Raw genomic sequence first — 55,817 nt, 5'->3', positions numbered from 1 at the left:
GGTACCCGCCCCACTCGTTGACGCGCAGGAAGGTGGTATTGCTCAGCACGTCCAGCTTCTGCTGGATTTCGCCCTGCACGTTGACGGCCCCTGCTTCTCCGGCTTGATTGCCGGCCTTGCCGTGCAAGCCCCCCAGCGCGCCGAAGGCAACCGCGCGCGCGATTTCCTTGCAGGCCATGGCGACGTTGAGAATCAGGCCGTTGAAGCCACCGCTGGCATCCGGATAGCGGCGGCGTTCCTCGATCAGGAACTGCGTCAGGGTCATCCTTTGGACTTCAGGCATGACAGGTCTCCTATAGATTGGCTATGCATTCTTGTGTGGTGCCGGTGCGGGGCGGGCTACGTGACCGTGGCGGCCTCGCGCAAGCGGTACAGGATGCTCGAGTAGCCGCCGTCGGCATCGGGCGCGCCGAACACGGCGCTGCCGGCAACGAAGGTGTCGGCGCCCGCTCGCGCGATCGCGGCAATGTTGTCGGCCTTGACGCCGCCGTCGATCTCCAGCCAGACCGGCCGCCCGCCGGCGTCCACCTGCCGGTCGATGCGCGCGCGTGCCTGGCGCACCTTGTCCAGCACGCCCGGAATGAAGGCCTGGCCGCCAAAGCCCGGGTTCACGCTCATCAGCAGCACCAGGTCGAGCTGGTCCAGCGTATGGTCCAGCCAGCCCAGCGGCGTGGCCGGGTTGAGCACCAGGCCTGCCTTGCAGCCGTGGTCGCGGATCAGGCCGATGGTGCGGTCGACATGGCGGCTCGCCTCCGGATGGAAGCTGATGATGTTGGCGCCGGCCTTGGCGAACAGCGGGATCAGCGCATCGACCGGTTCCACCATCAGATGCACGTCGATGGGGATGGAGACCAGCGGCCGGATTGCCTCGCACACCAGCGGGCCGATGGTCAGGTTGGGCACATAGTGGTTGTCCATCACATCGAAGTGCACCAGGTCTGCGCCGCCGGCCTCGATCGCGCACACCTCTTCGCCCAGGCGCGCGAAATCGGCCGACAGGATGGATGGCGCCAGGCGGATGGCACGCTGGCTGCCATGGCCGGTGTTGGGTTCAGTGGCATGCATGTCAGGTTGCCTCGATCAGGGTGCCGTGGTGCCAGGCGCGCAACGCGGCAAGGTCGGCCCAGCGGTTTGCCGCGCCGGGCACGTGCTGGGGCATGGGCTCGCCGGGATCGCCAAGATGCGGCAGCACCAGCAGCGCGCCCTCGAAGGAGTCCTGCGCGCTGAACGCGGTGGGCGTGACCACGGTGGGAATGCCGGCCGCCCGGGCGGCGCGCAGGCCGTTCGCCGAGTCCTCGATCGCCAGGCAGTCACCGCCTTCCAGGCCCAGCCGCTCCAGCACCGCCAGGTAGACATCGGGCGCCGGCTTCTTGATGGCCGTGGTGCCGGCGTCGCCGATGGCGGCAAAGCGACGGCGCCAGTCGGCGCCAAGCGGCGCCTGCAGCAGCGCGTCGAGGTTGGCCGGCGTGGTGGTGGTGGCAATCGCCAGCGGGAGCCCGGCCTCGCCGGCCTCGTCGATCAGGCGGGCAATGCCCGGGCGCAGCGGCAGGCCGCCCGCCCCGACGCGCTCGGCATAGTGGCGGGTCTTGATGGCGTGCACGGCGTCGATGGTTTCCTTCACCTTGCAGCCGCGGGCCTCTTCCGGGTCGACCATGCGCCAGTAATGCATCAGGCGCTCCTTGCCGCCGGCCACCTTGAGCAGGCGCGTGTAGAGCGGCGCGTCCCAGTGCCAGTCCAGGCCGACCTCGGCGAAGGCGGCATTGAAGGCTTGCAGGTGCGCGCTTTCGGTATCGGCCAGGGTGCCGTCGACATCGAAAATCAGGGCTTGCATGGCTTACTCCTTGGCCGGCGTCCGTGCGTCCGGCGCGGCCTTCGAAAACACGCGGCTGGCAAGCAGGTCAGACGCGGTGATGGTGGTCAGGGTACGGTCGTCGACGACCGCGCCGGCATCGTCCAGCAGGCGCGAGGCATGGCGCAGGCGCGCGCGGTCCAGCGCATTGCGCACGCTGCGGGCATTGGCAAAGTGCGGCTGCGCCATGCGCCGGGCCAGGTAGTCGGCAAACACGGCCCGGCTTTCGTCGTCGAAGCGGTATTGCATCTCGGACAGCATCAGGTCGGCGATCTGGCGCAGCTCGTCGAGCTGGTAGTCGGGGAAATCGACATGGTGGGCAACGCGCGAGGACATGCCCGGGTTGGACTCGAAGAAACGGTCCATGCGGTCCTTGTAGCCGGCCAGGATCACCACCAGGTCGTCGCGGTTGTTCTCCATCACCTGCAGCAGGATCTCGATGGCCTCCTGGCCGTAGTCGCGTTCGTTCTCCGGGCGGTAGAGGTAGTAGGCCTCGTCGATGAAGAGCACCCCGCCCATGGCCTTCTTCAGGATCTCCTTGGTCTTGGGCGCGGTATGGCCGATGTACTGGCCGACCAGGTCGTCGCGGGTCACCGCCACCAGGTGGCCGCGGCGCACGTAGCCCAGCTGGTGCAGGATCTGCGCCATGCGCATGGCCACGGTAGTCTTGCCGGTGCCGGGATTGCCGGTGAAGCACATATGCAGGCTGGGCGCACCGGCGCTGAAGCCGCGCGCGGCGCGCAGCTTGTCCACCAGCAGCAAGGCGGCGATATCGCGGATGCGCGCTTTCACCGGCTTCAGCCCGATCAGCTCGCGGTCAAGCTGGGCCAGCAGCTCGGTGATGCCCGAGCTGGCCAGCGACTCGGCCAGGGACCCGGGCAACGATGCGGCCGGAGCGGCTGGCGGCTGCAGCGGTGCGGTCGTTTCAGGTGCGGACATGGCAGGCTCCGTGAGGATCAATCGAGCATCCGGCTCGAAAGATTCGAGGCGCAACTCCCCCCCGGTGCGCGGCCTTGCGGCGGCGCAACCGTGGGATTGCACAGTCAGGAAATCGCCGGCGCCGCTCAGTAGCGGCTGCCCTCGGGGCGTGCCTGCACAGCGTAGCTCTCGATCGAGTAGCGCATGGTGCGGCCGGGCTCTTCCTGTCGCACCAGGCGGAAGCCGGGCTCGTCCGCAGGACGGTTGACGATGAACGACATCACCACCGACTCCACCGTATGCGTCGAATCGAAGGCCGTGACGCGGATGTAGTGGTTGGGGAAGGTGCTGCGCGCGTTGTTGATCTCCAGCAGGATGCCGGCGGCATCGCGCAGGTCGAACATCGGCAGGCCGAACATCTCCCAGTAGGTATTGCGCGGATGCGGGTCGTCGGTGTACTCGATGCCGACCGCCCAGCCCTGGTTCAGGCAGTATTCAAGCTGGCTGGTGATCTGCGCGTCGGTGAGGTCGGGCAGGAAGGAGAAAGTGCCTTGAGTAATACGCATGATGTCCTCTCGTTCTTTGGGTTCGCTCGTCGTGCTTTGGTGGCGTCGCGCCAGGGCTCAGGCCACCGACGCGGTGGGCGCGAAGTCCGAGGTGTCGGTCGGCGTGTAGTTGAAGCTGATGTCGCCCCAGGTATCGAGCGCAGCCCGCAGCGGTCCACACCAGCGCGCGGCATCGCGCAGGATCTCCGGCCCTTCGTTGAGGATGTCGCGGCCTTCGTTGCGCGCCAGCACCATCGCTTCCAGCGCAACGCGGTTGGCGGTGGCGCCGGCCTGGATGCCCTGCGGGTGGCCGATGGTGCCGCCACCGAACTGCAGCACCACGTCGTCGCCGAAGAGGCTGATCAGCTGGTGCATCTGGCCGGCGTGGATGCCGCCCGAGGCCACCGGCATCACCTTGCGCAGCGAAGCCCAGTCCTGGTCGAAGAACAGCCCGCGCGACAGGTCGGCATGGGTGTAGGCATCGCGGCAGACGTTGTAGTAGCCCTGCACGGTCAGCGGATCGCCTTCCAGCTTGCCCACCGCGGTGCCGGTGTGCATGTGGTCGACACCGGCCAGGCGCAGCCATTTGGCAATCACGCGGAACGACACGCCGTGGTTCTTCTGCCGGGTGTAGGTGCCATGGCCCGCGCGGTGCAGGTGCAGGATCATGTCGTTCTGGCGGCACCAGTTGCTCATGGACTGGATACAGGTCCAGCCGACGATCAGGTCGATCATGATGATGACCGAGCCCAGCGACTTGGCGAACTCGGCACGCCGGTACATCTCTTCCATGGTGCCGGCGGTCACGTTGAGGTAGCTGCCCTTGACCTCGCCGGTGGCGGCCGAGGCCTTGTTGACCGCGTCCATCACGAACAGGAAGCGGTCGCGCCAGTGCATGAAGGGCTGCGAGTTGATGTTCTCGTCATCCTTCATGAAGTCCAGCCCGCCCTTCAGGCCCTCATACACCACGCGGCCGTAGTTGCGGCCCGACAGGCCCAGCTTGGGCTTAGTGGTGGCGCCCAGCAGCGGACGGCCGAACTTGTCTAGGCGCTCGCGCTCGACGATGATGCCGGTGGACGGGCCGGCGAAGGTCTTCACGTAGGCGACCGGGAAGCGCATGTCTTCCAGGCGCGCCGCCTTGATCGGCTTGAAGCTGAAGACGTTGCCGATGATCGACGCGGTCAGGTTGGCGATCGAGCCTTCCTCGAACAGCGACAGGTCATAGGCCACGTAGCAGAAGAACTGCTCGGGGTTGTTGGGCACCGGGTCGACCCGGTAGGCCTTGGCACGGTACATGTCGCAGGCGGTCAGGCGGTCGGTCCACACCACCGTCCAGGTGGCGGTGGAGGACTCGCCGGCAACCGCGGCGGCGGCCTCGACCGGATCCACGCCGTCCTGCGGCGTGATGCGGAACAGCGCCAGCAGGTCGGTATCCTTGGGCTCGTAGTCGCCGTCCCAGTACCCCATTTCCTTGTACTTCATGACGCCGGCGTCGTAGCGCTTGCGCGGCTTGGCTTGGACCGATTCAGGTGCGTTCATGCTTGTCTCCTTGCGTGGTTGAGCGTCTTGGCTGCTGCGTTGATGCAAAGATATAAGCCCACCCACATAAGGTAAATTCAGATATTCTTAGCCCCTGTATAAGCAATCCCTTAAGTGCGGACCAAGCTGCACATCACGGGACCATCCAAAGCCGCCCCCAACCGCCCATGTCGTCCTTCCTGCGCGCCCTTACCCTTCGCCAGTTGCAGATCTTCGTCACCGTGGCCAGGCACGCCAGCTTCGTGCGCGCGGCCGAAGAACTGCACCTGACCCAGCCTGCGGTCTCGATGCAGGTCAAGCAGCTTGAATCCGTGGTCGGCATGGCGCTGTTCGAGCGGGTCAAGGGGCAGCTCACGCTGACCGAGCCCGGCGACCGCCTGCTGCACCATGCGTCCCGGATCCTCGGCGAGGTCAAGGACGCCGAGGAAGGCTTGCAGGCGGTCAAGGACGTCGAGCAGGGCTCGATCACGATCGGGCTGATCAGCACGTCGAAGTACTTCGCCCCCAAGCTGCTGGCCGGCTTTACCGCGCTGCACCCGGGCGTGGATCTGCGCATCGCCGAAGGCAACCGGGAAACGCTGCTGCGGCTGCTGCAGGACAACGCCATCGACCTCGCGCTGATGGGCCGCCCGCCGCGCGAACTGGATGCGGTGTCGGAACCCATCGCCGCGCATCCGCACGTGCTGGTGGCCTCGCCGCGGCACCCGTTACACGATGCAAAGGGGTTCGACCTGCAGGAACTGCGTCACGAGACCTTCCTGCTGCGCGAACCGGGTTCAGGCACCCGCACCGTGGCGGAGTACATGTTCCGGGACCACCTGTTCACGCCGGCCAAGGTGATCACCCTGGGCAGCAACGAGACCATCAAGCAGGCCGTGATGGCCGGCATGGGCATCAGCCTGTTGTCGCTGCACACGCTGGGACTAGAGCTGCGCACCGGCGAGATCGGGCTGCTGGACGTGGCCGGCACGCCGATCGAGCGCATCTGGCATGTTGCGCATATGTCCAGCAAGCGTTTGTCGCCGGCCAGCGAGAGCTGCCGCGCCTATTTGCTGGAGCACACTGCGGAGTTTTTGGGGAGGGAGTACGGGGGGCTGATGCCCGGGCGGCGGGTGGCCTGAGGTTCCAGGAGGGTTGGCTGGGATTAGAGAGCCATCCGTCCCGTCCCGGTCGGAACCCACTGGGCAGCGGCGGCTGGTGAAGGCCTTCGGATGACAAAGGCTAGAGAGAATTGCGAATCCTCTTGATCAAGCTGCAGCTTGATCGGACTGCTGCAGAGCATTTCCCCTCGGACTGAGGCGAATGTCTGGCGCGGCCGCTACGAGGGCAGTCTTGATGGCGGTTGGTCATACTGGGGAATGAAGGATAACCGCAGCTTCGGCTGCGGTTATTTACTTTGGACGCCTGCTACAACGTTGGGCTGGCTGGACCGTCCCTTGTCGGCCAGAAAGCGACGGCCGGGCCCTCAGGCTGAATGGCCGAAGCTCTGACACAGCGGACGGTATGGAGCTTGCCGGACCGTCGATAGCGAGTTCCTCTTTCGATTGCTTCCAGGCCCGCCTTTCAAATCAACCCAACCTCACCAGATTCAGCGCCGCCAGCGGTCCTCCAGGAAACTGATGCTGCCTTCCGCCCACATCAAGCGAACCCAGATCGATGCCAAAGAAGCCAAGACGATCGATCAACCTAGCCACCTCGACCTTGGCACTTGCATCGTCACCGGACAAGAACATCACGCGCCGGCCACCTTCTGCTTGCGGATCGCCAGCAACCAGCGCGGGTTGCAGGTGATTGAACGCCTTGACAACTCGCGCGCCGGGTACGAGGTCTGCAAACAACTCGCTCGAGGAGCGGCCATGCAGGTCCGCGGGGCGAAACAGCGGGGCCTCGATCGGGTTGTTGGCATCGATGACAATGCGTCCGCCGAAATTGGGCAACCCGCCCAGCGCCTGCGGCAGCTTCGACCAGTTCACCGCCACCAGCACGATCTCCTGCGCTGCGGCTTCCTCGCGCGTGCCAGGGCGAATTGAAGGCCCGATTACGTTCGCGGCATCGCGCAGCGTTTCAGGCCCACGGCTATTAGCAACCACCGCCTGGATGCCGTGCCGTGCCAGTGCCGTGGCGAACGCCATGCCTATCGCGCCCGCGCCGATGATGCCAATGGTCTTTCCGTAGCTTGCTTGCATGACGTACTCCCGGTTTAGGCGGTGAAACCGCCATCGGCAACGATCTCGGCACCGGTGACGAAGGCTGCGTCCGGACCAGCGAGGAACGCCACCACGCCGGCAATCTCATGGGGCTGCCCGTATCGGCCCAAGGCAATGCCGGGCCCTACGATTTCGCTGACCGGGCCGCCGGCGGGATTCATATCGGTGTCGGTCGGGCCGGGGTGGACGGTGTTGACCGTGATGCCTTTCGGCCCCAAATCGCGCACCAGGCTGCGATTGAAGCCTGCGATCGCACCCTTGGTCAGCGTGTAGAGCGATGCCGTGGGAAACGCCGCATAGCGCGCCATCGACGAACCGATGTGGATCACCCTCCCGCCCGTCTTCATATGGCGCACGGCTTCCTGCGTGGCCACGAATACGCCGGTCACGTTCACCGCAATCATGCGCTCATAGGTGTCGAACGAGATGTCCTCGATGGCACCGCCCAGGCCAAGGCCGGCGTTGTTGACGAGGATGTCGAGACCACCGAAGGCGTCGACCGTCGCTGCCACGGCCCGGCGCACCGCGGCGGGATCGCCGGAGTCTGCGGCGAGCGCTACAGCGCGGCCGCCGGCCGCTTCAATCTCGCGTACCACCATGGCGGCCTTTTCCGGTGAGGCACTGTAGGTCAGCGCCACGGCAGCGCCATCGGCGGCCAGGCGGCGTGCAATGGCGGCGCCGATAGAGCGCGAACCGCCGGTAACAAGGGCGATCTTGCCCGTCATGGGAAGTGTCTTTTGAGTCATTTCTTTCTCCGTTTGAGATGAATCACAAGGTGTGAACGGAGTATGGGCGCTCGATTCCATGGTGATTAGCTATGAATGACTGGAATCATCTTCAAGCAATCATGTAAGCTGAGCCAGATGGAAACCCTCGCCAACCTCGAATCCTTCGTGCGCAGCGCCGAAACCGGCAGCTTTTCGGCGGCGGGTCGCCGACTTGCCCTGACGCCCGCGGCCGTCAGCCGCAACGTGGCGATGCTCGAGCGCAACCTAGGCGTGCGACTGTTTCAGCGCTCCACACGCAAGCTGACACTCACCGAGGCTGGCGAGCGCTTCCTGGCCTCCATCGGCGGCAACCTCGATGCGCTGCAAGCCGCCATCGCCGCGATGTCGAATGATCACGGCGAACCGGCTGGCGTACTGAAAGTCAGCCTGGCCCCTTCTTTCGGCGTGGCTTACGTGATGCCGTTACTGCCCGATTTCCTGAAGCGTTACCCCGCGATCCGCCCGGAATGGCATTTCGAGAATCGTGCGATCGACTTGATCGCCGAAGGTTTCGACGCAGCCATAGGCGGGGGCTTCGATCTGGCGCCGGGTCTTGTGTCGCGCCCACTGGCACCGGCGCATATCGTCGCGGTGGCGTCGCCTGCGTATCTGCGGGAACGCACGCTGCCTGCCGATCCGTCCATGCTGAGAGCCATGGATGGCATCGTCATGCGCTCCGGACGCACAGGACGCACGCGCCACTGGACCATGCGCGATGCCGCGGGCAACGAGGTTGCCGCGACCATGCCAGAACGCATCGTCGTCAGCGACCCGGCCGCCATGCGGGAAGCCGCGCTACTGGGTCTAGGCGTGGCGCTGCTGGCGGTACCCGATGTGCTGCCATGGATTGAACGTGGCGAACTGGTACGCGTACTGCCGCGCTGGTACGCCGACGCCGGCGCCATTTCGTTGTACTACCCTACGCGCACCCTGATGCCCAGCAAGACACGCGCATTTATCGACCACGTTGTGGAAGCCTTTCGCCGCGACGGACTAGCGCAGCGGCTGGCTGGCAGCCTCGGCATTTAGAGTTGTCTACCAAGGCACACCGTTTCGGCGTCCGCTCTGGCCCAAACTTGAGTCACCCGCCAAACTTTAATGAAGGGCAGGAGTGGGTCGGTCAGAGACGGCCACGCTTTGGCGGCGGGCATCCGATCAAGCAGGCGGTGATGGCCGGCATGGGCATCAGCCTGTTGTCGCTGCACACGCTGTCGCTGGAACTGCGCACCGGCGAGATCGCGCTGCTGGACGTGACCGGTACGCCGATCGAGCGCATCTGGCATGTCGCGCATATGTCCAGCAAGCGTTTGTCACCGGCCAGCGAGATCTGCCGCGCCTATCTGCTGGAGCACACGGCGGAGTTTTTGGGGAAGGAATATGGCGGGCTGATGCCTGGGCGGCGCGTGGCTTGAGGTACCGGGAGGGTTCGCCTCAGTGCGACATGAAGACAGGCAAGCCTGACTGCCGCAGCAGGGCGCGGGTGGTGCCGCCCAGCACCAGCTCCCTCAGCCGGGAGCGGCCATAGCCGCCGGCGACCAGCAGGCCGGCCTGAACCTTGGCCGCAAGCTGTGGCAGAACGTGGTCGGGATCGCCCTCTCCGACCAGCAGACTGGCGCGGATGCCATGGCTGAGCAGCCATGCTGTCAGCCGATCGGCGCTGTCACGATAGGCCTCTTTCTCACCAGCAGCGCTGTACTTGCCAGCGCTGACCACCAGGACGGTAACGGCGCTGGCATGCACAAGCCACGGCAGTGCGTCCGCGACCGCGCGCGCGGCCTCCCGGCCGCCGTTCCATGCGATGGCGACATGGCCGCCAAGTCGCGGGCCGGACGCGCCCGGCACCAGCAGGATGGGCCGGCCTGCATTGAGCATTGCGTACTCCGCGACCCCGGCCAGCAAAGCCGGCACATCGGCCTGCGCCGAGGGCGCTGCGGGCAGGATGAGATCGGCGAAGCGGCCCTCGTCGGCAAGCGCCCAGCCAGACTCGGCTTCGACAACGATGTGCCGGCTGGGAATGGCCGGCGACACTTGCCCGGTCAGCGTTTCGAGTGCGTTCCTGTGAGCCGCAGCCAGCTTGTGCAAATGGTTCGCGGCAAGCACGCCGTATTGCCCGGCTTCTTCGCCCGCCCCGCGAAACGGCTCCAGGTGCGTTCCTGTTGCCGTCAGTCCGACCACGCTGCCGCCGGACTTTTCGGCAAGCCGTGCTGCCGTTTCAATGCGCGCGGACCGTGCAGCATCTTCGCTCAGGTCGACAAGGATGGTTCTGAAGTCCATGAGGTGATTCCACTCTTTGGTTTGACCTTGCATCATCGTGAAAACAGCACCGGTGCCGTCATCGAGTCAAGCAGCGTACGCGTGACACCGCCGAGCACCAGCTCCCGCATGCGACCGTGTCCGTAGGCACCCATCACGATCAGGTCGGCATCGAAATCCGCCGCGCGCGAAAGGATGAGTTCGCCGATGGTCAGGTCAGCCCCACCGGGACCGTGTTCGATTTCCACGGCGACGCCGTGGCGCTCCAGCACGCGTGCGGCGTGGCCGACCGGGGTGGCGTCGGCTCTGGCCTCCTTGGCCGCGGCCTGTGCGCAAAAAATGCGCGCCTGCGCGCCGGCCATCAGCGGCACGGCGTCGTGAAGCGCCCGCGCCGCCTCGCGGCTGCCATTCCACGCCACGATCACGCGCGTACCCAGCGATGGAAACGTGCCCGCGCACGGCACCACGAGCGTCGGTCGGCCGGTCTCCAGCAGCAGCGATTCCAGCAGTTGCCGGGCCACCGGACCTTCCGTATTGCCGGGGTCGTACTGGCCGGCAACGACCAGGCCGGCCTCGCGGGCCTCGCGCAGCACTGATGCCACCGCCCCCTGCTCCGCGGCGCGCCACTCCGCGCGCACCGGCATGGCCTGGGTTGCAGCCAGAAACTGCGCGCGGACGTCTTCCCTGACCTGCTTGCGCCGGGCCAGATCGTCCGCGACATATTGCTGCGCGCCGTCCATGAGGTAGAACCAGGCAGGATCGGGAATGAAACCTGCGTACATGCCGATCAGCCGGCACTGGCCGGCCGCCGCAAGTCGCCCCGCCACTTCGAGCCGCTGCCGTGCCTGCGGACTGCTGTCCAGATGCACCAGGATGCTGTCGTAAGCCATGATCGCCCTCCCCCTCAACTACAGACCAGTCTAGGCAGCAAGGCCGACCGGCGCTTGACCCGGATCAACGGGCCAGCCATGCGGCGACATGGCTCAAGTTCGTCCTGATGTGCGGTGGAGGCTACTGCGAACAAGGTATGTAAAACCGTCAAGCCATGCGGCCATCACTTCTGTCTGCGGTCAGTTTCTCGCGGCGCCTGCCCCTTCGGGTTGACCTATCTCAAGCGCATATCGAGGCCGGCGCCTACGCTGAATGCAGCGAATCGCAACATCGAGCACACCCTTGCCCTTCAGGAGATCCATCATGTACCAGCGCATCCTGCTCGCCGTCGATGGCAGCCGTTCTTCCGACCTGGCACTGAGCCAGGCCATCATCATCGCCAAGGCAACCGGGGCCGAGGTCAAGGCGTTGTTCGTGGTAGACGACAGCGATGTGTTCTTCGAGGCCAGTTACTTCAATCCAAAAGAACTGGTCGACAACATCACCGCGCACGGCCGCAAGGCGCTGGATGCCGCCTCAGCCAGGCTCAGCGAAGCAGGCGTGCGCAATTCGGTGAAACTGGATGAAAAGCCGGTGGCGCCGGGCCGGATCTCGTTGACCATTGTCACCGAAGCCGATGCGTGGAATGCCGACCTGATCGTGCTTGGCACCCACGGCCGCCGCGGCGTCCGGCGCCTGCTGATGGGCAGCGTGTCGGAAGGCGTGCTTGCCAAGACCAGCAAGCCCGTGCTCCTGGTCCGCAGCGAAGTCGAAGGTTAGGCGCGCCATGCCCCACCAAACCATGCGTGCGATGGTCTTCGAGGGCGCAGGCCTGCCGCTGCGCCTCCACCACTTGCCGGTTGCCGAACCGGGGCCCGGCGAACTTCGCATTGCCGTGGGAGCTTGCGGGGTGTGCCGGACCGACCTGCATATCACCGACGGCGACCTGCGCCATCCCAAGCCGGTGCTCATCCCGGGACATGAAATCGTCGGACAGGTGGATTCGTGCGGCGCCGGTGTCACCGTCTTCAAGCCGGGGGACCGCGTCGGTGTGCCCTGGCTCGGACATAGCTGTGGCCATTGTCGCTACTGCCTGCGTCATCACGAGAATCTTTGCGACGCACCGCTGTTCACTGGCTATACCCGCGATGGCGGCTATGCGGAGTACGTTGTTGCCGACAGCGGCTATTGCTTCCGGATTCCGCCCGGCTACGATGACGAACACGCCGCGCCACTACTCTGCGCGGGCCTGATCGGCTACCGGACGCTGCGCATGTCGGGCGCAGCCAGCCATGCGCAGCGCGTCGGCATCTACGGCTTCGGCGCCGCCGCCCACCTGGTGACGCAGATCGCGGTGGCGCAAGGCCGCGAAGTCTACGCCTTCACCCGCACGGGCGACGCAGGCGCCCAGCAACTCGCCTACCAATCCGGTGCGTGCTGGGCCGGCTCGAGCGAGCTCGAGTCGCCCGTGCCGCTGGACGCCGCGCTGATTTTCGCCCCGGTGGGCGCGCTGGTGCCCAAGGCGCTGCGCGCCGTGGACAAGGGTGGCATCGTGGTCTGTGGCGGAATTCATATGAGCGATATCCCAAGCATGCCTTACCAGCTGCTTTGGGAAGAAAGGCGCCTGTGTTCCGTAGCCAACCTCACGCGTGCCGACGGCATCGCGCTGATGGATATCGCCGCCCGGACGCCGCTGCATACGCACACCACCGCGTATCCGCTGGAGCAGGCCAACGAAGCACTGGCCGACCTGCGCGAGGGCCGGCTTACCGGCGCCGCCGTCCTGAAAGTCCGTCAATAGATCCCTGGCAGCTAGATCGATGAGCCGTTACCAGACACGTTTTCAGGCGCGTGAGCATGCGGGCTCGGAGCTCGCCTGGGCGTTGCGCGCGTATCGGGGAACCGATGCCCTGGTACTGGCGATTCCGCGCGGCGGCGTGCCGGTCGGGCGTGTTGTGGCCGACGCACTGGGCGCTGACTTCGACCTGGTGATGGCGCGCAGGATCGTTCCTGGCGTAGCACTGGACGACTCTGGCGCGACATGGTGCACGGACGCAATGGACGCAAATGGCGGCGCCGACAGCCAGCGTGATGCCCAGTTCGACCAGCTTCGCAGGCAGCGCGCCGTGTATACGCCGGTCCGCAAGCTGGCGGATCCGGGCGGTCGCGTGGTGATCGTCGTGGATGACGGCCTGGTGAGCGGCGCAACGATGTATGCGGCCCTCGCCAGCCTGCGCAAGCGGCAACCTGCCCGGCTCATATGCGCGCTCCCGATCGCCACCCCAGCCGGGCTGGACCGGGTCCGCGCCCTGGCCGACGAAGTCATCTGCCTGGATACTCCGGACCGCATCGAAAACCTCGCGCACTTCTATCATGAGTTCCAGCTGGTCAGCGACGACCGCGTGCGACAGTTGACAGGGATACCGCCAACGCAGCCCCGGACCCGTGCCCGGCCAGGTGCGGTGGCGGGCGTGCCGTCGTTGAGCAAGGCGATGCTGATTCCGTATCAGACCACTCGGCTGCGGGCCATGCTCGAAACGGCCCCGAACCCGGTCGGCGTCGCGGTGATGGTGTATGCCGGTGGCGCGCAACGCCGTGCAGCCCGCAGCAATTACCTAGCACGCAAGCTGCGCGCGAAAGGATTCGCCACCATGCTCGTAGACCTGCAGCCTGACAGCCGCGTCGACGACGCACCGGAATCGGAGGTCGATGAGCTGGTGGCAAGACTGGACCAGACCTTGAGCTTCCTGCGTACTGGGACCCCTTGCGCAAGCTTGCCTGTGGGCCTGCTAAGTACCGGCACCGCAGCGGCGGCAGCCTTGCGCTCAGCCGCGTGCGGCGCGACGCAACTCAGCGCCGTGGCCTGTGTTGCGGGGCGGCTGGATCTCGCGGGCAGCGCAACCCTGCGGCAGCTTGAAATCCCTGCCTTGCTGATATGTGCCAGCGGCAATCCGAAAGACATCCAGATCAACAATCTTGCATTCGAGCAGATGCATTGTCCGCGGCAACTGAGGCTCATCCCGACCAGCGGCCGCGGATTTGAAGACCGCAGGGCCCTGGAAGACATCGCGGCACTCACGATAGGCTGGTTCGAGCGACACCTTGCGAGCCCATCTTGTCCCCGCCTGGGTTACGGCGGATGACCATGCCTGGCGGCTACGCCGGGCTGCGCCTGATGCGTGAGGCTCAACCCCAAAGACCGGACAACAATCTTGGGACCAATAACGGGGAGCCCGTCCTTTGACATGGGGCGAAAGGCGGCGCGGATCTCGATACCGCAGCGCCCCTACTCCACGCGCGGCATCCGCTCCTGTATCGCCGCTGCAAGTTCCATCAGTGGCTTGGCCAGCGCCGCCTCGACAGCACCGGCATCCTGGTGCGTGGATACGCTGACGTTCAATACATGGACGGCATATTCGTCAAATCGCAATGGTGTTGCCATGGCCACAACCTGAGGCTGCCATGACGCGACGCAGTAGCCTTTCTCATGCACGGAAGACACCGCAGCATCGATTTCGCGTCGCAGCTCCCCCCAGCCGCGGCCGCGGTTCTTGTCGGCCATGGCCCTCATCATCGCGTTGAACGCCTCAGGTGCCAGCGTTGCGAGGTGCGCGCGGCCGAGAGAGGTCAGCGCCATCGGGATGCGCTGCCCGCTCACCACCGTGCGCAGTGACTGGCGCCGGTTGTAGCGGAACGACTCCAGGTAGATCATCTCATCTCCCTCCGCCACCGCCAGTCCGACATTGATCTTGTGCCGCATGGCAACCTCGGCCATCATCGGCGCCGCGACCCTGAGAACCTGCGAGCCGTCGCGCATGGCATGCGCCATGCTGAGGACCGGCACACCCAGCCGGTAGGCCCGGCACTGCGGGACATACTCGAGCATGCCGGTCTCAATCAGCGACTGCGTCAGGCGGCTGACGGTCGAGCGGGACAAGCCGGTGCGCTCGGCAATCTCGCTGTTGCCGAGCATGGACGCGCCGGCGCGGAAGGCGCGCAGTACGGCAATGCCACGTTCGAGCGAGCGGTTGGGCGTCGCCTTGCCTTGGCCTGGTTTGATCCGTTCGATGTTGACGGTGCTGTTTGGCATGACAGGGGATCACTGCGCACCAGTGACCGTTCTGGAAAGCGGCGTCCGGTGCATGCATTTCCTGAGGTTGCACCCGCCGCAGGCAATGCTACTCGATGCCGATCTCCTTGTCCTTCACCGCTTGTGTTCGTCATGCCGGTGACCGCGTTGGCGCCGGGGCGCCGCTGCTCAGCCAAACAGGCTGACCACCGGCTCCGTCTCGACGTGCCAGATCTTCTGCGCCAGCCGGCGCGCGCCATCGGCGCCTATCACCGGCGCTGCCAGTTCGATCAGCTTGCCGCCGAGGTCAGCGTCGGACAGCGGGTCCTCCGGATCGCCCTTGCGATTTGGCTGCAAGTAGTCAGCCGTGGCCCCGTCCAGGGTTTCGATCTCAATCCTTGCCGCGCGCTTGCCAGGAAACCAGCCGTCGATTTCAGGGTCGACCTCGACAGTCATGCAGTCCATCAGCCGGCGCGTCTCGCTGTCCCACAACCGTTCCGGCGTGTAGGCCGACAAGCGCACGCTGCCATGCACCAGGGCGGCGGCGACGATGAACTTGAGGCTGAACTTGGCTTCGTTCTCGCTCCTGGGGTCGAGATAGCAGGCGATATCCAGCGCCGGGCGATACGTGGCGACGCGGATGCGACGGATCTGGGCGGTGTCGATGCCCAGCTTCGCTTTCAGCGCCAGCGCGCCGTCGATTGCCGCAAAGGTATGGCCGCAGCCAATGTGGTTCTTGAAGGTCAGCCGGCAAATATGGAAGTCTTGCCCAAGCGTCGATGCCAGCCCGTTCCAGTCAGGGCCGTCCGACATCGCTCGCCCCATGCCGGTCTCACCGTCGAGCACATCGAGCGAACCGGTGATGCCGGCAATGGCGGCGCGGGCGGCCAGCAATCCGCCCTCCGCTGCGCGGCCTGCGTGCAGCGGCTTGGACATCGAGTCCATGCGGAACGCCTGCTGCAGTCCGGCGGCGAAGGTCGCCGCGGTCGCCAGCGCGTGGGCAAGCTGCTCCTCGCTCGCCCCATGGATAAACGCCGCGGCGGCCGCCGCGCCAAACGTGCCGACAGTCGCGGTGCTGTGCCAGAAGCGATAGTGCGCCCGGCCCAGCACGACGCCGATGCGCGTTGAAACCTCATAGCCGACGACGATGCCCTTGAGCAGCGTCTCGCCGCTGGCGCCCGCGTCCTGTGCCGCAGCAATGGCGGCGGCAATGGTGGCGGCGCCTGGGTGGTACATGGCATCACGGAAACTGTCGTCGATCTCGGCAGCGTGGGCGGCAGCGCCATTGAGCAGCGCCGCGGCGCGCGCCGTGGCGCGTTGCCCCATTGGCAGGGTGGCGTTGCCGCGGCCAAGCTCCTCTTCCAGCACGCGCTGCAGGCGCTGGACCGCATCGGTGCCGATGCCCGGGAACAGCGCCGCATGCCAGTCGACCAGCGCCCGCTTCGCATGATGCATCACCTCGGCTGGCAGCGGTCCTGCCTTGATGGTGCTGAAGAAAGGCCCAAAGGCCTCGGTTGCGTTCAAGATAGGTTCTCCTCAGCCGGCCTGCGCCGGCGTGTCGGGGAGCTGCTGCAGCCATGCCTGCAGCAGCCGGTTGACTTGTTGGTGGGCCTCATACTGGACCCAATGCCCGGCGCCCGGCACCACGCTGACACTGACTTCGGGCGCGTCGGCTGATGCATGCCGCGAGTCCCGCGCGATCCCGGCAATCGATTCGGGCGACATGGTCACGTCCGCTTCGCCCCAGGTCATCAATACCGGGCCGGGAAAGCGCGCCAGCGCCTGCTGCAATCCGCCTGCGCGCGAGATCGATTTGCTATGGAAGCGGGTCGCACGACAGGCACGCGTGTGGATGGCCACGGCTTCGCTGTCGATGGCGGCCGGATCGGCGATCATGAATGCCGCCAGATTGTCGCGCATCGCCGCGGCAAGCGCGTGCGGATCGTGGCAGCGGCGCCAGTCGACCAGCGCCCGCGTCATGCGGCGCGGACCGCCATGGCCGGCCGGCCCGAGCAACGCCAGGCGACCGACATCGATATCGCCAAGGCGCGCATGGGTCGCAAGGTGCGCCGCCACCAGCGCGCCGAAGGAAAAGCCCACCAGGTCGACACGGCCAGGTGATAGCTGGGCCAGCGAGCGGGCCAGGACCTCGACGACTCCAGGCAGATCGGCGCGCGGCGCCGCACCGGAATCGCCAAAGCCCGGCATGTCTGGCACCAGCAGCCGGCGGTTCCGGGACAACGGCCCGATATTGCGCGTCCAGTGCTGCCAGCTGCCATGGCCGCCATGCAACAGCACGCTCGCCGGGCCGTCGCCAAAGCTTCGCCAGATGATCTCGCACCCATCGACCGAAGTCACCAACACACCGTCGCGCACGTTGCACATGCCAGGGTCTCGTCAGGGCTTGTCGTTGCCGGCCAGCACCGCCACGCCATCGGCGGCCATCACACCCTGCCCTTCGGGCAGCACGAACACGGGATTCATCTCCGCCTCGACCAGCCGGTCGCCAAGCGTGGCGACCATGCGCGAGAAGGCGACGATCGCGTCGGCCAGGGCTTCCACATCCGCCTTCGGCCGGCCCCGGAAGCCCTGCAGCAGCGGGGCCGTCTTCAGGCGCCCGATCATCGCCAGCGCGGCGTCGCGGCTCAATCCGCGCTCGCCAGGCAGCAGCCGCAGCGTGGTATCGCCGAACAGCTCCGCGGTCACGCCGCCCATGCCGAGCAGGATCGCGGTGCCCAGCGCGTCGCGGTGCATACCGAGGATCACTTCGACGCCGGCCTTGACCATTTCCTGCACCAGGAAGCGTTGGGGCGCGATACCCGTGGCCGACTGCACGTCGCTTGCCATTCTTGCCAGCCGGCTTCCCACCTCCGCAGGCGGGACATTGACGGCCACGCCGCCGACATCGCTCTTGTGGGTGATCTCGGCCGACAGGATCTTCAGCACGACATTGCCGCTGAAGGCTTGCGCCGCCGCCATCGCCTCGGCGCCATCGGCAACCACAACCTCCTTCGCAACCGGTACGCCGAAACCGGCGAACAAGGTCTTGGCCGCGGCTTCGTCGAGCGAGCCGGTGCCATAGGAGGTGAGATCGGGCAACGGCAGCGTGGGAGTGCCCGCTTCGTCGACCGCGCCGAGCTTGCCGGCACGCAGCATCGCGTCGATCGCCACCGTGCAAGCCTCCGGCGCGGAAAACGCCGGCACGCCACGGCGATTGAGCAGCGATGCGACTTCCGGCGCATGCGGGCTCACGTACGCAATCACCGGTTTGTCGCTATGGGGCAGGCAGTCGCGAATGGCATTGGCCATCAGGTCTGGCATGGCCAGGCTGGACGAGCCCACGATGACTGCGACCGCGTCGTAGCTCGGGCTGTCGAGCAGGATGCGGATCGCTGCGCGGAGCAGGTCGGGCTGCAGCCCGGCCAGGGTTACGTCGATCGGGTTGCGGTCGAGCGCCGCGTGGTCGCCCTTCTGCAGCGCGCGCAGCTTCGCCGCGGTCGCTTCGTCAGGGGCCGGGGTCTCGAAGCCGGCCACGCCCAGGCTGTCGGAGACCAGCGTGCCGGCGCCGCCGGTCGAGGTCAGGATCGCAACGCGATTGCCAGTCAGTTTGCGCCCGGTAGCCAGGGCGGCGGGCATGTCGAGCAGGTCCGAGAAGGTCTGCGCGCGAATCACGCCGACCTGCTCAAAGAGCGCGTCATACATGCGATCCGTACCGGCCAACGCGCCGGTATGTGACACCGCGGCGCGCGCACCACTCTCGGAGCGGCCGATCTTGAACGCCACCACCGACTTGCCGGCGCGCGCCGCCTTCAGCGCTGCGCGGCGGAACGTCTCCGGGTTGCGCACGCTCTCGACATACAGCGCGATCACGCGGGTGGCCTCGTCATCGGCCAGATAATCGATAAAGTCGGCCAGATCCAGGTCGACTTCATTGCTGGTCGAAACCAGCTTGGACAGGCCGATGCCGCGTGCGGCGGCGCGCGACAGCAAGGCACCGAGGATGCCGCCGCTTTGCGACACCACGCCAATGCTGCCGGTCGGGAACTGGTCCATCTCCAGCGCGCCGCTGGCCGACAGCGGGATGTTGTCGGTCAGGTTGACCAGGCCGATGGTATTGGGCCCCAGCAGGCGCATGCTGCCGGCCGCCTCGATCAGCTCAGCCTGGCGCCGCGCGCCCTCGGCGCCGGTCTCGGTATAGCCGCTCGCCAGCACGATGGCCGCGCCGGCGCCGCGCGCCGCCAGGTCGCGCACGGCCAGGTGCGCACGCTCGGCGCCCAGCAGCACGATGCCGACGTCCGGCACTTCGGGCAGCGAGGCAATGTCCGGAAAGCAAGGCAGCCCGTCGATCGACTCGACCTTGGGGTTGACCGGGTAGATCGCCCCGCTGAACCCATGCTTGCGCAGGTAGGAAACCGGGCGGCCTGCAGTCTTTGCGGGGTCGGCGGATGCGCCAATCACGGCAACGCTGCGCGGCGTGACAAGTCTTTGGATGGCATTCATGTGGTCAGGCCTTGCTGGCGGTCTTGTTCAGGAAAGCCAGCACGGAGTCGCGATGCTCGGTGCTGGTGTAGCAGATGCCCTGCGCCTGGCTGCCCTGGGCGAAGACCTGGTCGGCGGGCAGTTCGAAGGACTGGTTCATGATGCTCTTGCCCAGCGCGATCGCGGTAGCCGAGCCCTGGCTCAGTTGCGCCGCCCAGCTCAGCGCATCGTCGATCAGCGCTTCGGGCTTGCTCAGGCGGTCCGCGATGCCGAGGGCCGCGGCCTCCTGCGCCTCGACCTTGCGGCCCGTGAAGACCAGTTCCTTCGCTGCCGACAGCCCTACGCGGCGCGGCAGGAAATACATGCCGCCACCGTCCGGGATCAGGCCCCGGTTGATATAGGACCAGGAGAACGACGCCGCTTCGGACGCCAGCACGAAATCGCAGCACAGCGCGGTATCGGCACCCAGCCCGGCCGCGGCACCGTTGACCGCGGCGATGGTGGGCTTGGGCATGGTGTGGAGCAGCTTCACGGTGTAGTGGACCCGCTGCTGGCGGCTCCAGCCATTGAAGCCCACCTCGCCGATGGGCGCCTCCATGCGGCGCTGCATGCCGGCCACGTCGCCGCCGGCGCAGAAGCCCTTGCCGTTCCCGGTGAGCACCAGGGCACGAATGGCCTTGTCCGCCGCCACGCGCTCCAGCGCGTCGATGAATTCCGAGCGCATGTCGTCGCTCATGGCATTGCGCTTGTCGGGGCGGTTAAAGGTGAGCAGCGCGATGCCCGATTCGATCTTCAGTTCAATCAGGGAATAGTTGTCCATGGTCCTGTCCGGTGCTATGTGTGCGATCTGTTTTTTTACGAGTGCCGCGCTCAGTCGGCCGTGATATTGGCGTCCTTGATGACCTTGCTCCAGCGCTGGCTCTCGGCCTTGACGTAGCGGCCGAACTCATCTGGTGTGCCGCCACTGATGGCAAGCCCCTCCTGTTCGGCGCGCTTGCGGAACGCGTCGGTGTGCACGGCCTTCTTCGCCGCGGCGTTCAGCCGCGTGATCACCGCCGGCGGCGTGCCGGCCGGTACGAACAGGCCATACCAGCTATCCGCCACATAATTGGGCACGCCGCTTTCCGCGATCGTTGGCACCTTGCTCAGCGCCGGCGCCTGCGAGCGCTGTGCGGTCGTGACCGCCACCGCCCGAAGCTTGCCGCTCTCCAGGTGCGGCGCGACTGCGGCTGCCGTGGCGAACATCACATCGACCTGCCCGCCGAGCAGGTCCGTGATCGCCGGGCCGGCGCCGCGATAAGGAATGTGGTTCAAGTCGACCCTGGCCATGTTCTTGAACAGCTCGCCGGCCAGGTGCGCCGAAGTGCCCGCGCCTTGCGAGGCGTAGTTGAGCTTGCCCGGCTTGGCCTTGGCGGCCGCGATCAGGTCCTGCACGGTCTTGATGGGGCTGTCCGGCTTCACCACCAGCACGTTGGGCGAGCGGCCCACCAGCATGACCGGCGCGAACGCCTTCTCCGTATCGAACGGCAGTTTCTTGTGCAGGCTCGGGTTGACCGCGTGGGCCAGCGTCGCCATCACCAGCGTGTAGCCGTCTGGCGCGCTCTTGGCCACCGCATCGGTGCCGATAATGGTGCTGCCGCCCGGCTTGTTATCGACGATGACGGGCTGGCCAAGGTCCTCGCCCATGGTAATGCCCATGGCACGCGCCACCAGGTCCGTGCCGCCGCCGGGGGCGAACGGCACCACCATGCGGATCGGCTTGTCGGGAAAGGCTGCGAGCGCCGGCAAAGGCGCTGTCGCGGCCATGAGGAACGGAATGGCTGCCTTGGCAAGCCGGCGGAACAATCCGGTGCAGAACGGATGCATGCTTTGTCTCCTGGAACGAGTCGGAACGCCGCGGCATCACACTGCGTGCACCGGGCGCGTTTCTTTGTTGGAGACAGCTTAGGCCCAGGCGGGCGATTCCACACCCCCACAATTCCACTGTATGGAATTAATAGGGCGCCATCCCGCGCGGCAAAAAAGGAGGCCCTGCAGAGCCCACAAACTCTGCAGGGCCAACCGTATCCCCAAACCAGTCCCAGACCGCCAGCCCCCGGGAAATCAGGACTGCAAACCGACGACGGACCTGGGTCCGGCGAGCAGATTACTCAGGCCTGAGGCGCTTCAATGGGTGCTTGCCGTCAGCCGCCGGCCGCGCCTTGCGTATTGACATAAAGCGTATAGATCGACGTACAGGACGCCATGAACAGCCGATTGCGATGGCGCCCCCCGAAACACAGGTTGGCACAGCGCTCTGGCAGGCTGATATGGCCGATGGGTTCGCCGTCCGGGGCAAAGATGCGCACGCCGTCGAGTTCGGGCGTGCCCATGCCCCAGCCGCACCACAGGTTGCCATCAATATCGACACGGAAGCCATCCGGGGTGCCGGGCCCGGCGTCAACCAGTACTCGGCTGTTGCCCAGCGCCTCGCCGCCGTCACTGACCTGAAAAGCGCGGATGCGGCGAGGCCGGGTGCGCGACTCGATCACATACAGCAATTCCTCGTCAGGCGAGAATGCCAGGCCATTGGGCCCGCTGACGTCATCGGCGACGATGTCAAGGCGGCCGCTGGCCGGATCGATGCGGTAAATGCGCTCCGGCAGTTCCGAAGTTGCCTTCTCGCCCTGGTAGTAGCCGGCGATACCGAACGGCGGATCGGTGAACCAGATCGAGTCGTCCGATTTCACCACCACGTCATTGGGCGAATTCAGCGGCTTGCCGTCATAGCGGTCCGCCAGCACGGTGATGCTGCCGTCATACTCGGTGCGCGTGACACGCCGGCCGACATGTTCACAGGTCACCAGCCTTCCCTGGCGGTCGCGGGTATTGCCATTGGCATGGTTTGACGGGCTACGGAACATGCTGGTGTTACTGGTCTCCTCATCCCAGCGCAGGATCCGGTCGTTCGGGACGTCGCTCCACAGCAGGTAGCGGCCATCACCGAACCAGACCGGGCCTTCGCTCCAGCGGCAGCCGGTGGCAATGCGGTCGATCGCGGCAAGGGGCAGGTGGTATTTCTCGAAGCGCGGGCTCAGTGCCTGGACGCGCGCATCCGGATAGCGCACCGGCTCGGCCGGCGCAAGGAAAGTGTGCATGGTCATGGTTCAGCCCAGAGGATCCGAAAAGAGGGTTAACCGTGGCGACGGGACGGGGTAACCGACAACACGGCACGCAGCAATGAGTCATTGCCAGCCGCAGCTTGCAGCCAGCCCAGCGGCGAACGGTCGTCCGGCACCGGATGCTGATCAGTCGCAGCGTACGCTCATGCCACCGTCGACCACGATCTCCGTGCCGGTGACGAAGCGCGCCTCGTCGGATGCCAGGAACAGCGCCGCATTGGCGGTATCGCGGCCATCGCCCATGAACCCGAGCGGAATACGTGCCTGGCGCTGGGCCAGCAGTGAGTCGACATCACCGCCCGCACGTTGCCCGGCAAGGCGCGCCTCCACCATGGGCGTATGCATCTGGCCGGGGATCACCGTGTTGACGCGAATGTTCTTCCTGGCGTACTCGACCGCGACCACGCGCGAGAGTTGAATGATTGCCGCCTTGGCCGAGGCGTAGCCGACCTGGGCCGAACCGGTCCAGCGCATGCCCGAAGTCGACGCGGTATTGACGATGGCGCCGCCGCCCTGCCGCTCCATGTGCGGCAGCACGTGCTTGCAGGTCAGGAAGACACTCTTCAGGTTGAAGTTGAGCTGGCGGTCCCAGTCTTCTTCGCTAAGCTGCACCGGGCCACCCCTGGCCGAGCCGCCGACGTTGTTGACCAGCACATCCACGCGCCCGAAGCGCGCCACGCAGGCATCGACCATGGCCTTGACCGCGGCGGTGTCGGTCACGTCGCACAGGTGCGAGTCAAACTCTGCACCCGCGGCGTCCAGCCGCTCCAGCGTTTCACGCATCGCGTCAGCGCTTTTGTCGACGGCAAAGATCTTTGCGCCTTCCTGTGCAAAGCGCACCGCAACGGCGCGGCCATTGCCCCAACCGGGGCCGACGCAACCCGCGCCGGTAACGATGACAACCTTTCCTTCGAGACGGCCTGACATACGGAATCCTTTTGTGTTTCGGGGTAACGGTTTGAACGGAATTCAGGCGCGCACCAGCTCCGGCGCGCTGCCGGCCGGGGGCATGACACCAAAAGCGTTGATCGTCATCGAGATCAGCGTGTAGTAGCCCGCCAGTCCAACGAGGTCCACCACCTGGTCCTTGCCCAGCACCGCCATCGCGCGCTGGTACAGTTGGTCCGGCACATTGCGCGTGGCGTGCAGCACAGTCAGGAACTCATGGATCACGCGCTCATCCTCCTTGACGAAGGCCGGCTCACGGCCGGTGCGGATCGCCTCGACCACGTCTTCGGCCACACCTGCCTTCAGCGCGATGGGCTTGTGTGCCCACCATTCGAATTCGGACATCCAGATGCGGGCCATCACCAGGATGGCCAGCTCCGACAGCCGCGGCGGCAACGACGAGTCATAGCGGCAGTACTGGCCCAGCGCCTGCGCGCGGTTGGCCAGGCCCGGGCGGTGCAGCCACATCGCAAGCGGCCCGCGAACCTGCCCGCGCGGACCGGCGGCAATGGCCGCGTGGACTTCCTGCTGCTCGGGCGTCAGTTCTTCGGGTTTCAGTGGCTTGAGGCGTTCCATTCGCTTGCGCTCCGTGTCGATGGTCGGAAGCGGAACGCAGGCCAGGGCACCGATGGGGCGCGATGCGACTGGGTCGGCCGGGCTGTCTCCGCTTCATTGTTGGTTTGATGAAAGCTATTCTGGTCGCCGGCATTCCGGCTTCAGGCGACGGATTCGGCGGCGGCGAGGATGTGGCGCACCGGCGTCGTCGCCAGCTTGCCAAATGCGTCGATCAGCACCTCAACCTGCGCGGGCGCAAGCACGTCCGCCGTCAAGGCGCGGAACTTGTCCCGGATGGCTGCCATGCGCGCCGGATTCTCCGCGGAACCCGACGGGTTGGCCTGGTACGCACGCAGCGGCTCACCGTTCTTCGACATCAGCTCCACCCAGCCACAGAAGCTGGCCGGATACAGCGCGTCGAGTTCGGGGTCGCGTACGATCTCGATCGCGTTGGCCAGCGCGATGATCTTCGGATCCGCCAGGCGGGCCTGCCCGAACTGCGCCGGCAGCACCTCGCCATCCAGCAGCGCCACCGCCAGCGCGTAACGGGCGCTCATCTGCGCGTTCAGCACACTGCCCGGCGCATAGCGGTAGCCGCATTGCACATCGACAACGGCCGGCATGCCGACGCGAATCGGCCCCTGCCCCGCCCAGTCGGCACGCAGCCGCAGCGCACCATCGACATGCGCATGGGCACTGCCGCAGCAAGCATAGGGCTTGAAGTTGGTCCGGGGCATGTGCCAGTCGCTGCCCAGCCCTGCCAGCAGCCTTTCCGGTTTGGGCGACTCCGAGAACGCCTTGAGCCAGCCGCCGTCCCCGGTCTCGAACAACTGCGTCGGGCCGGTCAGGCCGCGCGCCGCCAGTTCGGCAGCCATCACGCCGGCCTGAGCGCCGCGCCCCGGATGGAAGCGCTTCGAATCCGCGCCGTCGCAAGCGAACGCAAACAGTCCGCCCGACTGGGTGCCGGCAAGACCCAGCGCCCACGCCGTGCGCTCGGCGTCGAGCCCCAGCATCACCGCCGATGCCGCGGCTCCGCCCAGTGGCGCGCACACGGCGGTCATATGCCATCCCTTCATCCTGGCCAGCGCCGGCTGCAGCGCCAGTGAGCAGCGGATCATGGTTTCGTAGCCGACGGCAATAGCGGTTTCGACCCGCTCGGGCGGCACCTCGAGCGTCTCCGCCAACGCGAAGACCGCCGGCAATACGACCGCGCCCAAGTGGACCTTTGCATTATGGAAGTCGTCCAGCTCGTACGCGTGTGCAGCGGCGCCATTGACCAGCGCGGCATCGGCGGCGCGGTACGTCCTGCCCCGCCGGCCCCATGCGCGTGCCCCGCCATCGCACGGAGCGAGGTAACCATCGTCGGCCCAGCCACGGATAGCCTGCGACCAGGGCTCGTCATGCCCGGTCAGGCCGGCGCCGAACGTATCCAGCGAGAGTCCGGCGACCGCCTGCCGCACCGCGTCCGACAGGTCGGCGTTGCGGATGCCGGCGATCCATCCGGCGAGCTCCCGGGTGATGGCCATCGGTTGCGTTTGTTGATGCATGCTTGCTTGTCCTTGTCCCTGCCCTTCGCTCAATCGATACGGATGCTGGCTGCCTTGACGATGCCCGCGACCTTGTCGATCTCATCCTTGATCACCACCTTGAACTGTTCAGGCGTGGACTGCACGGTTTCAAAGGCCAGTTCGTCGAAGCGCGTCTTAAGACTGGCTTCGCGCACGGCCTTGTTGACCTCCTGCGAGAGCTTGCGGGTGATCTCCGCAGGCAGGTTGGCGGGACCCCAGAGCCCGTACCACGACAGCAACTCGAACCCGGGCAGGCCACTCTCGGCAACGGTCGGCACGCCGGGAAGCTGCGGAATACGCTTGCTGCTGGTGACCGCCAGCACCTTCAGCCGCCCCGCCTTGACGAACGGATATGCGCCTGGCATCGGCGACACCGCCGCCGACACGTGACCGCCCATCACGTCGTTCAACTGCGGCACGGCGCCCTTGTAGGACACGATATCCATCTCCAGCTTGAAGGCGTGGCGGATCATCTCCTCGGCCAGGTGGCTGGTGGTGCCTAGCCCGGAGGTGGCCCAGGTGTAGGTCCGCGGCTTGGCTTTCGCCAGCTTGACCAGGTCGCGCAGCGAGCTGGTGGGGAGGCTGGTGTTGGCGACGACGATCAGCGGCACATGCCCCACCTGTGCGATCGGGGTGAAATCCCTGATCGCGTCGTAAGGGGCGTTCTTCGCGACCAGCGGCAGGTAGACCTGGCTGGAGGCATTGAAGAGCAGCGTATAGCCGTCAGCCGATGCCTTCGCCACCGCTTCGGACCCGATCATGCCCGACGCGCCCGGTCGGTTCTCGATAACGATCGCTTGCCCAAGCTGACGCTGCAGCTGTGCAGCCACCAGGCGCCCGACTGTATCGATCGAGCCGCCCGGGGTGTAAGGGATGATCATCTTGATCGGGCGATTGGGATACGCCTCGCTCGCGAACGCCGCCGGCTGCGATCCGACCATCATGGCCATCATCGCGATCGCGCCGATCCCACCCAGCGCCGCACGCCGCCCTGTTCTGCCTGTCCTGTTCATGGCTGTCTCCTTGGTTTTTGCGCGGTCTCCAAAGGCTTCCGGATCCTTTCGTCCGCATGCCGCCGCGCTATGCAGGCCACTGTAGGGACGGGCCGGCAGACCGTCCAATACTGTTTCGCACCATGAGTTATAGGGCTGGCATATGACACGGCAGCGCGCTACCCCGGGTTGGTTGCGGCTATCCTAGTACCTTGTCCCGCAAGGAAATCAGCACCATGGAACTCCGGCAACTGCTCTATTTCGTGACCGTCGCGGATGAGTTGAACTTCAGCAAGGCGGCGGTGCGGCTGCACATGTCGCAGCCACCGCTCTCCCAGCAAATCAAGGCACTGGAAGACGAGATGGGCGTGGAGCTGTTGGTGCGCAATCGCCGGGAAGTCCGCCTGACCGACGCGGGCCGTGCCTTCCAGGCAGACTGCCGCGCCGTGCTCGAACAGGTGCGCGTAGCCGTGACCACCGCGCGGCGCACGGCGGCCGGCGACATCGGCACACTGCAGATCGGCATGGTGACGTCAGGCATCTTCCATGTGCTGCCTACCATCCTGACGCGCATGGCAGAGCGTTTTCCCGGACTGCATATCGCCGTGACCGACATGGGCTCGGCCGACCAGGCGCATGCCGTGATGCAGGGCAAGCTCGATATCGGCATCGTGCATTCGATCCCGACGCGCAGCGGCCTCAGCAAGACGCCGATCTTCACCGAGTATTTCACTATCGTCGTGCCCGAGGGCCACGAACTCGCCGCAAGGCCGGCGCTGGCGCTCCGCGACCTCGAGGGCGTGCCGCTGGTGGCATTCTCGCGTGAGCACGCGCCGGCGCTGTTCGACGGCATGATCGCCTCATGCCTGCATGCCGGCTTCAGTCCCGTCATTGCGCATACGGCGCGCAATCCGCTGACCACTTTCCAGATGGTCAAGCTCGGCCTGGGCGTGGCGCTGGTGCCGCGTTCCTACGCCCGCGCCGGGCTGCCAGGCGTGGTGTTCCGCGAGATCGGCCAGACCGCTGGCCACATCCAGCTCTATGCAATCTGGCGTGAGCAGGCGCCCAGCGATCTGGTCATGCGGGTCGTGAGCGAAGTGATGAGCGAACCGATCGGCTACTAAGCCGCATCTCGGCACCGTCATGCCGCCTTCAAGCCACCGTGCTTCGCGCCGGAGACAGCGCAGCCACATAGTCGATGATCGCCGCCACAACCTCGTCCAGCCGCTCCGGCAGCAAGGCATGCGCGGCATCGCGGATGGTGAGGTTGGTCACGCGCTCACCCAGGTAGTCACGCAGCACATTGGCATAGCGCTGCGGTGCAATCACATCGTACTCAGCCTGCACATTCAGGATCGGCACGTTGCCGCCAGCGAAGAAGTCATCGACCGGTGTGCGCTTCTGAGCCAGCGTCTGCATCGTCATCAGCTCCGTGTTCCAGCCTTGCAGCCACGGTGCAGGATCATTGCACGGCGCGAAGAATACGGCGCGCAGGCTTTCCAGGCGCACCGCGTCCGGCAGGCTGGTATCGCCGCAGCGCTCGATCTGGGCGCGTACCTCCGGCGGAATCGGCACGGCATCGACGTCCTTCGGCACCTTGCCCGCCGAGCCGGCCAGCAGGACCAGCGCGCGCACCAGGTCGGGCCGGTCGCTGGCCACGGTGCGGGCGATCCAGTTGCCATGGGCATGCCCGACGATCACGACCGGCGCCTGGCCGGCATGCTCGATCACGGCCGCGATATCGCCTGCCCAGTCGTGCAACGTCTTGTCGGCAAGCGGGCCGACGCTGCGGCCATTGCCGCGCGGCTCCGGGCAGAGCACGCGATAACCGGCAGCCGCAAGCGGCTCGGCCAGTTCCAGCATGTCAGTTGCGCCGCGGCCGAGCGACGGCAGCAAGACGATGGCCGGGCCGGCACCCAGCTCGTAGACCTCGATGGAGATCGCCGCCGAGCGCGTTACTTCATAGCGCCGGACTGCGCTCTGCTTGTCGCCGGCGTGCGATGTTGCCTGCGCTTGCTGCTCGGTGTTGCCTGGCATGGCCTGGTCTCCTCAGTGTGCTGGTCAGGACAACGGCGTCCTGCACCTTGTGCGCACCACTTTACCGAGGCCATTATTTAAATTCCAATATGGAATCTGACTGAGAGTTATAGGGCTGGCGTGCAACAAGCAAGCCCTGGAGAACGCGCAGAAGGCAAACGGATTGAAGAGCAAATGAGAAGTGTCGGGGAAAGACTCCTGGTAGCCCGTGGCACCCACTTCCCGCGGCGAAGGCCACTCCAACCTCGCCAACTGGCACCCGGGCACGCCATTGCAGCGTGCCCGGCTTGCAGACGCTTACTCGACCGCGATGCCTTTCTCGCGGATCACCTTGCCCCACTTGGCATAGTCCTGCTGGATGCGCTGGCCCATCTGCGCCGGCGCCTGGTAGTTGGCAATGGCGCCGGCCTTCAGCAACTTGTCCTGTACATCCTTGTCGGCCAGGATCTTGCCGACCTCGCCCGACACGCGGTCCACCACATCCTTGGGCGTTCCCGGCGGCGCCAGCAGGCCGCCCCAGGAAACGGCGTCGTAGCCCTTGAAGCCTTGCTCGGCAATGGTCTTGACGTCCGGCAGCATGCTCACGCGCTGCGGCGAGCCGACCGCGATGGCGCGCAGCTTGCCCGCCTGGATGTGCGGCAGCGCGGCGACGAGGTCGGCGTACATGATCGGGACCTGGCCACCGAGGGTGTCGCTGATGGCGGGCACGCCGCCCTTGTAGGGCACGTGCTGCATCTCGAAGCCGCCCATCTGCTTGAGCAGTTCCATGCTCAGGTGGCCGAAGCTGCCCGCGCCGGAGCTGGTGTAATTGAGCTTGCCCGGCTGTGCCTTGGCCTGTGCGATCAGCTTGGGCAGGTCGGTCACGTTGGGCAGCAGCGTCGGGTTGACCACCACCACGATCGGCAGGTCATAGACGGTGGCCACGGGCGTGAAGTCCTTGGTCGTGTCGTAGCCCGCTTTCTTGTACAGGTGCGGCGCCAGCAGCGTGGGCGTGGCCAGCATCATCAGCGTGTAGCCGTCAGGCGCGCTCTTGGCTACCTGCGCGGCAGCGATGGAACCCGATGCACCGGCGCGGTTCTCGACCACGACGGGCTGCTTCAGGCGCTCGGCCAGCTTCTGGCCGACGATGCGCGACGCCGTATCCGTGGGCCCGCCCGGCGGGAACGGCACGACAAGCTTGATCGGCTTGCTGGGCCAGGATTGCGCGAAAGCGCTGCCGGCGAGCAGCGGCACTGCGGCCAGGGCCAGAATGGCACGACGCCGGGAGTGGACCATACGGGTGAAATTTCGAGTGCGCACGATGTTGTTCCAGTTTGAATCAGTGCAAGGGAACCCAAGCCCCCCTTGCCGGGCAGGGCTGCGCGGACGCCCATGAGCGTCCGCGCGGCGCGAATACTCAGGCTTGCTGCGGTGCCTCGGGCAGCGTCAGCACGCCGCGGGCCTGCAGGTCCTGCAACTGCTCATCGCTCATCTGCAGCAGGTTCTGCAGTACCGCCCGCGTGCCCTCGCCCAGCGTGGGCGGCGCGTTGCGGATCGGCAGGCGCTGGCCATCCAGACGATATGGGGGCGCGAACACGTGCGTGCTGCCTGCCACGGGATGGGGCATCTCGCGCAGCAGACCGCCCTCGCGGGTCCGTTCGCTGGTCAAAGCCTCGTGCAGTCCCGCCACCTTGCCACAGGGAATGCCGCAGGCGGTCATGCGCTCGAGCAGCAGGTCGCGCGCAAAGCTGCGGATCAGGCCCGTGATCAGCGGGGTCAGCGTCTCGCGGTTTCTGGCGCGCTCCACATTGGTGGCATAGCGCGGGTCCTCGACGATGTCCGGACGCTCGATGACCTGGCGGCAGAACTTGTCGAACTGGCTGTTGTTGCCCACCGCGATAATCAGCGGGCCATCGGCGGACTCGAACATGCCATAGGGCACGATGGACGGATGGGCATTGCCATAGCGGGCGGGGTCGCGCCCGAGCAGCATGGCGTCCAGGCCGTAGTAGCCGGTGACCATCAGCCCGCAGTCGTACAGCGCCATCTCGATCAGCTGGCCCTTGCCCTTGCGCTCGCGGCGGAACAAGGCAGCCAGCACCGCCTGCGCGGCATACATGCCGGTCATCAGGTCCACCACGGCTACGCCGAACTTCAGCGGCGGCGTGTCGGCTTCGCCGTTGAGCGCCATGAGGCCCGCCTCACCCTGGATCACCAGGTCGTAGCCGGGACGCTTGGCCTCGGGGCCGCTGGTGTTGTAGCCGGAAACCGCGCAGTAGATCAGCTCGGGCTTGATCGCCTTGAGCTGTTCGTAGCCAAGGCCCAGCTTCTCGGCCCCGCCGGTCTTGAAATTGTGGATGACCACGTCGAACTGCGGCAGCAGGTCGTAGACAATCTGCACGCCTTCCTTGCTCTGCAGATCCAGCGTGATGGACCGCTTGTTGCGGTTCATGCTGTTGTAGTAGGTGGTCTCGGTCTTGCCGATGCGCATGCCCCAGTCGCGCGTGTCGTCGCCGCGGCCGGGGTGCTCCACCTTGACCACCTCCGCGCCGAAATCGGCCAGTACCTGGCCACACAACGGCCCCGCAAACACGCGCGACAAGTCGAGTACGCGCACGCCCTCAAGCGGGAAATCGATGCCTTGGGATTGATCAGGCGTCTGCATTGTTGGTCTCCATGGGCTGTTTCGAGGCACGAGCCGTCTGTGAATAATCGTAGCTTATGTCGGGCTGGCGTCACGCGATGCCGGCAGGGCTGCCACATAGCGCAGCACGCTGGATGGCGCGTGCCGGAATCCCGAACGTCGGTACCGGCGATGAAGACTCAGCGCATCGCCGACGACGGTGCGACAGAAGGAAGCAGAAGCTCTTCCTCGGGCGTGAAAGGTCCCCATCGCGGTCAGCCTAGCATTCTTGCTTGGATAAATGCGCTATACAATCCCTCTTCACATTGACAAAATGTTCAATAAAATTTGACAGTTGATCCTGGGGGCGGGCGAAGCGCGGTGCGCGCCCAGGCATTTGACCCATAACATCGATATTAGACGCGCGCGTCACCTTGCCCTCTTCCGGGATCCGGGCGCCTCGTCACACACTGACAATCATTCGAGGAGATTCCGTTGAAGCCGTCGAGCAAACACATTGTTGCGCTGCTGCTGGCCGTCGCCAGCACCGCCCACGCCGCCTATCCGGACCGCCCTATCAAGCTGATCGTGCCGTTCCCGCCCGGACAGGCCACTGACATCTTCGCGCGCGCCCTGGCCGAGAGGCTGGGCAAGCAGCTAGGCCAGTCAATCGTGGTGGAAAACCGCGCTGGCGCCGGCGGCAACATCGGCATGGAAGTGGCCGCGAAAGCCCCGGCAGACGGCTACACGCTCGTCATGGGCGGCAGCGCGATGGCTATCAACCAGACGCTGTACAAGAAGACCAATTACGATCCGCGTCAGGACTTCGCGCCGATCTCGGGTGTGTTCTCGGTGCCGCTGGTGTTCCTGGCTACGCCACAATCGGGCTTCACGTCATTGCGCGACCTGATCGCCAAGGCCAAGGCCGCACCGGGCAAGTACAGCTATGCCAGCGCTGGCATCGGCGGCACGCAGCACCTGTCTGCCGAGATGCTCAAAGCGCAGACCGGCGTGTTTATCGTGCATATTCCCTACAAGGGCAGCGGCCCCGCGCAGGCGGATTTCCTGGGCAACCAGATTCCGCTGATGGTCGATTCCGTGACTGCCGCCCTGCCGCTGATCCAGACCAGCAAGGCCGTGCCGCTTGCTGTAACAACGTCAAAGCGCGTGCCGCAGTTGCGGTCGGTGCCAACCGTGCGTGAGGAAGGCGTACCGGGTTTCGAAGCGCTTGGATGGGCGGTGATGATGGCGCCCGCGGGCACGCCGCCGGCAATCGTCAATCAGCTCAATGCGGAGACGGTGAAGGCACTGCAATCGCCCGAACTGCACAAGTTCATTACGGATCGCGGGTCGGAGCCGATGCCGATGACTCCGGTTGAGACGGGGAAGTTTGTGGATAGCGAGATTCGGAAGTGGGCGACAGTCGTGAAGCGGTCGGGCGCAACGGCGGATTGAGGGGGCGAAGTGGTCGCCCATGCGCCATTCCTGGCGTCGCAGCCGGATGCCAGCCCAGCCGGTCGCCGCTTACAGCGGCCCGGGCAGCGTCTTCAGGCCGACCCAGAGCACCACGATGACAACATTGACCGGCACGCAGAGCGCTCCGGGCACGTAGAAGAGTGCTGACAGCGCAGGCGCGGACAGCACCAACTCCACCACGCTACCCAGCCCATAGCAGCAGACACCGCACCAGAGCCAGCGCCGCATGTAGGTTAGCAGCCAATGCGCGCGCGCCTTGTTGAAATGCCAGGCGAGGGCTCGTTCAGCGCGGTTGCCCTTGCTGGCGTCCCGGTACAGCCAGCCGAAGAAGAAGTAGCGGTACAGCAGGGCGCGAAATGTCAGCTCTTGCGTCATCACTCATCTGGCCTCTGCCAGCCCATGGAGTGCAAAGATCTTCAAGCCCTCGCCGCATGCAGGAATGCCAGCGGCACAGGCCAATTGCCGTTCTGTTCAATATCATTGGTAGAAACGGCCAGCATGGAAGTCAAGCGTGACGCTTCCTTGGGGCATGAGCCGCCCGCGCCGAACCGGACTTTCCCCTATTTGGAGTAATCGGCCGGTCGTGCTACGCTCCTCAGCGAGCGATACCCGTCCCGACGTCGTGCCCCGGTGGGGCCGCGCATCTGCAGGGCAATCCGCAGGGCGTTTCGGGCTCATTCTCATCGCTTATCCAAATTAGTCTGCATTCGAACCTGAGCGGCATTTCTCCGCTCGTGGAGCCGTGCGCGCGGAAAACCGGCACGGATGACGTCGCGTCGTGACCGGCGCCGCGACGTCATTTGTGGTTGGTCATCCTCTTGCGCATGCACCTCAGGGACGTGCCGGACGGGGCATCTCCGTGATCGATCGCGATCCGGACGCCCCGAGGATACGTGCGCCCAAATGAAGCTGCGGGTCTCGAATGCGATCGCCCCCACCCCTGGCAGCAGGGATGGGCGGAAGAAGAAATGACGATGAGACCACGATGACCTACACCACCAATATCGGACGTCGGCAGTTCCTCAAGATCCTTGGCTTTGGATCTGTTGCCGTCTCGGCCTCGGCGCTGGGCCTGGGTACTGCCTGGGCGCAGGCGCCTGCCGGCGTGCGCCCCTACAAGCTGCTGCGTGCGAAAGAGACGCGCAACAACTGCACCTATTGCTCGGTCGGGTGCGGCCTGCTGATGTATTCGCTGGGTGACGGCGCCAGGAACGCGAAGCCCCGCATCTTCCACATCGAGGGGGATCCCGATCACCCGGTCAGCCGTGGTTCGCTCTGTCCCAAGGGCGCCGGGCTGCTGGACATCGTCCATTCGAAGAACCGGTTGCAGTATCCGGAATATCGCGCGCCGGGATCAAAGGAGTGGGTGCGCATCAGTTGGGACGATGCGACCAGGCGCATCGCCCGCCTGCTGAAGGACGACCGCGACAAGAACTTCATCGCGCGCAACGACAAGGGCCAGCTGGTCAACCGCTGGCTCAGTTCGGGCATGCTCGCCTCGTCGGCGGCATCTAACGAAACCGGGGTTCTCGACTTCAAGTTTGCCCGATCGCTGGGCATGCTGGCGCTGGACTGCCAGGCGCGCCTGTGCCACGGGCCAACGGTTTCGGCGCTGGGGCCGTCCTTCGGGCGCGGCGCGATGACGAATCACTGGGTGGACATCAAGAACGCCAATGTCGTCATCGTCATGGGCGGCAACCCGGCCGAGGCCCATCCGGTCGGCTTCAAGTGGGTGATCGAGGCCAAGATCAGGAACAAGGCCAAGGTCATCGTCATTGATCCGCGCTTCAACCGCACCGCCTCGGTTGCCGATATCTTCTCGCCGATCCGGGCGGGGTCGGACACGGCATTCCTGATGGGCATGGTCAACTGGCTGCTGCAGCACGACAAGATCCAGCACGACTATGTACGCGCGTACACCAACGCGTCGCTGATCGTACGCGAGGATTTCGGCTTCGACGAAGGGTTGTTCTCGGGCTTCGATCCGCAGAAGCTCGTCTACGACAAATCCTCCTGGAACTATGAGCTGGACGCGGCGGGGAACGCGAAACGCGATCCCTCGATGCGCCATCCGCGCTGCGTGCTGAGCCTGCTGAAGCAGCACGTGTCACGCTACACGCCCGAGAAGGTCGAGGAGATCACCGGCGTCCGCAAGGCCGACTTCCTGCAGATCGCCGAGATCGTCGGCTCGTGCTCGGCGAAGGACAAGACCCTGACCTGGCTTTACGCACTCGGCTGGACGCACCACACCGGTGGCGCGCAGATCATCCGCGGCGCCGCGATGATCCAGCTGCTGCTGGGCAATGTCGGTATGTCCGGCGGCGGCGTCAATGCGCTGCGCGGGCATTCCAATATCCAGGGCTATACCGACCTTGGCCTGCTGTCAGTGCGGCTGCCGGGCTACATGGACCTGCCCGCCGACAGGCAGCAGACCCTGAAGCAATACCTGGCCGATGCCACGCCCAAGGCCGTGCTGCCCGATCAGGTGAACTACTGGAAGAACCTGCCCAAGTTCTTCGTCTCACTGCAGAAGAACCTGTTCGGCAAGCATGCCACTGCGGAAAACAACTGGGCCTTCGACCTGCTGCCGAAATGGGACCGCAGCTACGACATGCTGGCCTATTTCGACCTGATGTACGAGGGCAAGGTCAACGGCTATGTCGTCCAGGGGTTCAACCCGCTGGCGGCGATGCCTGACAAGAACAAGACCTCGGCCGCGCTGTCGAAACTGAAGTTCCTCGTGGTCATCGACCCGCTGGTGACCGAGACCTCCAACTTCTGGCGCAACGAAGGCAAGTTCAACGACGTCAAGACCGAAGAGATCATGACCGAGGTCTTCCGGCTGCCGTCGAGCTGCTTTGCCGAGGAAGACGGGACGGTCGTGAACTCCGGCCGCTGGCTGCAATGGCACTACGCGGGCCAGCAGCCGCCGGGCGAGGCGCGTCATGACCCGGCCATCCTCGGCGGCATCATGATGGAGCTGCGGCGGCTCTACGAGAAGGAAGGCGGCGCCTGCCCGGAACAGGTGCTGCACATGACCTGGGACGAGGCGACCTATCACGATCCGCACAGCCCGCATCCCGAGGAAATGGCCAAGGAAGCCAATGGCTACGCGCTGGCAGACGTGTTCGACGAGACCGGCAAGAAGATCCTGCGCAAGGGCCAGCTGCTGGATTCGTTCGCCCAACTGCGCGACGACGGCACCACCTCAAGCTACTGCTGGATCTTCGCCGGTTCCTGGACCGAGGCGGGCAACCAGATGGCCAGGCGCGACAACACCGACACCGGCCTGGGCAACACGCCGGGCTGGGCCTGGTCGTGGCCCGCGAACCGCCGCATCCTCTACAACCGCGCCTCGATGGACGAGATGGGGAACCCCTGGGACCCCAAGCGCCAGATCCTGCATTGGAACGGCGAGAAATGGGTGGGCGCTGACGTGCCCGACTTTCCGCTCACTGCGGCGCCCGGCACGCCCGTCGGCCCCTTCATCATGCTGCCCGAAGGCGTCGGGCGCCTGTTCTCCGTCGGCGGCATGACCGACGGCCCCTTCCCCGAGCATTACGAGCCGGTTGAAAGCCCGATCGCCAAGAACCCCCTGCACGACAAGGTCACGCACAACCCGACCGCCCGCATCTTCCAGAACGATGCGCAGCGGATGGGCAACCGCACCGAGTTCCCCTATGTCGCCACGACCTATTCCATCACGGAACTGTTCCGCCACTGGACCAAGCACTCGCACCTGAACGCCATGCTCCAGCCCGAGCAATTCGTCGAGATCGGCGAAAAGCTGGCCGCGGACAAGGGCATCGCGCATGGCGACACAGTGAAGATCACGACCAAGCGCGGCCATATCACTGCCAAGGCCGTGGTGACCAAGCGCATGCGCACGCTCCGGGTGGCCGGGCAGGCGGTCGATCAGATCGGCATCCCCTGCCATTGGGGCTTCGAGGGGGCGACCCGCAAGGGCTATCTCGCCAACACGCTTGCGCCCGGTGTCGGCGACGCCAATTCGCAAACGCCGGAATTCAAGGCATTCCTTGTAAACATTGAAAAAGTGGCGGGAGCGCAAGCATGAACTCGCAGAACATCATCCGTAGCTCGGCCTCGTCGGAGCTGACACCCGCCCCTCGTATCCGCGACCATCAGATGGAAGTGGCCAAGCTGATCGACGTGTCGATCTGCATCGGCTGCAAGGCGTGCCAGGTCGCCTGCAACGAATGGAACGACCTGCGCGGCGACGTGCAGGAGAATGTCGGCGTCTACGACAATCCGCGCGACCTGTCGCCCAACACCTGGACCCTGATGCGCTTCACCGAGCATGAGGACCAGACGGGCAAGCTGGAATGGCTGATCCGCAAGGACGGCTGCATGCATTGCGAGGATCCCGGCTGCCTGAAAGCCTGCCCGGCGCCGGGCGCCATCGTCCAGTACGCCAACGGCATCGTCGACTTCCAGTCCGACCTGTGCATCGGCTGCGGCTATTGCGTCGCGGGCTGCCCCTTCGACGTGCCGCGTATTTCCAAGCTGGACAACAAGGCCTACAAGTGCACGCTGTGCTCGGACCGCGTCTCGGTCGGGCAGGAGCCTGCCTGCGTCAAGACCTGCCCGACCGGCGCCATCGCCTTTGGCTCGAAGGCAGAGATGCAATCCCTTGCCGGCGAGCGCGTGGCCGAGTTGAATGAGCGCGGCTATGCCAGGGCCGGCCTGTATGACCCGGCGGGGGTCGGCGGCACCCACGTGATGTATGTGCTGCAACATGCCGACGACCCGAAGCGTTACGCGGGCTTGCCGAAGGACCCGGAGATCAGCTCGGTGGTCTCCGGCTGGAAGGATGGCCTGAAACCCGTAGCCGGCTTCGTCGGCGCGGCGGCGGTCGTGGGCATGGCGGCGCATTTCATGGCGGTCGGCCCCAACATCACCGAATCAGACGAACACGACGCCCCGACTGACGGCGCAGCATAAGCGGAGACCGGAAATGGCGACCAACAACGACAGGATCCTGCGCACGAAATTCGCCGAGCGGCTGTGTCACTGGGCGATCGTGCTCTGCTTCTTCCTTGCGGCGGTTTCGGGAATCTCGTGGTTCTTCCCGACGGTGAGCTGGCTGAGCGGCTTCCTTGGCACGCCGCAGATGGCACGGCTGCTCCACCCGTTCCTGGGCATCGCGGTGTTCGCGGGGCTGTGCTACATGTTCTGGCGCTTTGTCGGCCACAACATGCCCGCGCGCACCGACGCGATCTGGTTCCGCCGCGCCAGGGAAGTGCTGCTGAACCAGCATGGTGGCGAACCGCTGCAGATCGGCAAGTACAACGCCGGCCAGAAGGTGCTGTTCTGGCTCATTATGGCTTCGATCCTGGCCCTGCTGGTCTCCGGCCTGATCATGTGGCGCGCCTATTTCGCCGAGTATTTCCCGATTCCAGTGCTCCGCCTGGCGATCCTGGCCCATTCCGTCGCGGGGATCGGCCTGATCCTGCTGATCGTGGGCCACATCTATCTGGCGATCTGGGTCCGCGGCTCGATCACCGGCATGGTGACGGGCTACGTCTCGCGCGCCTGGGCCAGGCAGCACCATGACCGCTGGTATGGCGAGTTGCAGGCAAAGGAGTCGAAAGCGGCGCAAGCGAAGGGGAACGAGGCATGAACCAGCATCAGGCCACGCCGGGAACACTGCCATCGGACGAGGCCTCCCGGCATTTCACGCCGCTGATCCAGCCAGACCTTGCCGGTCTTTACAGCCGCCGCGCCGCACGCCTGCGCGCGCTGGCCGAAGGGCACGACCTTGCCGATTACCTGCGCCTGGCCGCCCGCGTGGCCGAGGTGCAGGCATCGCTTGTGGCCGAGGCCGATGTGTCCGCCCCGGCAGACGCCAGGGCCATCCCGCAGGAGGGGCATTGGGGCGCCCTGCTTGATCGGTTGATCGAGCGGCTCGCGCACGATGTTCCCGCCCCGGTCGCCCCGCATCTTGCGGCGCTGCGCGCCCTCCCTGCGGATGCGCGCCTTGGCGCCGCCCAGGCGCTGACCGAGGGCCGCTTTGATGCGGTGCCGGCGGCAATCGCGCCCTTCCTCTGGGCTGCGCTCTCGCTGCAATGTGCCAGCGCCGCGCGGGCGGCGCCCGTGCCCGACAGCGGCCCGGCCGAGCACGCATCCTGCCCGGTCTGCGGCACTGCCCCCGTGGCAAGCCTGATCCTGATCGGCGACCGCCAGGGCATGCGCTATCTGCATTGCGCGCTCTGCGAGAGCCAGTGGCACATGGTGCGGGCGAAATGCACCAACTGCGGCGAAGCCTCGGAGCTTGACTACCTCAGCTTCGACACCGCCGAAGCTACGGTGCGCGCCGAAAGCTGCGGGGTGTGCCACGGTTACCTGAAGGTGATCTCACTGGAACGCGACCCGCAGGCCGAGGCCGTGGCCGATGACCTTGCCTCCCTGGCGCTGGACGATGCTGTGACGGCGGAGGGCTATCAACGGACCGGGTTTAATCCCTTTGCGCTGCCGGGATGAGGCGCTGCCCGACCTGTCCTGCTGACGACCAGATTCTTCGCCTATCCGAACGCCCGCACGCCAGTCATCCATTCGTGAAGCACGAATCCGAACAGCACCCAGCCTGCCAGCCCGACGACCGCCACCATCGCATCGCGCGCAGGTGTCCCGGCCGGGTAGCTGGTTCCTGCTTCCCGGTCCCGCCGGCGCGCTGACACGAAGTCCGCCACCGCCCACGCCAGGAACGCGCCAAACAGCACCACTGCCGCGAGTGTTCCGTTGGCAAGAAGGTGCCCCAGGGCCCAGGCCTGCACGCCTGCCAGCATCGGATGGCCAAGCGCAGCCTTGATGCGGTTGCGAGGCACATAGGCCGCCGCAATCAGCACAAAGGCCGGGATCGTGAGCAATGCGGCAACGTGCCGCCCCCACACCGGCGCCGTCCAGGCCATCACAGGATCCGCGCTGGCCAGGCCGTAGCCCCAGACAACCAGCGCCAGGCCGGCAATCGAAACCAGGGTGTACAAGCCTTTCCAGCGACGGGGGCCGAGCCTGGCAATCTGCGCGGTGCGCCATGGGTCGGCAACCATGCGTACCGAGTGCGAACCCAGAAAAATGAGCAATCCCAAAACCAGTACCGTCATGCTGCTACCCCTTTCTCTAGCGCCCGTCCCACGCCTAAGCTAGTCACAGGTCCAGCCTTGACCAGGAGGGTTTCCCATGCTTCAGAACAGTGACGTCGCGGCCAGGATTCCTGCGCAAGACCTCGCGCGAGCGAGATCCTTCTACTCGAGCAAGCTCGGTCTTGAGCCAGTTGAGGAACGGCCCGGCGGCCTGCGCTACAAGTGCGGCAACAGCTACTTCGTACTTTTCGAGTCGGCTGGCTCGGCCTCTGGCAATCACACACAAATGGCCTGGGAGGTCGATGACATCCAGGCAACCGTTAGCGAGCTGCGGCAGCTGGGAGTCGTGTTCGAAGAATACGATCTTCCCGGCCTCAAGACCATCAACGGGATCGCCGAGGTCCAGGGGAACTACCCGTCCAAGGGTGGCCTGGGCGAGAAAGGTGCCTGGTTCAGAGACAGCGAGGGCAACCTCCTTGCCATCGGGCAACCGATCAGGTGAGTCGATCGGCCTGATTGAACTGCTCCTTCGGACCGTGCACCGCGCTGCATCACCCTGGCTTGGAAGGCTTGGTGCTCTCACGTGGGCCGCCAACATGCCATGTCATGGCACGCCGCCGCCCGCCCCTGCCTGCGCCGGGGCCGCCCCGTCCTCGCGCAGCCAGACAATAAACTCCGCCCCCTGCCCCACCGCGCTCTCCACGGTAATGCGGCCGCCGTAGCGCTCCACCAGCGCATAGCTGATGGAAAGCCCGAGGCCCGTCCCCATCTGCTTCTTGGTCGTGAAGAAGGGATTGAACAGGTTGGGCACGTCTTCTTCCCGGATGCCGTGCCCGGTGTCGCGCACATGCAGCGTCACGCCCTGCCCGTCCCAGTCGCGCGTGCCGAGCGTGAGCGTGCCGCCCTCGGGCATGGCGTGGATGGCATTGGTCAGCAGGTTGACCACCACCTGCTGCAGCTCGCTGCGGCTGATGCGCACCTGCCGCGTGGCCAGGCAGTCCAGCTCGACCCGGATCGACGCGCCCTTCAGCATGTGCTGGACCAGGTCGACGCAGCCAGCCGCCACCTCGCCCGCATCCAGGCGCTCCATATTGCCCGCGTAGGCCTCTGGCCGGACAAACTGCAGCAGCCGGTTGGTCAGCAGGTGGATACGCCGCACCTGCTCGTCGATCAGCCTCAGCTCGTGCCGGACTGGCTCGGCAGCCGGGCCAAGAATCTCGCGCGCCACGTCCAGGTTGCCCTGGATGACCGCGATCGGATTGTTGATCTCATGTGCCACGCCCGCTGTAAGGTGCCCTGCGACGACGAGCTTCTCCGACGTGATCAGCTGCTGCCGGGTGGCACGCAGCTCGGCGTTTGCGTCCTCCAGCTCGCGCGTGCGCTCGGCCACCTTGCGATCGAGCGAGTCCGCCCAGTCCCTGAGCTGGTCATTGCGCTGCCGCAGGGCCGACAGCAGCTGGTCGAACTGACTGGCGAGCTGGCCGAGCTCGTCTTCGCTGCGCACCGGGCCCACGCGCGCATCGGCGTCGCCCGCCTTCAGCGCCTGCATGGTGCCGACCATCCGCGCCATCGGCGCGAACACGCGCCTGGCCCAGAACAAGGCCAATAACGACCCCGCCACGCCCAGCAGCAGGAACAGGCCCACCAGGACCCCAAAAGTCAGGTTCTTCACCTGGCCGATGGGCCTGGCAAGATAGCCAACATAGAGCATGCCGATCCGCTCGCCGCGGCTGTCCACGATCGGCTCATAGGCGCTCATGTACCAGTCGCTGACCACGAACGCCAGGTCCAGCCATTTCTCGCCGCGCAGCAGCACCTTGTCGCGCACCTCGCGGGAGACCCGCGTTCCCAGGGCGCGCTCGCCATGGAACAGCCGAACGTTGGTGGCAATGCGCGTGTCGTCCAGGAACAGGGTCGCAGTGCCCTCGCTGCCACGAGGCAGCGATTCCGGCTGGTAGACCAGCGCGTTGATCGTGTCGATGAAGCCGAGGTTGTGGTTCAGCAGCGTGCCGCCATGCAGGATCGCCACCAGCGTTCCCGCCTGGTCAAATACCGGTGCGGCTGCGTGCATCACCATGCCGCGGCTTTCCTGGGTCCTGTCGGTCGGCGCTGCGTTGGCGGTGGGGCGTAGCGCCACCTGTGCGCGTCGGGCAAGCTCGCCGGAAACCGCGGCCAGTTGCGTGGCAGACCATACGTCGGTGGCGGCGTCCGTGCGGCCGGCGGCGGCGCTGGCCACCACGCGCCAGGCTGCGTAATCCGCCCCTGCCGCACCGGCAGGCGCAGCGGCAAGCAGCCGCCCTTGCGGATCGAGCAACTGCAGGAAATCGAGCCCATGCGTGCGCCGCGCGTCAGCCAGGATCCCGGGCATGGCGCCGCCGCGGCGAAGTCCGTCCACCAGCGCATATGACCTCGCCTCCTGCAGGACACGGTCGCCCACGCCGCCCACCATATGCTCGAAATACTCGTGGGCGACCAGCAGGTCGCTGTTGACCTTGTAGGCAAGCAAGGCCTGGAACGCGCGATTGCCCCACAACCCCATGATCAGCAGCAGCGCCAGCAGCGCCACCAGCAGGGGCGCGACCACGATGGATACAAGCTTGGCCCGCAGCGAGGCGCGATAGTGGCGCAGCAGCGCAGCCGGGCTCAAGGACGCAGGCCCCACTGCAGGCATTTGCGGTCCAGCGTGCGGCGCGAGATGCCAAGCCGGCGCGCCGCTTCCACCCGGTTGCCGCCCTCGGCCGCCAGCACCTGCAGGATGTGCCGCCGCTCCACCGACTCCAGCAGCGTGCCGTCGTCGGCCGGCATGGCTGCATCCTCGCGCTCGTCCTCCGGAAGGTTGGCTTGAGCCGGATCGGCCTGGTGCGCGAGCAGCTCGACCGGGTATTCGCCAAGGATCAGCGCCCGCTCCACCAGGTTGCGCAGTTCGCGCGCATTGCCTGGCCAGTCGTAGCCCTTGAGCACCCGGATCAATGAGGGCGACAGCGGCACCGCCGGCAGCCCGAGCTGGGCCGACAGCTGCTCCGAGAAATGCTCGGCCAGCGGCACGATGTCTTCCGGCCGCGTGCGCAACGGCGGGATGGCTACGGACACGACATCGAGCCGGTAGAAGAGGTCCTGGCGGAAGCGCCCGGCGGCGACCTCGTTGGCCAGGTTGCGGTTGCAGGCCGCGACGATGCGCACATCCACGGCAATCTCGCGCTCGGTGCCGAGCGGCCGGATGCGCCGGTCCTCGATCACCCGCAACAGCTTGGCCTGCATCGGCAGCGGCAGCTCCGAGATCTCGTCCAGGAACAGCGTGCCGCCGTCGGCATAGAGAAACAGGCCATGGCGCCCGCCGGCCGCGCCGGTGAAGGCCCCCTTGGCGTGGCCGAACAATTCGCTTTCGATGATCTCGGGCGCCATCGCGCCGCAGTTGAGCGGCACGAACTGGCCCTGCCGTCCGCTCAGGCGATGCAGCTCGCGCGCCACCACTTCCTTGCCGGTGCCGGACTCGCCCGTCACCAGTACCGTCGATGGCATCGGTGCCACCCGTGCCACCAGCGCCATGACCTTCTTCATCGCTTCGGACTCGCCGATGAAGTGCTTGTGGATGGTGTACTTGTCCAGCTCGCGGCGCAGCAGGTAGTTCTCGCGCGTGAGCCGGGTCCGGTCGAAGCAGCGCCGGATCGCATTGAGCATCTGGTCGACCCGGAACGGCTTGACGATGAAGTCTGCGGCGCCCGAGCGCAGCGCGGCAATCGCCGTGTCCATGTCGGCGAAGGCCGTCATCAGGATCACGTCGGCGGGGTTGCCGGCCGCGCGCAGTGCCTTGAGCCACTCCATCCCGCTGGCACCGGGCAGCGCCACATCGAGCAGGATCAGGTCGAAATGCCGTTGCTCCAGCAGCGCGGCACCCGCTTCGGCGCTGTCGGCCGTCACCACGCTGCCCACCTTGCCTTCGAGCGCGCGCGACAGGAACGAACGCATGCCGGCCTCGTCGTCCACCACCAGGATCGTGCGACGCTGCCAGTTGTCGGCATCGGGCGGGTTGCTTTGTCTTTCGCTCATCACTTTAGTTGTTGCGGGGCAAGGGAAGAGTCTAGCGACAGTCGGCCACCCGGCTGTATTGGGAATTAAACCGAGCCGGCCGCCGCACATGGACATTTTGGCGCGGGCAAGGGGCCTCCGTCCGGACATTTTGTCCAAGGCTGCGCCCCGGCGCGCGGGGCCGCGCGACGCAATCCATTGACGACAAAGGGATTGCGCCTTGGGCATGGCTTTTGCTGAACCACGCACTCCAGCCCGTCGCATCACGCGCAAAAAAGAGGCTGCCACTTCCAGGTAGGAGACACCTTCATGTCATACCCCGCGCAAGCGCAAACGCCCTCGCAGAAGTCCCAGCACGCGTCGCCGTCCCGGCCAGCATCACGCCCGTCGGCCTTCTCCAAGGAGGCCATCATCGCCCGCCCCGGCTTCAACCGCTGGATGGTACCGCCGGCCGCGCTGGCGGTGCACCTGTGCATTGGCCAGGCCTATGCGTTCTCGGTCTTCAACGAGCCGCTGACGCGGATCCTCGGCGTCACGCAGTCCGCGCCAGGCGACTGGCAACTGACCACGCTGGGCTGGGTGTTCTCGCTGGCGATCTTCTTCCTCGGCATCTCTGCCGCCTTTGCCGGCAAGTGGCTGGAGAAGGTCGGGCCGCGGCGCACCATGTTCACGGCCGCGTGCTGCTTCGGCGGCGGCTTCCTGGTTTCGGCGCTGGGCATCTGGCTGCACCAGATCTGGCTGCTGTACCTGGGCTACGGCGTGCTGGGCGGGATCGGGCTGGGGCTGGGCTACGTGTCGCCGGTGTCCACGCTGATCCGCTGGTTTCCCGACCGCCGCGGCATGGCCACCGGCATGGCGATCATGGGCTTCGGCGGCGGCGCGATGATCGGCGCGCCGCTGTCGGTCGCGCTGATGAACTACTTCAAGAGCGCGACCAGCGCGGGCGTGGCTCAGACCTTCCTGGTGATGGGCGTGATCTACTTCATCTCGATGTCGATCGGGGCGCTGGCCATCCGCATCCCGGCCCCGGGCTGGGCGCCCCCGGGCTACGTACCCACCACCAAGGCCCGCAAGATGGTCACGCACGCCAACGTGCACATCGACCAGGCGCTGAAGACGCCGCAATTCTACCTGCTGTGGGTGATCCTGTTCCTGAACATCACCGCCGGCATCGGCGTGCTGGGCCAGGCTGCGGTGATGATCCAGGAAACCTTCAAGGGCAGCATCACTGCGGCAGCCGCCGCCGGCTTCGTCGGCCTGCTCAGCATCGGCAACATGACGGGGCGCTTCCTGTGGAGCTCCGCCAGCGACTACTTCGGCCGCAAGATCACCTATGCCATCTTCTTCGCCTTCGGCGCCGCGTTGTACATGGCGGTGCCGGCCGTCGGCTCGTCCGGCAACGTGGCCCTGTTCGTGGTCTGCTACTTCCTGATCCTGACCATGTATGGCGGCGGCTTCAGCACCATTCCCGCCTACCTGGCGGACATGTTCGGCACGGCCTACGTCGGCGGCATCCATGGCCGCCTGCTGACCGCCTGGGCCGCCGCCGGCATTGCCGGCCCGGCGCTGGTCAACTACATCCGCGAGCACAAGCTGGCCATGGGTGTGCCCAGGTCAGAGGTCTATGTCGACACCCTGCACATCATGGCCGGCCTGCTGGTGGCGGGGTTCGTCTGCAACCTGCTGATCCGGCCGGTGCATGAGCGCCACCACCTGCGCGAAGCCACCAGCGCAGCCTGAGCGCCACCCCGGCTTCCGATACCAATACACAGGAGACACCACCGTGCAAGACGACCGTACTTTCGGCAAGACGCTGCTGCTGCTCGCGTTCTGGGCATACGTGCTGATCCCGCTGGGCGCGGGGATCTGGTCGACCCTCGGCAAGGCCATGAAGCTGTTCAGCTGAGCGCTCGCGCCGGCCGTCCGCTGCGTCCTGATCCATCTTCGCAGCGCACACCCGAGAGCCTCCTGACTGGTGCCGCGGGATCCTGTCGCATGACTGTGATCCCGCGCAATCGCGTCATCTGTACCGGTGGCGCGAAGTGCCTGGCAAGCGCTGCTTCCGGCCTGAAGAACTGAGCTTGAACGGTTCCGCAAGAACTGTATCCCTAGCGGGCAGGCTGTAGTCCTTACGCTTGTCCATGGTGTCCTGTCCCGCAATTGACCCGATATGAAATCGCCCAGTTGCCCGCCATGCGTCGTTGCGGGACCGGACACAGTCTCGCGCGACACGCCGTCGTGCCGGCGGCCACCCCACGGAGAGCACATCGATGTACGGACTCACAGCCCTGGAACTCGCTCGAATCCAGTTCGGATTCACGGTTTCCTTCCACATATTATTTCCCGCCATCACGATCGGGCTGGCATGTTTCCTGGCGTTCCTGGAAGCACGCTGGCTCTACACCAAGGACACGGTGTACAGGACCCTGTACCAGTTCTGGATCAAGATCTTCGCGTTGAACTTCGGCATGGGGGTCGTTTCCGGCCTGGTCATGGCCTATGAGTTCGGCACCAACTGGTCTGGCTTCTCGCAGTTTGCGGGGAGCGTCACCGGACCGCTGCTGACCTACGAGGTGCTGACCGCCTTCTTCCTGGAAGCGGGCTTCCTGGGCGTGATGCTGTTCGGCTGGAACCGGGTCGGGCCGGGGCTGCACTTCTTCTCGACGGTGATGGTGGCGCTCGGCACCATGATTTCCTCCACCTGGATCCTGGCATCGAACAGCTGGATGCATACGCCGGCCGGCTACGTCATCGTTGCCGGCAAGGTGGTGCCGACCGACTGGCTCGAGGTGATCTTCAACCCGTCGTTCCCCTACCGCCTGGCGCACATGGTGATCGCCGCGCTGCTGTCGACGGCACTGTTCGTGGCGGCATCCTCGGCCTGGCAGCTGCTGCATGACCGCGCCGTGCCCGCCGCCCGCAAGATGCTGTCGATGGCGCTGTGGATGGTGCTGATCGCGGCGCCGATCCAGGCGGTGGTGGGCGACGCCCACGGCCTGAACACGCTGGAGCACCAGCCCGCCAAGATCGCGGCGATGGAGGGGCACTGGAACACCGCGGCCAAGGATGACAAGGGCGGCTTCCCGCTGATCGTCTTCGGAATCCCCGACATGGAACGCGAGGAAACCCGCTACGCCATCGAGATTCCGCGCCTGGGCAGCCTGATCCTCACGCACAGCCTTGACGGCCAGATCCGTGGCCTGAAGGACTTCCCCAGGGAAGACCGCCCCAATGCCACAGTGCTGTTCTTCACCTTCCGCATCATGGTTGGCCTGGGGGTGGCGATGATCCTGTTCGGCCTGCTGGGCTGGGTGCTGCGCCGCAACGGCGCGCTGTACCGGTCCAAGGCCTTCCTGCGCCTCGCGGTGGTGATGGGCCCCGCCGGGCTGGTCGCGCTGCTGGCCGGCTGGATGACCACCGAGATCGGCCGCCAGCCGTGGGTGGTCTATGGACTGCTGCGTACCCATGATGCCGTTTCCGCGCATGCGGCCGGCCCGGTGGCGCTGTCGCTGGCACTGTTCGTGGTGATCTACTTCGTCTGCTTCGGCGTGGGCATCCGCTACATGCTCAAGCTGGCCAGCGCCGGCCCCGCCCCCGACGCGCACCCGCACGAAGAGCCGTCCTACGGCCCCGGCAGCGTCGTCCCCGCCGCCATCGCCGCGGCTTCCACACCCAACCCGATGGCCCCGCACGGCCAGCGCGAATCCTGAACAGGTGATCAACATGGGTATCAACCTTCCCGTTATCTGGGCCGCCCTGATCTTCTTCGGTGTGATGATGTACGTCATCATGGACGGATTCGATCTTGGCATCGGCATTCTCTTTCCCTTCGTCGGCGACCGTCATGACCGCGACGTCATGATGAACACGGTGGCCCCAGTCTGGGACGGCAACGAAACCTGGCTGGTGCTGGGCGGCGCGGCGCTGCTGGGCGCCTTCCCGCTGGCCTACTCGGTGCTGCTCAGCGCCTTCTACCTGCCGCTGATGTTCATGCTGATGGGGCTGATCTTCCGCGGCGTGGCCTTTGAATTCCGCTTCAAGGCCAGCGACCGCAGCCGCCCGTACTGGGATGCCGCGTTCACGTGGGGATCGGTGCTCGCCGCCTTCTTCCAGGGCGTGACACTGGGCGCCTATATCGACGGCATCGCCATGGAAGGCGCCACCTTCACCGGCGGCGCGCTCGACTGGCTGGCGCCGTTCCCGGTCTTCTGCGGCGTGGGCGTGGTGATCACCTATGCCTTCCTCGGGGTCACCTGGCTCATCATGAAGACGGAGGGCCGCCTGCAATGGACCATGCTGCGCGTGACCAACGTGCTGACCGGCGTGATGCTGGCAATGGTCGCCACGGTGAGCGTGTGGACGCCGCTGACCCATCCGGAGATCGCGCAACGCTGGTTCGCGCTGCCCAACCTGTTCTTCTTCCTGCCGGTGCCGCTGCTGGTGCTGTTCTCGGCCTTCGGCATCTACCGGTCCCTGCGCAAGCACCCGAACGTGTCGCCGTTCCTGTACGCGCTGCTGATGATCTTCATGGGTTATACCGGGCTTGCCATCAGCATCTGGCCCAATATCATCCCGCCGTCGATCTCGATCTTCGATGCGTCGTCGCCCCCGCAAAGCCAGGGCTTCGCGCTGGTCGGCACCCTGTTCATCGTGCCGATCATCCTGGCCTACACCTCCTGGTCCTATTACGTGTTCCGCGGCAAGGTCAAGCGCGGGGAGGGGTACCACTGATGGCCAGGATCCCGCAATCGCGGCTGGCGGCCCGCCTGGGCTGGCTGCTGGCGCTGTGGCTGGCGGGGGTCGGCACCGTCTTCGTCTGCGCCAGCCTGATGAAGCTGCTGATGCGGGCAGCCGGGCTTGCCAACTGAAGCCATGCCGTCCTCTGGCCCGCTCTCCCGTCCCGCGCTGCCCGCGCGCACCGCCGGCGTGTTCGACACGCTCGCGGCAGCCTGGGCGGGACGCCCCGACCTTGCACCCTGGCTGCATTCGCTGAAGGTGTTCGGCGCGGCAATGCTGGCGCTCTACGTGGCGCTGGCGCTCGGGCTGCCGCGGCCCTACTGGGCCATGGCCACCGTCTACCTGGTGTCCAGCCCGCTGGCCGGCGCCACCTATGCCAAGGGCACCTACCGCGTCTTCGGCACGCTGCTGGGCGCGGTGTGCGCGGTGGCGCTGGTGCCCTGGCTGGTCGACGAGCCGGTGCTGCTGATGGCCGCGATCGCGTGCTGGACCGGCACCCTGCTCTACCTGTCCTTGCTGGAGCCGGCGCCGCGCAACTACATCTGCCTGCTGGCCGCCTATACGCTGCCGATCGTGGCGCTGCCGACGGTCACCAACCCGGCCACGGTCTTCGACGTGGCCCTCACCCGCATCGAGGAAATCGTCATCGGCATCGTCTGCGCCAGCGTGGTCAGCGCGGTGGTGTTTCCCTCGCGCACCACGCCGGCGCTGGCCGCGCGCGCGTCGGCGTGGCTGGACCACGCCTCGCGCTGGATCACCGACGTGCTGGCCGCCGGCGCCAGCGCGGGCCAGCGCCATGACAGCTTCAGCCTGCTGGCCGCCGATATCCTGGCAATGGAAACCCAGCTGGCGCAGCTGACCTATGAAGCCGACGGCGCCCTGACCCTGCGGCGCGCACGTGCCCTGCACCAGCGCATGACGGCCCTGCTGCCGCTGGTGCTGGCGCTGGCCGATGCCGCCGGCGCCTTGCACCGGCATCCGGCGGGCATGCCTGACACCGTCGCGCAGCGCATGCGCGCCACGCTGGCCTGGATCGCCGGCGACACCGGCGCGTCCCGGCCGCCGCCTTCCTGGTACCCGGCAGGCACCACGCCCGCCGCACCCGCGGACTGGCATGCACGGCTGGTCGCGGCGACCTGCACCTACCTGGACGAACTGGGCGACCTCTGGCAAGACTGCCGCCTGCTGCAGGCCAGCCTGCGCCAGGGCGGGAGCGAGCCCACCGCGCTGCGCTACCGCGTGGAACCCGCCGGGCAGGCCCGGCACCATGACCACGCGCAACTGTTGTTCCGCGGCGCCACCGCCGGCTCGGCCACCTTCGTCGCGGGCCTGCTGTGGATGGTGTCGGGGTGGGTCGATGGCGCCGTCCCGGTCGGCCTGGCCGCGCTTGCCAGCTGCTTTATCGCCACCACCGCGGAGCCGCGGCTGATGGCCGGCCGGGTGATCGCGTGGAGCATCGGCTGTGCGTTGCTGTCCTGGTACTACCAGTTCGTGGTGCTGCAGCTGGCCCATGACTTTGGCTCGCTGGCCGCCCTGCTGTGCGGCCCCTACCTGGTCATCGGCGCCATGACCACGCAGCCGCGCAATGCGCTGTTCGGCGTGTTGCTGGCGGTCACGGCGGCATCGTTCCCGGGCCCGCAGCACCTGACCGCGGCAAGTTTCGCCGGCATCTTCAACAGCAGCCTGGCAAGCCTGGCGGCGCTGGTGTTCGCGGCCTTGTGGGCGGTCCTGATGCAGCCCTTCGGCCAGCAGCTGGTGGCCTACCGGCTGGCCCGGGCCAACTGGAACGAGATCGCGCTGGCGGCGCACCCGCGCGCGCCGGTCAACAGCGCGCGGCTGCGCGGCCGCATGCTGGACCGGCTGCTGCGCCAGTGGCCGCCATTGACCCGCCGCAACAATGCCAGCGGCAGGCACGCCGGCAGCGCCGTTGCAGACTTCCTGGTCGAATCCGCCGCGCTCGCGCTGCGGCGCGCCCCCGCTGGCGTGCCTGCGCCGCACCGCCGTGCCGTGGAGCGCGTGCTGGCCGGCGTGGCACGCCACTACCGCCAGTGCGCGCGCGCCGGCCATGCCAGCCCGCCCGCTCCGGCACTGGCGGCGCAGATCGACGCGGCCTTCGCGGCACTGGCCTCGTCGGCGCACGGCAGCCCCCGCACGGCGCTGGCGGCACTGGCCACCCTGCGGCTGGCCCTGTATCCGCCTACCGAAGGAGAGCCCCATGCACGCCACTGAGTTCGACCTGTACGGCGTCTTCGTGCCGGCCACCGTGGTGTGGATGCTGGCCGCGTTCGCGGTGACCGCCGGCGTGCGCGCCGTGCTCGCCCGGATCGGCTTCTACCGCATCGTCTGGCACCGGTCCTTGTTCAATTTCTCGCTCTATATCCTTGTACTGGGCGCGCTCGTCGCGCTCCTCTGGCAGGCCCCATCATGATTCGCAAGCTTTCGCTGCTCGGCCCCGTTGCGGTGACCCTGGCGGCCGTGGTCGCCGCGGCGCTGACCGCCTGGCATTTGTGGCAGTACTACACCGAGGCGCCCTGGACCCGCGACGGCCATGTGCGCGCAGAAGTGATCCAGGTCGCGCCGGACGTGTCCGGCCTGGTCACTGCCGTGCTCGTCGGCGACAACGCCCGGGTGCAACGCGGCCAGGTCCTGTTCGTGGTGGACCAGGAGCGCTTCAGCCTGGCCCTGAAACAGGCCCAGGCCGAGGCCGCGTCGGCGCGCGCCGCGCTGGCACTGGGCCGGCGCCAGGCGGCGAACGCGGCCGCCGTGGCCGCCGCGCAGGCGCGCATCGACGAAGCCGATGCCGCGGTGGACGTGGCCAGGCTCAACCTGGCCCGCTGCCGCGTGACCAGCCCGGTCGACGGCCATGCCAGCGACCGCCTGCCGCGCGTCGGCGACTTTGCCACCCGCGGCAGGCCGGCCCTGTCGGTGGTGGCCAGCGGCTCGCAGTACGTGGAAGGCTATTTCGAGGAAACCAAGCTGCCCGCGATCCGCGTCGGCAGCGCCGCCGAAGTGCATATCATGGGCCAGCGCACTCCCTTGCGCGGACATGTGCAGAGCATTGCGCCCGGCATCGAGGACCAGGACCGCGCCATCGGGCCCAACATGCTGCCCAGCGTCAACCCGACCTTCAACTGGGTGCGCCTGGCCCAGCGCATACCGGTGCGAATCGCACTGGACCAGGTACCCGCCGGGGTCCACCTGATCGCCGGCCAAACCGCGACGGTGCGCATCCGGGCGCCGCGCGAATGAGGCGCCCCGACGCAGCCATACCGGCCCCGCCGGAACTGTTCTGCTTCCGCTCCTGCCGATTTGTACGCCTGCCGGGCGGCGATCGGTCCCTACCATGGAGGGCATGGCATGCGCTATGCCCTACCCCATTGCCCCCGGGAGATTCGCCATGCAAGCAGCGCTTGTGCAAGAAATGCCCGCCGCCCGCAGTCTTGAGGCGCCCGAGCCGGACCACGCATCACCCGCCTGCCGGGACCAGCTGGGCCGTCCGCTGCGCGACCTGCGGCTCTCGGTGATCGACCAGTGCAACTTCCGCTGCACCTACTGCATGCCCAAGGAGCGCTTCGGGCGCGACTATCCGTTCCTGTCGCCTGAGCAGCGCCTGTCCGATGCGGAACTGCTGCGCATCGTGCGCGCCTTTGTCGGCCTGGGCGTTGAGAAAGTGCGCCTGACCGGCGGCGAGCCGCTGCTGCGCAAGGGCATCGAGTCGCTGGTCGAACGCATTGCGGCCATGCGTACCCTGGACGGCCGGCAGGTGGAAGTGGCCATGACCACCAACGGCAGCCTGCTGGCCCGCAAGGCGCGTTCGCTGCGCGACGCAGGCCTGGGCCGGGTCACGGTCAGCCTGGACAGCCTGGACGACCAGATCTTCCGCGCCATGAACGATGTCGATTTCCCGGTCGGGCGCGTGCTGGAGGGCATCGACGCGGCCATCGCGGCGGGCCTGGCACCAGTCAAGGTCAACTGCGTGGTCGAGCGCGGCACCAACGACGCGCAGGTGCTGCCGCTGGTGGAGCACTTCCGTGGCAGCGACGTCACGCTGCGCTTTATCGAATATATGGATGTGGAAGGCCCGAGCGGCTGGTCACAGTCACGCGTCGTCCCGTCCGACGAGATCCGCGGCATGGTCGAGCGCGCGCATGCGCTGCTGCCGGTCACCCGGCGCGACGGCGAAACCGCCAGCAACTACCTGCTGGCGGATGGCAGCCTGAAGCTGGGTTTTATCTCCAGCGTTTCGCACCCGTTCTGCGGCGATTGCACCCGCGCACGCGTTTCGGTCGACGGTCGGCTTTACCTGTGCCTGTTCGCCACCAGCTCTGTCGACCTGCGCCAGCACCTGGGTGCCGCGCGCCCCGATGAAGCCGTTGCGGACGCGGTCCGGCAAGCCTGGCAGGCCCGCGGCGACCGCTACTCCGAGCTGCGCGCGGACCGGCTGGCCAGCGGCAAGCGCCAGTACCCGACGGTGCGCATGTCGCTGGTCGGCGGCTGAGCCGCGGGCGCGGCTTTCGGCCACTCAGTCAGGATTCGGGAAAGCCTGCGCGGCAAGCTCCGCGCCGGCTGGTGTCAGGCTCGCGTGACCGCGGCCTTCCTCGTCGATCGCCACGTCCGCCAGTCCGGCGGCCTGCAGTTGCGTCAACACGCGCCGCAGCACGCTCATTGGCAGCTGGGCCCGCTTCGCGATCTTGGCGAGCGACCAGGGGCTGCCGCCGCCCTCGCGCCCAGCCTGCCACAGGACCTGGAGCGCCGCGACCATGGCGGGATCGATATCAGCGTCTTGCATGCTCTTCCTCGCCGGGTTCCCGGCTGCGCGCCAGCAGGTGCTGCGCGATCCTGCCCAGCGTCTGCACGGCGGACTCGATTCCGGGCGACCATTCCCCGCTGTAGTTCAGCCGGATGCAATGGCGGTAAGTGGCCCCGGGCGCAAACATATGCCCGGGCGCGATGGTGATGCGGTGCTCCAGCGCGGCGTGGTACATCTCCATCGCATCGATGCCCTCCGGCAGCTGCACCCACAGCACATAGCCTCCCGCAGGGCGCGACGGGGTGGTGCCGTCCGGGAAGAACCTGCGCACCGCGGCGGCCATGATGTTGGCCTGCTGCGCATAGGCCTTGCGCACCCGCCGCAGGTGGAAGTCGTAGCCGTCGTTCTTCAGGAACTCGGCAATCGCCAGCTGCGGAATGGCGGGCGTGGTCAGCGTGTTGAGGAACTTGAGCCGTTCCACCGCCTCGCGGTAGCGGCCCGGCAGCGCCCAGCCGATCCGGTAGGCATTGGTCAGCGTCTTGGAGAACGAGGAGCAATGCAGCACGATGCCGGCCTTGTCAAACGCCTTCAATGAACTGGGATGGGCCTCGCCGTAATAGAGCTCGCCGTAGACGTCGTTCTCGATGACGGGGATGTCCTTCTCGGTCAGCATGGCCACCAGCGCGCGCTTCTTCTCATCGGGCATCTGGAAGCCGAGCGGGTTCTGGAAATTGGGCATCACCATGCAGGCGGCCACGCCCTTTTCATCGATCAGCCGCGCCAGCTCGCCGATGTCGATGCCTTCCACCGGATCGGTCGCCACCTCGATGGCGCGCATGCCCAGCCGCTCGATAGCATGGAGCATGGCGTAGAAGGTTGGCGACTCCACTGCGATGGTATCGCCCGGCCTGGCCACTGCCTGCAGGCAGAGGTTGATGGCCTCGGTCGCGCCGATGGTGACGATCACCTCGTTCGGATCGATGGCGTAGCCGTTCTCCAGGTAGCGGCGCGAGATCTGCCGGATCAGCTCGGGGCTGCCGGGCGGCAGGTCGTCGAGCATGGTCCACTTGGCATAGCGGCGCGCGATATTGTTGGCGTACTGGTTGATGCGCTGCCACGGAAACAGCGAAGGGTCCGGATAGGGCGAACCGAGCGGCACGGCATCATCGGAACGGATCGAACGCAGCGTGGAAAGCACCAGCGCGCTGACATCCACCGCCGAGGGCTTGGCACTGGGCCTGGACGGGCGCAGCTCGACCACCGGCTCGCCCGGCCGCGCGCGCACGAAATAGCCGGACTGCGGCCGGCTTTCGATGATGCCGCGGCTCTCCAGCAAGACGTAGGCCCGGATCACCGTGGTGATGCTCATGCGGTGGTGCTGGCTGGTCTGCCGCACCGAGGGAATCCGCTCGCCGGGCAACAGCACCCCCTGCTGCACCAATGCTTCTATGTCCGCAGCCAGCTTTTCATATAGTTTCACGCTGCGCTCCCCTTCCCATGTCCCTCGCGCCCGGCCGGTGCCTGGTCCGGCCCTTGCGCCGGGCTGCTGTCAGCTGAGCCAACGATGAAGATCATAGTACGGCAGGGGCACATTTTGGAGTTGTCCGGTGCATTGGGGTTCGACCCGCACAAAGCCGCTGGCCTGGCCGAGCGCCGACACCGAGGCGGCACCCTGCTGTGCATTGACCTGCACGAAGCTCTCGCGGCCGCCGAGGTTGCCGATTTCGCCCACGCGCCAGAAGGCATCGCCGCGGTGCGGGCGGGTGCCCGCCAGCGCCGCCCTGACCCGGCCTACCGGCGGGAACAGCTCCGCGCGCCCCTGCAGGCGGCGCAGCAGCGGCGTCACCAGCAGCGCGAAGGTGGCATAGGCCGCCGCCGGATTGCCGGGCAGGCATACTACGGGCTTGCCGCGCAGGCGCCCCACCGTGACCGGCTTGCCGGGCTTCATGTTGACGCCACGGCAAAGCAGCTCGCCGCCTGCCGAAGCCAGCGCCGCCGCGACCAGGTCGCGCTGGCCGACCGAGGCACCGCCGGTGACCAGCACCAGGTCGGCGTCGGCGGCAAGTTCCCGCAGCATGTCGTGCAAGGCGCGCTCGTCGTCATGCACGTGGCGGTGGCAACTGACCACGGCGCCCATCGACTGCACCAGCGACTCGAGCATCGGGCCATTGACGTCATGCACCTGGTACACGTCGCGCGGCTCGTCGTGCGCCGCCACCTCGTCGCCCGAAGTCAGGATGGCAACCTCCACCAGCCGGCAGACCGTGGCCTCCGTCAGTCCCTGCGACGCCAGCGCGGCAATATGCCCCGCATGCAGCAGGGTTCCCGCCGACAGCAGCAGGTCGCCCCGGCGGGCGTCCTCGCCCTTG

53 protein-coding genes (2 of these 53 cut by a window edge) are annotated in these 55,817 nt (G+C 66.4%); 22 read left to right on the top strand and 31 right to left on the bottom strand.

What is annotated here, in order from left to right; all coding sequences use genetic code 11:
- The 6 genes from AC3WQZ_RS01325 to AC3WQZ_RS01300 form a co-directional block, all read right to left on the bottom strand.
- Positions 1-283: the beginning of a class 1 fructose-bisphosphatase gene (locus tag AC3WQZ_RS01325; RefSeq protein WP_439671825.1), read on the bottom strand. Its footprint begins 812 nt before the window's first position; only the first 283 of its 1,095 coding nucleotides appear in the window; the start codon lies at positions 281-283; its stop codon lies off the left edge, out of view.
- Between the two features lie 56 nt (positions 284-339).
- A complete protein-coding gene (rpe, locus tag AC3WQZ_RS01320; RefSeq protein ID WP_010809293.1) occupies positions 340-1,065 on the bottom strand; it encodes a ribulose-phosphate 3-epimerase in 726 nt (241 codons plus the stop codon).
- Between the two features lies 1 nt (position 1,066).
- Entirely contained in the window at positions 1,067-1,831 is a 765-nt protein-coding gene (locus AC3WQZ_RS01315; RefSeq protein WP_058696761.1) for an HAD family hydrolase, read from the bottom strand.
- A 3-nt stretch (positions 1,832-1,834) separates the two neighbouring features.
- Positions 1,835-2,788, bottom strand: a complete 954-nt coding sequence (gene cbbX / locus AC3WQZ_RS01310) for a CbbX protein (RefSeq protein ID WP_454749084.1) — start codon at positions 2,786-2,788, stop codon at positions 1,835-1,837.
- Positions 2,789-2,913: 125 nt separating this feature from the next.
- Positions 2,914-3,333 carry a ribulose bisphosphate carboxylase small subunit gene (locus AC3WQZ_RS01305; protein WP_010809290.1) on the bottom strand — a complete coding sequence of 140 codons (420 nt, stop codon included), beginning with the start codon at positions 3,331-3,333 and terminating at the stop codon, positions 2,914-2,916.
- Between the two features lie 57 nt (positions 3,334-3,390).
- Positions 3,391-4,851 (bottom strand): form I ribulose bisphosphate carboxylase large subunit, encoded by a 1,461-nt coding sequence (locus tag AC3WQZ_RS01300; RefSeq protein WP_010809289.1) that lies wholly within the window; start codon positions 4,849-4,851, stop codon positions 3,391-3,393.
- A 167-nt stretch (positions 4,852-5,018) separates the two neighbouring features.
- Between AC3WQZ_RS01300 and AC3WQZ_RS01295 the strand changes: the two genes are divergently transcribed.
- Positions 5,019-5,972, top strand: coding sequence for a LysR family transcriptional regulator (locus tag AC3WQZ_RS01295; protein ID WP_010809288.1), 954 nt, complete (start codon positions 5,019-5,021; stop codon positions 5,970-5,972).
- 447 nt (positions 5,973-6,419) lie between these two features.
- Here AC3WQZ_RS01295 and AC3WQZ_RS01290 read toward each other — a convergent pair whose 3' ends face one another.
- Together AC3WQZ_RS01290 and AC3WQZ_RS01285 are read right to left on the bottom strand one after the other, a co-directional pair.
- Positions 6,420-7,037: an NADPH-dependent F420 reductase gene (locus tag AC3WQZ_RS01290; protein ID WP_492299852.1), complete on the bottom strand. Its 618-nt coding sequence runs from the start codon at positions 7,035-7,037 to the stop codon at positions 6,420-6,422.
- Between the two features lie 14 nt (positions 7,038-7,051).
- Positions 7,052-7,804 (bottom strand): 3-oxoacyl-ACP reductase family protein, encoded by a 753-nt coding sequence (locus AC3WQZ_RS01285; RefSeq protein WP_454749087.1) that lies wholly within the window; start codon positions 7,802-7,804, stop codon positions 7,052-7,054.
- Positions 7,805-7,921: 117 nt separating this feature from the next.
- On the opposite strand from AC3WQZ_RS01285, the gene AC3WQZ_RS01280 reads away from it, so the two are divergent.
- Together AC3WQZ_RS01280 and AC3WQZ_RS01275 are read left to right on the top strand one after the other, a co-directional pair.
- Entirely contained in the window at positions 7,922-8,854 is a 933-nt protein-coding gene (locus AC3WQZ_RS01280) for a LysR family transcriptional regulator (protein ID WP_058696765.1), read from the top strand.
- Between the two features lie 2 nt (positions 8,855-8,856).
- Positions 8,857-9,237 (top strand): LysR substrate-binding domain-containing protein, encoded by a 381-nt coding sequence (locus tag AC3WQZ_RS01275; RefSeq protein ID WP_492299851.1) that lies wholly within the window; start codon positions 8,857-8,859, stop codon positions 9,235-9,237.
- A gap of 19 nt (positions 9,238-9,256) precedes the next feature.
- Here the strand turns inward: AC3WQZ_RS01275 and AC3WQZ_RS01270 are convergent, their stop codons facing one another.
- Positions 9,257-10,099, bottom strand: a complete 843-nt coding sequence (locus AC3WQZ_RS01270; protein WP_010809286.1) for a universal stress protein — start codon at positions 10,097-10,099, stop codon at positions 9,257-9,259.
- 32 nt (positions 10,100-10,131) lie between these two features.
- Positions 10,132-10,968 carry a universal stress protein gene (locus AC3WQZ_RS01265; protein WP_492299850.1) on the bottom strand — a complete coding sequence of 279 codons (837 nt, stop codon included), beginning with the start codon at positions 10,966-10,968 and terminating at the stop codon, positions 10,132-10,134.
- Positions 10,969-11,272: 304 nt separating this feature from the next.
- Between AC3WQZ_RS01265 and AC3WQZ_RS01260 the strand changes: the two genes are divergently transcribed.
- Genes AC3WQZ_RS01260 through AC3WQZ_RS01250 form a run of 3 tightly spaced genes read left to right on the top strand, consistent with a single transcriptional unit; the run spans position 11,273 to position 14,091 of the window.
- Positions 11,273-11,728, top strand: coding sequence for a universal stress protein (locus AC3WQZ_RS01260; RefSeq protein ID WP_010809284.1), 456 nt, complete (start codon positions 11,273-11,275; stop codon positions 11,726-11,728).
- Between the two features lie 7 nt (positions 11,729-11,735).
- Positions 11,736-12,749 (top strand): zinc-dependent alcohol dehydrogenase family protein, encoded by a 1,014-nt coding sequence (locus AC3WQZ_RS01255; protein ID WP_492299849.1) that lies wholly within the window; start codon positions 11,736-11,738, stop codon positions 12,747-12,749.
- Between the two features lie 19 nt (positions 12,750-12,768).
- Complete coding sequence (locus AC3WQZ_RS01250) at positions 12,769-14,091, top strand: phosphoribosyltransferase (protein WP_010809282.1); 1,323 nt, start codon at positions 12,769-12,771, stop codon at positions 14,089-14,091.
- A 143-nt stretch (positions 14,092-14,234) separates the two neighbouring features.
- On the opposite strand, the gene AC3WQZ_RS01245 is transcribed toward AC3WQZ_RS01250, so the two are convergent.
- The 11 genes from AC3WQZ_RS01245 to AC3WQZ_RS01195 form a co-directional block, all read right to left on the bottom strand.
- A complete protein-coding gene (locus AC3WQZ_RS01245; RefSeq protein ID WP_010809281.1) occupies positions 14,235-15,038 on the bottom strand; it encodes an IclR family transcriptional regulator in 804 nt (267 codons plus the stop codon).
- 168 nt (positions 15,039-15,206) lie between these two features.
- Entirely contained in the window at positions 15,207-16,541 is a 1,335-nt protein-coding gene (locus tag AC3WQZ_RS01240; RefSeq protein ID WP_492299848.1) for an MmgE/PrpD family protein, read from the bottom strand.
- Between the two features lie 12 nt (positions 16,542-16,553).
- Positions 16,554-17,402, bottom strand: coding sequence for an alpha/beta fold hydrolase (locus AC3WQZ_RS01235; protein WP_492299847.1), 849 nt, complete (start codon positions 17,400-17,402; stop codon positions 16,554-16,556).
- A 12-nt stretch (positions 17,403-17,414) separates the two neighbouring features.
- Positions 17,415-19,517 (bottom strand): acetate--CoA ligase family protein, encoded by a 2,103-nt coding sequence (locus AC3WQZ_RS01230; protein ID WP_492299845.1) that lies wholly within the window; start codon positions 19,515-19,517, stop codon positions 17,415-17,417.
- Positions 19,518-19,521: 4 nt separating this feature from the next.
- A complete protein-coding gene (locus tag AC3WQZ_RS01225) occupies positions 19,522-20,316 on the bottom strand; it encodes an enoyl-CoA hydratase/isomerase family protein (RefSeq protein WP_492299844.1) in 795 nt (264 codons plus the stop codon).
- 50 nt (positions 20,317-20,366) lie between these two features.
- Positions 20,367-21,362, bottom strand: coding sequence for a tripartite tricarboxylate transporter substrate binding protein (locus AC3WQZ_RS01220; RefSeq protein WP_011617244.1), 996 nt, complete (start codon positions 21,360-21,362; stop codon positions 20,367-20,369).
- 317 nt (positions 21,363-21,679) lie between these two features.
- A complete protein-coding gene (locus AC3WQZ_RS01215; protein ID WP_492299842.1) occupies positions 21,680-22,639 on the bottom strand; it encodes an SMP-30/gluconolactonase/LRE family protein in 960 nt (319 codons plus the stop codon).
- A 144-nt stretch (positions 22,640-22,783) separates the two neighbouring features.
- The gene (locus AC3WQZ_RS01210) at positions 22,784-23,584 is read right to left on the bottom strand and encodes an SDR family NAD(P)-dependent oxidoreductase (protein ID WP_010809274.1); all 801 of its coding nucleotides are present in this window, start codon (positions 23,582-23,584) and stop codon (positions 22,784-22,786) included.
- 42 nt (positions 23,585-23,626) lie between these two features.
- On the bottom strand, positions 23,627-24,181 hold the full coding sequence (locus AC3WQZ_RS01205; protein WP_010809273.1) for a carboxymuconolactone decarboxylase family protein: 555 nt from the start codon (positions 24,179-24,181) through the stop codon (positions 23,627-23,629).
- Between the two features lie 140 nt (positions 24,182-24,321).
- Positions 24,322-25,707 carry an MmgE/PrpD family protein gene (locus tag AC3WQZ_RS01200; RefSeq protein ID WP_010809272.1) on the bottom strand — a complete coding sequence of 462 codons (1,386 nt, stop codon included), beginning with the start codon at positions 25,705-25,707 and terminating at the stop codon, positions 24,322-24,324.
- 29 nt (positions 25,708-25,736) lie between these two features.
- Complete coding sequence (locus AC3WQZ_RS01195; RefSeq protein WP_143010650.1) at positions 25,737-26,741, bottom strand: Bug family tripartite tricarboxylate transporter substrate binding protein; 1,005 nt, start codon at positions 26,739-26,741, stop codon at positions 25,737-25,739.
- A 215-nt stretch (positions 26,742-26,956) separates the two neighbouring features.
- Between AC3WQZ_RS01195 and AC3WQZ_RS01190 the strand changes: the two genes are divergently transcribed.
- The gene (locus AC3WQZ_RS01190; RefSeq protein ID WP_492299840.1) at positions 26,957-27,844 is read left to right on the top strand and encodes a LysR family transcriptional regulator; all 888 of its coding nucleotides are present in this window, start codon (positions 26,957-26,959) and stop codon (positions 27,842-27,844) included.
- 28 nt (positions 27,845-27,872) lie between these two features.
- Here the strand turns inward: AC3WQZ_RS01190 and AC3WQZ_RS01185 are convergent, their stop codons facing one another.
- From AC3WQZ_RS01185 to AC3WQZ_RS01175, 3 genes are all read right to left on the bottom strand, one after another.
- Entirely contained in the window at positions 27,873-28,757 is an 885-nt protein-coding gene (locus AC3WQZ_RS01185) for an alpha/beta fold hydrolase (RefSeq protein ID WP_010809269.1), read from the bottom strand.
- A gap of 297 nt (positions 28,758-29,054) precedes the next feature.
- Complete coding sequence (locus tag AC3WQZ_RS01180; RefSeq protein ID WP_439670018.1) at positions 29,055-30,032, bottom strand: Bug family tripartite tricarboxylate transporter substrate binding protein; 978 nt, start codon at positions 30,030-30,032, stop codon at positions 29,055-29,057.
- Positions 30,033-30,153: 121 nt separating this feature from the next.
- Complete coding sequence (locus AC3WQZ_RS01175) at positions 30,154-31,401, bottom strand: CaiB/BaiF CoA transferase family protein (protein ID WP_010809267.1); 1,248 nt, start codon at positions 31,399-31,401, stop codon at positions 30,154-30,156.
- A gap of 453 nt (positions 31,402-31,854) precedes the next feature.
- On the opposite strand from AC3WQZ_RS01175, the gene AC3WQZ_RS01170 reads away from it, so the two are divergent.
- Positions 31,855-32,814, top strand: a complete 960-nt coding sequence (locus AC3WQZ_RS01170; RefSeq protein ID WP_011617248.1) for a Bug family tripartite tricarboxylate transporter substrate binding protein — start codon at positions 31,855-31,857, stop codon at positions 32,812-32,814.
- Positions 32,815-32,883: 69 nt separating this feature from the next.
- On the opposite strand, the gene AC3WQZ_RS01165 is transcribed toward AC3WQZ_RS01170, so the two are convergent.
- Complete coding sequence (locus AC3WQZ_RS01165) at positions 32,884-33,210, bottom strand: hypothetical protein (RefSeq protein ID WP_010809265.1); 327 nt, start codon at positions 33,208-33,210, stop codon at positions 32,884-32,886.
- 610 nt (positions 33,211-33,820) lie between these two features.
- Between AC3WQZ_RS01165 and fdnG the strand changes: the two genes are divergently transcribed.
- From fdnG to fdhE, 4 genes are read left to right on the top strand one after another with little or no spacing between them, the layout of a single operon-like run.
- Positions 33,821-36,910 carry a formate dehydrogenase-N subunit alpha gene (gene fdnG, locus AC3WQZ_RS01160; RefSeq protein ID WP_081050155.1) on the top strand — a complete coding sequence of 1,030 codons (3,090 nt, stop codon included), beginning with the start codon at positions 33,821-33,823 and terminating at the stop codon, positions 36,908-36,910.
- Positions 36,907-37,797, top strand: coding sequence for a formate dehydrogenase subunit beta (gene fdxH / locus AC3WQZ_RS01155; protein ID WP_058696771.1), 891 nt, complete (start codon positions 36,907-36,909; stop codon positions 37,795-37,797). The genes fdnG and fdxH overlap by 4 nt, the downstream gene beginning before the upstream one ends.
- A gap of 13 nt (positions 37,798-37,810) precedes the next feature.
- A complete protein-coding gene (locus tag AC3WQZ_RS01150) occupies positions 37,811-38,476 on the top strand; it encodes a formate dehydrogenase subunit gamma (protein ID WP_010809262.1) in 666 nt (221 codons plus the stop codon).
- A complete protein-coding gene (gene fdhE / locus AC3WQZ_RS01145; RefSeq protein ID WP_010809261.1) occupies positions 38,473-39,336 on the top strand; it encodes a formate dehydrogenase accessory protein FdhE in 864 nt (287 codons plus the stop codon). The genes AC3WQZ_RS01150 and fdhE overlap by 4 nt, the downstream gene beginning before the upstream one ends.
- A 41-nt stretch (positions 39,337-39,377) precedes the next feature.
- Here the strand turns inward: fdhE and AC3WQZ_RS01140 are convergent, their stop codons facing one another.
- Positions 39,378-39,956: an NnrU family protein gene (locus AC3WQZ_RS01140; RefSeq protein WP_037025411.1), complete on the bottom strand. Its 579-nt coding sequence runs from the start codon at positions 39,954-39,956 to the stop codon at positions 39,378-39,380.
- Positions 39,957-40,032: 76 nt separating this feature from the next.
- Here AC3WQZ_RS01140 and AC3WQZ_RS01135 point away from each other — a divergent pair, with 76 nt between their 5' ends.
- On the top strand, positions 40,033-40,437 hold the full coding sequence (locus AC3WQZ_RS01135) for a VOC family protein (protein ID WP_010809259.1): 405 nt from the start codon (positions 40,033-40,035) through the stop codon (positions 40,435-40,437).
- Positions 40,438-40,539: 102 nt separating this feature from the next.
- Here AC3WQZ_RS01135 and AC3WQZ_RS01130 read toward each other — a convergent pair whose 3' ends face one another.
- Together AC3WQZ_RS01130 and AC3WQZ_RS01125 are read right to left on the bottom strand one after the other, a co-directional pair.
- A complete protein-coding gene (locus AC3WQZ_RS01130) occupies positions 40,540-42,606 on the bottom strand; it encodes a sensor histidine kinase (RefSeq protein ID WP_492299838.1) in 2,067 nt (688 codons plus the stop codon).
- Entirely contained in the window at positions 42,579-43,982 is a 1,404-nt protein-coding gene (locus AC3WQZ_RS01125; protein ID WP_058696773.1) for a sigma-54-dependent transcriptional regulator, read from the bottom strand. Before AC3WQZ_RS01125 ends, AC3WQZ_RS01130 begins: the two co-directional genes overlap by 28 nt.
- A gap of 288 nt (positions 43,983-44,270) precedes the next feature.
- On the opposite strand from AC3WQZ_RS01125, the gene AC3WQZ_RS01120 reads away from it, so the two are divergent.
- The 9 genes from AC3WQZ_RS01120 to moaA all read left to right on the top strand — a co-directional run bounded on the left by AC3WQZ_RS01120 (position 44,271) and on the right by moaA (position 53,196).
- Positions 44,271-45,701 (top strand): L-lactate MFS transporter, encoded by a 1,431-nt coding sequence (locus AC3WQZ_RS01120; RefSeq protein ID WP_010809256.1) that lies wholly within the window; start codon positions 44,271-44,273, stop codon positions 45,699-45,701.
- Between the two features lie 43 nt (positions 45,702-45,744).
- A complete protein-coding gene (locus AC3WQZ_RS01115; protein ID WP_010809255.1) occupies positions 45,745-45,867 on the top strand; it encodes an MFS transporter small subunit in 123 nt (40 codons plus the stop codon).
- Between the two features lie 364 nt (positions 45,868-46,231).
- Positions 46,232-47,671 carry a cytochrome ubiquinol oxidase subunit I gene (locus tag AC3WQZ_RS01110; protein ID WP_010809254.1) on the top strand — a complete coding sequence of 480 codons (1,440 nt, stop codon included), beginning with the start codon at positions 46,232-46,234 and terminating at the stop codon, positions 47,669-47,671.
- A 13-nt stretch (positions 47,672-47,684) separates the two neighbouring features.
- The gene (gene cydB / locus AC3WQZ_RS01105) at positions 47,685-48,692 is read left to right on the top strand and encodes a cytochrome d ubiquinol oxidase subunit II (protein ID WP_492299836.1); all 1,008 of its coding nucleotides are present in this window, start codon (positions 47,685-47,687) and stop codon (positions 48,690-48,692) included.
- Positions 48,692-48,829 carry a DUF2474 family protein gene (locus AC3WQZ_RS01100; RefSeq protein WP_010809252.1) on the top strand — a complete coding sequence of 46 codons (138 nt, stop codon included), beginning with the start codon at positions 48,692-48,694 and terminating at the stop codon, positions 48,827-48,829. Before cydB ends, AC3WQZ_RS01100 begins: the two co-directional genes overlap by 1 nt.
- A gap of 4 nt (positions 48,830-48,833) precedes the next feature.
- Positions 48,834-50,927, top strand: coding sequence for an FUSC family protein (locus AC3WQZ_RS01095; protein WP_492299924.1), 2,094 nt, complete (start codon positions 48,834-48,836; stop codon positions 50,925-50,927).
- Positions 50,914-51,126, top strand: a complete 213-nt coding sequence (locus AC3WQZ_RS01090) for a DUF1656 domain-containing protein (protein WP_010814449.1) — start codon at positions 50,914-50,916, stop codon at positions 51,124-51,126. Before AC3WQZ_RS01095 ends, AC3WQZ_RS01090 begins: the two co-directional genes overlap by 14 nt.
- The gene (locus tag AC3WQZ_RS01085; RefSeq protein ID WP_058696775.1) at positions 51,123-51,947 is read left to right on the top strand and encodes an HlyD family secretion protein; all 825 of its coding nucleotides are present in this window, start codon (positions 51,123-51,125) and stop codon (positions 51,945-51,947) included. Before AC3WQZ_RS01090 ends, AC3WQZ_RS01085 begins: the two co-directional genes overlap by 4 nt.
- Before the next feature lie 148 nt (positions 51,948-52,095).
- Complete coding sequence (gene moaA / locus AC3WQZ_RS01080; RefSeq protein ID WP_041688108.1) at positions 52,096-53,196, top strand: GTP 3',8-cyclase MoaA; 1,101 nt, start codon at positions 52,096-52,098, stop codon at positions 53,194-53,196.
- A gap of 24 nt (positions 53,197-53,220) precedes the next feature.
- Here moaA and AC3WQZ_RS01075 read toward each other — a convergent pair whose 3' ends face one another.
- The 3 genes from AC3WQZ_RS01075 to AC3WQZ_RS01065 all read right to left on the bottom strand — a co-directional run.
- Positions 53,221-53,487: a helix-turn-helix domain-containing protein gene (locus AC3WQZ_RS01075; RefSeq protein WP_010814452.1), complete on the bottom strand. Its 267-nt coding sequence runs from the start codon at positions 53,485-53,487 to the stop codon at positions 53,221-53,223.
- Entirely contained in the window at positions 53,474-54,928 is a 1,455-nt protein-coding gene (locus tag AC3WQZ_RS01070) for an aminotransferase-like domain-containing protein (protein ID WP_011617257.1), read from the bottom strand. Before AC3WQZ_RS01070 ends, AC3WQZ_RS01075 begins: the two co-directional genes overlap by 14 nt.
- A 69-nt stretch (positions 54,929-54,997) precedes the next feature.
- Positions 54,998-55,817, bottom strand: the 3' portion of a protein-coding gene (locus AC3WQZ_RS01065) for a molybdopterin molybdotransferase MoeA (protein WP_058696777.1). Its footprint extends 392 nt past the window's final position; the window shows 820 of its 1,212 coding nt (coding positions 393-1,212); its start codon lies off the right edge, out of view; it ends in the stop codon at positions 54,998-55,000.

Source organism: Cupriavidus sp. FW305-26 (assembly GCF_058787975.1).
Note: the sequence above shows the minus strand (reverse complement) of the source record. Positions and strands in the feature narration are given on the sequence as shown.

Coding starts and splice junctions, on each gene's coding strand:
- rpe (WP_010809293.1), bottom strand. CDS start 1,065: ATGCATGCCACTGAACCCAACACCGGCCATGGCAGCCAGCGTGCCATC.
- AC3WQZ_RS01315 (WP_058696761.1), bottom strand. CDS start 1,831: ATGCAAGCCCTGATTTTCGATGTCGACGGCACCCTGGCCGATACCGAA.
- cbbX (WP_454749084.1), bottom strand. CDS start 2,788: ATGTCCGCACCTGAAACGACCGCACCGCTGCAGCCGCCAGCCGCTCCG.
- AC3WQZ_RS01305 (WP_010809290.1), bottom strand. CDS start 3,333: ATGCGTATTACTCAAGGCACTTTCTCCTTCCTGCCCGACCTCACCGAC.
- AC3WQZ_RS01300 (WP_010809289.1), bottom strand. CDS start 4,851: ATGAACGCACCTGAATCGGTCCAAGCCAAGCCGCGCAAGCGCTACGAC.
- AC3WQZ_RS01295 (WP_010809288.1), top strand. CDS start 5,019: ATGTCGTCCTTCCTGCGCGCCCTTACCCTTCGCCAGTTGCAGATCTTC.
- AC3WQZ_RS01290 (WP_492299852.1), bottom strand. CDS start 7,037: ATGCAAGCAAGCTACGGAAAGACCATTGGCATCATCGGCGCGGGCGCG.
- AC3WQZ_RS01285 (WP_454749087.1), bottom strand. CDS start 7,804: ATGACTCAAAAGACACTTCCCATGACGGGCAAGATCGCCCTTGTTACC.
- AC3WQZ_RS01280 (WP_058696765.1), top strand. CDS start 7,922: ATGGAAACCCTCGCCAACCTCGAATCCTTCGTGCGCAGCGCCGAAACC.
- AC3WQZ_RS01270 (WP_010809286.1), bottom strand. CDS start 10,099: ATGGACTTCAGAACCATCCTTGTCGACCTGAGCGAAGATGCTGCACGG.
- AC3WQZ_RS01265 (WP_492299850.1), bottom strand. CDS start 10,968: ATGGCTTACGACAGCATCCTGGTGCATCTGGACAGCAGTCCGCAGGCA.
- AC3WQZ_RS01260 (WP_010809284.1), top strand. CDS start 11,273: ATGTACCAGCGCATCCTGCTCGCCGTCGATGGCAGCCGTTCTTCCGAC.
- AC3WQZ_RS01255 (WP_492299849.1), top strand. CDS start 11,736: ATGCCCCACCAAACCATGCGTGCGATGGTCTTCGAGGGCGCAGGCCTG.
- AC3WQZ_RS01250 (WP_010809282.1), top strand. CDS start 12,769: ATGAGCCGTTACCAGACACGTTTTCAGGCGCGTGAGCATGCGGGCTCG.
- AC3WQZ_RS01245 (WP_010809281.1), bottom strand. CDS start 15,038: ATGCCAAACAGCACCGTCAACATCGAACGGATCAAACCAGGCCAAGGC.
- AC3WQZ_RS01235 (WP_492299847.1), bottom strand. CDS start 17,402: ATGTGCAACGTGCGCGACGGTGTGTTGGTGACTTCGGTCGATGGGTGC.
- AC3WQZ_RS01230 (WP_492299845.1), bottom strand. CDS start 19,517: ATGAATGCCATCCAAAGACTTGTCACGCCGCGCAGCGTTGCCGTGATT.
- AC3WQZ_RS01225 (WP_492299844.1), bottom strand. CDS start 20,316: ATGGACAACTATTCCCTGATTGAACTGAAGATCGAATCGGGCATCGCG.
- AC3WQZ_RS01220 (WP_011617244.1), bottom strand. CDS start 21,362: ATGCATCCGTTCTGCACCGGATTGTTCCGCCGGCTTGCCAAGGCAGCC.
- AC3WQZ_RS01215 (WP_492299842.1), bottom strand. CDS start 22,639: ATGACCATGCACACTTTCCTTGCGCCGGCCGAGCCGGTGCGCTATCCG.
- AC3WQZ_RS01210 (WP_010809274.1), bottom strand. CDS start 23,584: ATGTCAGGCCGTCTCGAAGGAAAGGTTGTCATCGTTACCGGCGCGGGT.
- AC3WQZ_RS01205 (WP_010809273.1), bottom strand. CDS start 24,181: ATGGAACGCCTCAAGCCACTGAAACCCGAAGAACTGACGCCCGAGCAG.
- AC3WQZ_RS01200 (WP_010809272.1), bottom strand. CDS start 25,707: ATGCATCAACAAACGCAACCGATGGCCATCACCCGGGAGCTCGCCGGA.
- AC3WQZ_RS01195 (WP_143010650.1), bottom strand. CDS start 26,741: ATGAACAGGACAGGCAGAACAGGGCGGCGTGCGGCGCTGGGTGGGATC.
- AC3WQZ_RS01190 (WP_492299840.1), top strand. CDS start 26,957: ATGGAACTCCGGCAACTGCTCTATTTCGTGACCGTCGCGGATGAGTTG.
- AC3WQZ_RS01185 (WP_010809269.1), bottom strand. CDS start 28,757: ATGCCAGGCAACACCGAGCAGCAAGCGCAGGCAACATCGCACGCCGGC.
- AC3WQZ_RS01180 (WP_439670018.1), bottom strand. CDS start 30,032: ATGGTCCACTCCCGGCGTCGTGCCATTCTGGCCCTGGCCGCAGTGCCG.
- AC3WQZ_RS01175 (WP_010809267.1), bottom strand. CDS start 31,401: ATGCAGACGCCTGATCAATCCCAAGGCATCGATTTCCCGCTTGAGGGC.
- AC3WQZ_RS01165 (WP_010809265.1), bottom strand. CDS start 33,210: ATGACGCAAGAGCTGACATTTCGCGCCCTGCTGTACCGCTACTTCTTC.
- fdnG (WP_081050155.1), top strand. CDS start 33,821: ATGACCTACACCACCAATATCGGACGTCGGCAGTTCCTCAAGATCCTT.
- fdxH (WP_058696771.1), top strand. CDS start 36,907: ATGAACTCGCAGAACATCATCCGTAGCTCGGCCTCGTCGGAGCTGACA.
- AC3WQZ_RS01150 (WP_010809262.1), top strand. CDS start 37,811: ATGGCGACCAACAACGACAGGATCCTGCGCACGAAATTCGCCGAGCGG.
- fdhE (WP_010809261.1), top strand. CDS start 38,473: ATGAACCAGCATCAGGCCACGCCGGGAACACTGCCATCGGACGAGGCC.
- AC3WQZ_RS01140 (WP_037025411.1), bottom strand. CDS start 39,956: ATGACGGTACTGGTTTTGGGATTGCTCATTTTTCTGGGTTCGCACTCG.
- AC3WQZ_RS01135 (WP_010809259.1), top strand. CDS start 40,033: ATGCTTCAGAACAGTGACGTCGCGGCCAGGATTCCTGCGCAAGACCTC.
- AC3WQZ_RS01130 (WP_492299838.1), bottom strand. CDS start 42,606: ATGCCTGCAGTGGGGCCTGCGTCCTTGAGCCCGGCTGCGCTGCTGCGC.
- AC3WQZ_RS01125 (WP_058696773.1), bottom strand. CDS start 43,982: ATGAGCGAAAGACAAAGCAACCCGCCCGATGCCGACAACTGGCAGCGT.
- AC3WQZ_RS01120 (WP_010809256.1), top strand. CDS start 44,271: ATGTCATACCCCGCGCAAGCGCAAACGCCCTCGCAGAAGTCCCAGCAC.
- AC3WQZ_RS01110 (WP_010809254.1), top strand. CDS start 46,232: ATGTACGGACTCACAGCCCTGGAACTCGCTCGAATCCAGTTCGGATTC.
- cydB (WP_492299836.1), top strand. CDS start 47,685: ATGGGTATCAACCTTCCCGTTATCTGGGCCGCCCTGATCTTCTTCGGT.
- AC3WQZ_RS01100 (WP_010809252.1), top strand. CDS start 48,692: ATGGCCAGGATCCCGCAATCGCGGCTGGCGGCCCGCCTGGGCTGGCTG.
- AC3WQZ_RS01095 (WP_492299924.1), top strand. CDS start 48,834: ATGCCGTCCTCTGGCCCGCTCTCCCGTCCCGCGCTGCCCGCGCGCACC.
- AC3WQZ_RS01090 (WP_010814449.1), top strand. CDS start 50,914: ATGCACGCCACTGAGTTCGACCTGTACGGCGTCTTCGTGCCGGCCACC.
- AC3WQZ_RS01085 (WP_058696775.1), top strand. CDS start 51,123: ATGATTCGCAAGCTTTCGCTGCTCGGCCCCGTTGCGGTGACCCTGGCG.
- moaA (WP_041688108.1), top strand. CDS start 52,096: ATGCAAGCAGCGCTTGTGCAAGAAATGCCCGCCGCCCGCAGTCTTGAG.
- AC3WQZ_RS01075 (WP_010814452.1), bottom strand. CDS start 53,487: ATGCAAGACGCTGATATCGATCCCGCCATGGTCGCGGCGCTCCAGGTC.